The organism is Candidatus Methylomirabilota bacterium (assembly GCA_027293415.1).
Classification (GTDB): domain Bacteria; phylum Methylomirabilota; class Methylomirabilia; order Methylomirabilales; family CSP1-5; genus CSP1-5.
Genome location: JAPUFX010000053.1, coordinates 1 through 57,671 on the forward strand (window position 1 = coordinate 1; position 57,671 = coordinate 57,671).

Genomic DNA, 57,671 nt, shown 5'->3' on the forward strand with positions numbered 1-57,671 from the left:
TTTAGTGGCGGAAATGCCGCATGCCGGCAAAGACCATGGCCATGTCGTGCTCGTCAGCCGCTTGGATCGCCTCGGCATCCCGCATCGAGCCCCCTGGTTGAATAATGGCAGTCGCGCCCGCCTCGGCGACGGCATCGACTCCGTCCCGATACGGAAAGAAGGCATCAGATGCCACCACCGTGCCCTTCAGGGATGACTGTGCTTTCATGATGGCCACCCGGCAGGCATCCACCCGACTCATCTGTCCGGCCCCGATCCCGACGGTCGCGTTGGCGGTGGTGAAGACAACGGCGTTCGACCTGACATGCTTCGCGACCTTCCAGGCAAAGGTCAGCGCCTCCCACTCCACAGGGGTTGGCTTTCGTTTGGTCACGACACTCAAGGCGGTCTTATCCAGGTCCGCGCGGTCTCGTTCCTGAAGGAGGAGGCCTCCGGAGACCCGTCGCAGGTCCCAGGGGTCGGGCGGAGCCTGCCACTCGGCCGCCGGGATCTGCATCACCCGGAGATTCTCTCGGGTTCGCAATATCTCGTTGGCCCCCTCGGTGTAGTCGGGGGCAATGACCGCTTCAACGAAGGTCGAGGCGAGCTCCGTCGCCATCGCCTCGTCCACGATGCGGTTGAGTCCCACAACCCCGCCGTAGGCCGAGACGGGATCGGTACTGTGGGCCTGACGATAGGCTTCGACCAATGGCTCGCCGATGCCGACCCCGCACGGGGTGTTGTGCTTGATGATGCACGCCGCCGGGACGGCGAACTCCAGGACGAGGTGTAAGGCGCTATCGAGATCCAACAGGTTGGTGTACGAGAGTGCTTTTCCTTGCAATTGCTGGGCGTTGGCCATGCAGGGCCCCTTGACCTGTAGCTCTCGGTACAGCGCTGCCTGTTGATGTGGATTCTCGCCGTACCGGAGAGATTGGACCTTTGCGAATACCCGTGCCAGGAAGGGCGGAAAAGACTGGGGCCACTCTGCCGTTAGGGCGGCGTCGGTACAGCTCACCGTGCTCAAGAAGCTTCCAATGACTCCTTCGTACCGGCTGGTGAGCTGAAATGCCGCTTGTGCGAGCCGCAGACGGGTTGTCAGAGAGGCCCCGCCGGACTGTTTTAACTCGTCCAAGACTTGGGAGTACTGTTGAGGATCGGTGAGGATGGCCACCCACTCAAAGTTTTTGGCGGCCGAGCGGATGAGGGTCGGTCCGCCGATATCGATCTGCTCGATGACACGGGCCAGGTCCGATACATCCTCGGCGATCGTCGCCTCGAAAGGATACAGATTGATGGCGACGAGGTCGATGGGGGAGATGTGTTGCTGTTCGAGCTGGCGCTGGTGCTCCGGATCAGCGCGGCTGGCCAGAATGGCTCCGTGAATGGCTGGATGGAGGGTTTTCACGCGACCTTCCAGCATCTCTGGAACGCCGGTCACGTCTGCCACCTCAGTGACGGTCACTCCCGCCCCTCGCAGATACTCGGCCGTCTTCCCGGTGGAGATCAGCTCGACGTTGAGTTCCGTTAATCCTTTGGCGAACTCGACAATTCCTGTCTTGTCCGAGACACTCAAGAGAGCCCGTCGGATCCGGATGCGTCCTTTTTCCATCTTCTGTCCGTCGCCCCCGGGCAGATCGCCGGGTTTGCTGCCCGACTGGTGAGGCGGCGCTCCTTATATGGTTCCCGGTGTACGCGAGTTGCCTGCAGACTTCGGTGGCGCGTGAGAAGAACCGCGTGTTCCGTTGGCAAGAGCAAAAGATCGACGCACTTTAGGGATGAATATACCCCCATCCCTGCTTGATCGGGCGCTCCGCATCACTCCCTTTGCAGAAGACACGCCGTCCTCTGACCTCGAGCCGGCCCTCGGCATAGAGCTGGATCGCGCGCGGATAAATCTGATGTTCGTACTTTAAGATCCGCGCTGAGAGTGTGTCCTCGGTGTCGTCGTCGAAGACGGGAACAATGGCCTGAATGATAATTGGCCCGGTGTCGACCCCCTCATCGGCAAAGTGGACGGTGCAGCCAGAGAACTTCACGCCGTGGTGAAGGGACTTGCCTTGAACGTGGAGTCCCGGAAAGGAGGGAAGAAGGGCTGGGTGGATATTCATGATGCGATGGCGAAAACGGTGGATAAAGCCGGCGCTCAGGACGCGCATGTAGCCGGCCAGGCAGACCAACCCCACCTGGTGCTCGGTGAGAACAGCGGCCATCGCCTCATCAAAAGCTTCGCGGGATGCGTGCGCTTTGGGATCGACAAAAGCGGGTGCGATGCGGTGTTGTCGGGCGCGCTCGAGAGCATAGGCGTCTTTGACATCACTGACCACGACGACCACGGCCGCGTCGAGCTTTCCCGCCTCGCTGGCATCAATGATTGCCTGGAGGTTCGAGCCTCGGCCCGACACGAGCACGCCGACGCGCAGCGTATCCTTTGTCGCCATAACACCTCCTGTTGCCTGAATCTAACAAAGCCGGTCTCGCCCCGGCAAGGGATTTTCCCTGCATCCCACCCCCGTCGCTTCGTTGTACACACACGGACTGCTCACAGTGATCTTAGAGGTCGGATACGGTTTTTGGCGGGGTATCTCCCTGACATATATTATGTGTACCATGAGGTAGTACCAGGGCGGATCTTTTTCTAAAGTATTTTATAATGCTAATCCTTATAACCACTTGTAAAATAGTGACAAAAGTACATAAGGGTAGGATGCCGGTGGCACAGCGCTTCAGGTGATATCGGTCCGCACCATGTGGCGGGGGGAAGGCGGGTGTGAGTCTATTAGGGAAGGGCGGGGTTGTCAATCCCTCAAGGATAATAAAAAGCTGTTGACATGGGGGTGGGGGGGATGGTAGAAAGGCGATAATGTCGATAGACAATATCGACATAAGATGGAGTGAGGAATAATGAAGATTTCGACGAAAGGCGATTACGCGACGAGGGCGTTGCAGGAACTTTCCATGCACTACAACAAAGGCCTGCTCCAGATCGAGGAGATTGCCGAGCGACAAGACATCCCGGTCAGGTATCTTGAGCAACTGCTGCTGATTCTCAAGCGGGCAGGGTACTTGGAAAGTAAGCGAGGCGTCAATGGGGGATACTCCCTTGCGAAAGCCCCCCATCAGATTACCCTGGGGGAGATCATCCGGCTGATGGAAGGTACCCCGGCCCCCATCTATTGCGTCGATCCTCTATCGCGTAACAAGTGTTCTGTGGAAAAGGGCTGCGGCTTCCAAAGCGTTTGGGGGGAAATCAGGGACGCCGTTTCTGACATCCTGGACAACGTTACTTTTGAGGAAATTTGCCGTCGGGCCCAGTTGAAGATTACACCGAAGATTATGAGCTATCAAATTTAGCAGCTGATTGGCCATCAGCAGTCAGCGGTCAGCTTGGGATCGGAAACCAAAAAGCTGATTGCTGACAGCGGGGACGAAAATGGGAGCACGGATTCCTCGTCTCGCAAAGAATGCGCTGGATCTCATTGGGAACACACCCATGGTGGAGCTTCCCAAGATCTCTCCTCGGAGTGGGGCGACCATCTTGGCAAAGATGGAATCAATGAACCCGGCCGGGAGTGTCAAGGATCGCATCTCCTGGGCCATGGTCGAGGAAGCGGAACGCCAGGGAAGGCTCAGCCCCGGAGCGACCATCGTCGAACCGACCTCCGGAAACACGGGGATCGGGCTGGCCATGGTGGCGGCAGTCAAGGGATACCGGCTGATTCTGACCATGCCCGACGACATGAGTCTCGAGCGCAGGACGCTGCTCCAACGGTTCGGGGCGGAGGTGATCTTGACCCCGGCCATCGAGGGGATGACGGGTGCCGTCTTTGCGGCTGAGGAGCTTTGCCGGGAAAATCCCGACTACTTTATGCCCCAACAGTTTAACAACCCGGCGAATCCAGAGATTCACCGCCAGACGACCGCTCAGGAGATCCTGGAGGTGACCGAGGGCCGGATTCACGCCCTTGTGGTCGGGATCGGGACCGGAGGGACCATCACCGGGGTGGGAGAAATTCTCAAGTCCAAGATCCAAGGTGTCAAGGTGATTGGGGTCGAGCCAGCCAAGTCGCCGGTCCTCCAGGGGGGGAAGGCCCGACCCCATGGAATTCAGGGGATTGGAGCGAGTTTCATCCCCGGGGTCCTCAATATGGACGTCTTGGATGAGATTATCGCAGTGACCGACGAGGACGCCTTCAAGATGACGTCTCGTTTGACCCGGGAAGAGGGGCTCCTGGTCGGGGTCTCGGCCGGGGCCAACGTCTTCGCCGCCGTACAGGTTGCCCGGCAACTCGAAAAGGGGAAAGTCGTTGTGACCATCCTGCCTGATACCGGGGAACGGTATCTCAGTGTGCCATTGTAGGACGGAAAGGAGTATGTGAATGGGGGTCAAGATCTACATCCCGACGCCGTTTCGAGCGATTACTCGCAACCAGGCCACGGTGGAGGTCGAAGGGCAGACCATCCAGCACCTCATCGAGGCCCTCGAAGCGGAGTATCCCGGCATCCGGGAGCGGGTTTTTGATGAAGCAGGAGAGATTCATCGGCATATCAATATCTATGTGAACGAAATCGCCGTCGAGAACCTCAAGGGCAAAGATACGGCATTGGTGGAGGGGGACGAGGTGTCCCTGATCCCGGCCATTGCCGGAGGGGCGATTCCCTTTACCGAGGAGCAGATCAAGCGGTACAGCCGTCACATCATCCTGCCCGAGGTGGGTGGGAGGGGGCAACGGAAACTCCTCAACAGCAGCGCCCTCTTGGTCGGGGCCGGTGGTCTGGGCTGTCCTGCGGCACTCTATCTGGCCGCTGCGGGTGTGGGCCGGCTCGGGATCGTCGATTTCGATCTGGTGGATCTCAGCAACCTCCAGCGACAGATCCTTCACCACACCCATGACCTGGGGCGACCCAAGGTCCTTTCGGCGGTGGACGCCATCGGGGATATCAATCCCGATGTCAAGGTCGAGCCCCATCAGGACCAGCTCTCGTCGGAGAATGTGAAAGAGATCATCGCTGGCTACGACGTAATCATCAACGGCTGTGACAACTTTCCCACCCGATACCTGTTGAATGATGCCTGTTACTTTCTGAAGAAGCCGATGGTGGATGGCAGCATCTTCCGCTTTGAGGGGCAGGTCACCGTCTTCTCACCGGGGAAAGGGTGTTACCGCTGTCTGTATCCTGCGCCGCCCCCACCCGGGCTCGTTCCGAGTTGTGCAGAGGCTGGGGTCCTCGGAGTCCTCTGCGGGATCATCGGCAGCCTCCAGGCCCTCGAGGCCATCAAGCTCATGCTGGGTGCAGGCGACCCGCTCGTCAATCGCCTGCTCTTTTTCGATGCGATGACGTTAGAGTTCCGTCAGGTCAAGATCCGGCGGGATCCGGCGTGTCCGGTCTGTGGCGACCATCCGACAATCACGGAGCTGATTGACTACCACGAATTCTGCGGCGTCCCGCAGGGGCAGGCGGTGAGCTAGAAATAGTTCACAGTTTAGGGTTCAGAGTTGATGGTCGAGGGATCATGGATACAGAAGATAAAGAGATAAAGAAAGCAGTCGGCGGATTCTCATCCTCTCTGGAAATGACAGGGGTAAGGCAATGAGGAGATCAGCTTAATGCGAAGGAAACTTGTGACGCGTGCACCTTACCTCAGCGGGATTTTCGGTGTCGTGATCATTGCTTCCCTGGCGTCGACCGTGGAGGCGAGGGAGCGGGCGAAGGGATCGGGATACCCGAACGGCCATCTGTTGGTCGAGACACAGGAGTTAGCGCGTCAACTGGGTAATCCGAGTCTTCGAATCGTGGACCTCCGAGCCTCCGGGCCTCAGGGATATGAAGAGTATCTGTTTGGGCATATCCCGGGGGCGGTCTATCTGAACTGGCGCGAGCTGGACGATGTCGCAAGCAATAAAAAGGGCCTGCCGATGGATCAAGCCAAGGCGGAGGCCCTTTTCAGTAATCTCGGAATCGACGAAAAGACACGGGTCGTCGCCTACGATGACTCGGGTGGACTCTATGCTGCGCGGCTCTTTTTTGTTCTCGAATTCTTTGGGCACACCAAAGTTGCCATTCTCAACGGGGGATTTTCGACGTGGATGAACGAAGACCGCGACTTGAGCGAGGAAGCCCCTCGGATCACTCCTAAAAAGTTCGTGGCGCGGCCAAAGCGCGAGCTGATCGCCACTGCCGAGTGGGTAAGGAAGAACCACAAGGATCCCGGCGTGTGCATGCTGGATGCGCGAAGCCCGCAAGAGTACGAGGGCAAGAAGGCCGTCCGCGGCATCAAACGAGCAGGCCGAGTTCCTGGGGCAGTGCTCATCCACTGGGTCGATACGATCAACCGCGAGGACCACACATTTAAAAGTGCTGCGAAACTCCAAAAGATGTTCGAAGACGCGGGGGCAACGAAGGACCGCGAACTCGTGACCTATTGCCTGCAAGGGATTCGGGCATCGCACAACTTCTTTGTGGCGAGGCTGCTCGGGTACGAGAAGGTGCGCAACTACGATGGGTCCTGGGTTGAGTGGGGGAACCGACCGGACGTTCCTGTCGAAAACTGATTACACGGCTTTTGCTTTTGAGGGAGAATTTTGTACACCGGGCCACTGGTGTAAGGCACAGGGAGAGCAATGAGCGTTCAGATTCACGTTCCCCAGATCTTCCGAAAGCACACCGGTGGAGCAAAGACGGTGGTTGCCGAGGGACGAACGCTCCGGGAGGTGCTGGATAGCCTGGATAAAGCATATCCTGGTCTTCGGGACCGATTGCTGGACGGCAAAGAGCTTCACCGCTTCGTGAACATTTATCGCAACGACGAGGATATCCGGTTCCTCGAGTCTCTGGATACCGAAGTGCGAGAAGGGGATAGCATCTCGATCCTTCCTGCTGTGGCAGGGGGAGGCGATCTTGACCAGTAGGAAAAAGGTGATCCCCGGAGGCGGGGAAGCCGTAAGGCCACGGATCGCTGCCGATATCGTGGACGCCATCGGAAATACCCCCTTAGTAGAGGTTGCCCGGGTCAGCCCGAAGCCGTCGGTCCGGATCTTCTGTAAGCTCGAGTTTTACAATCCGACGGGGAGCCTGAAGGACCGGATTGCCAAGTATATGATCGAACAGGCAGAGCAGCGAGGGGATCTGACCCCCGGCCAAACCATCATCGAGCCGACGAGCGGCAATACCGGCATCTCCCTGGCGTTGATCGGCCGGCGGAAGGGTTATACGGTCAAGGTCGTCGTTCCAGAGAACATTACTGTCGAGCGGCGGCAACTGCTGGAGCTGTATGGTGCAGAAATAATTTACTCCGACGCCCGTCGGGGAACCAACGGGGCCATCGAAGTGGCAAAGAAGCTGGCTGCCGAGAATCCGGACTGGTATATGCCGTACCAGTACGGCAATCAGGCCAATGTCCAGGCGCATTACGAGACCACCGGCACGGAGATCCTCGAGGCGTTACCCGACGTCGACGTTTTTGTGGCGGGACTCGGGACCGGCGGCACTCTCATGGGCGTCGGACGACGGCTGAAGGAGGTAAACTCTAAAACCCAGGTGATCGCCGTCGAGCCGCATCCAGGCGACCTTGTTCAGGGACTCCGGAGCTTGGAAGAGGGATTTATTCCGCCTATCTTGGATATGAGTCTGCTCGATGGGAAGATCATTGTCGATTCCCGATGCGCCTTTGCCCTCACCCGGGATCTCACGCTCAAGGAGGGAATCTTTGCCGGGGTCTCTTCGGGTGCCGTGATCCACTGCGCCATCCGGACGGCGCATAAAATGGAGCGGGGAAATATTGTGTGTCTGCTCGCTGATGGTGGTGGGAAGTATGTCAGCTTGGGTGTGTGGGCCAAGGAACTGCCCGATCTGGGAGAGGATGTTTACAGCCACATCTGGTGGTAGTCGTAAGCGACGAGTGCTGAGAGTCGAGAGCGGAGATGTTTAAGCTCGAAAAGCGATTTGCTTCAGAGATCATCGATCACGCACGGGCTGAGGCGCCCAACGAGTGTTGCGGTCTTCTGGCTGGGGAAAATGGCACGATCCTGCAGCTGTACCGATGTGATAGTGCCGAGAAGAGCGCGTACCGATACTACCTCGACCCGAAGGATCAGCTCCGGGTGATGCGAGAGCTCGATGAAAAGGGGTGGGAGCTCCTGGGGATCTACCACTCGCATACCCACACGGAGGCCTATCCGTCAAAAACGGATGTGGAACTTGCGTTCTACCCTGAAGCCCTGTACTTCATCGTTTCCCTCGAGAGGCCGAGTGAACCGGTGATTCGGGCTTTTCGAATTAATGATGGGAACATCACAGAGGAGGAGGTGATGATCGCCTAGGAAGATGGCGTTTTTTATATTGAAAAAACCTGAGTAATTCAATCGGGATTGTCGTCTTGAGTTAAATTAAGCAACGTACCTACCAATGATAAAGGGGAGAGGCAATCATGGCGGCTTATGCACATCCTGAGGTACTGGTGGAAACCCAGTGGGTTGCAGACAACCTGAAGGACCCCAAAATCCGGCTGGTGGAAGTTGACGTCGACACGGCCGCCTATGGTGAGGGGCACATCCCCGGCGCCGTGGGCTGGAACTGGAAGGCCGACCTGGAGGAGACCCTGGAACGGGATATCGCCCACCAAGCGACCCTGGGCAAGCTGCTCAGCAGGTCGGGGATTGCCAACGACACGATCGCAATCTTGTACGGGGACAACAATAACTGGTTTGCCACCTATGCGTTCTGGCTCCTGAAATATTACGGCCATGCGGATGCCCGGATGATGAACGGGGGGCGGGCGAAATGGATTGCCGAGGGGCGGCCGATGACCAAGGAGACCCCGAGGCACCCGGCGACGACCTACAAGGCGAAGGACCCGGACAAAAGCATCCGGATCGTGCGGCAGGAGGTCATTGACGCGGTAGGCAAGGCGGGCCTGGGTCTGGTGGACGTGCGCTCGCCGAAGGAGTTCAGCGGCGAGATCTTGGCGCCCGAGAACCTGCCGCAGGAGGGGGCGCAACGGGGGGGCCATATTCCGGGGGCGGCGAATATTCCCTGGAGCCAGGCGGTCCGGGAAGACGGCACCTTCAAGAGTGCAGAGGATCTCAAGCAGCTGTACCAGGGGAAGGGGATCGTGCCGGACAAAGAGATCATCGCTTACTGCCGGATTGGTGAGCGCTCCTCACACACCTGGTTTGTCCTGAAATATCTATTGGGCTACCCCAAGGTGTTGAATTACGACGGGTCATGGACCGAGTACGGCAGCCTGGTTCATGTCCCCATTGAGAAATAGGGAGCGGAAAGGTGACACAGCCCCAATCGGATGAGCCTTTTGCAAGGACTGGCCCGGCGGAAGCCAAGGCATTGATAGAGAAAGGGGTCCAGGTCGTGGATGTCCGGGAACCCCAGGAGTACGCCGAGATGCGGATCGCGGGCTCGGTTCTCTTTCCTATGGGCATGCTCCTCAAGGCCCCGCGAGACGTCCTGAAGAAGGGGCCGGTTCTCCTTGTGTGTTCAGAAGGGCTTCGGAGTGCAGTCGCTTGTGAGGCGGCAGCAGCGATTGGGGTTGAGGAGGTCTATAACCTCGAAGGGGGGCTGGAGCGCTGGCAGGCGGAGGGATATGCGCTGGAGACAGGTGAGGTGAGTGAGTCGGTGGTCGCGGAAGCACCGGCGGTGCCAAAAATGCCGGCGCAGGATATTCTCATCTCTGGCGAACGCCTTGCTCGCATCCATCGCTTTCGGTATCAAAGGGCCGTAGCATGCACCTTGGGTACCATTGAACTTATTGTGGAAGAGAGCCTCGGCGAGGTGGAGGACCCGTCGAGGCGCTGCGTGGCGCGACCTGATCACCCGGAACGTGTCCCGAAACCGGATCTCACGGTCTTCGGCGAGAGTGTTGAGGAGGCCCTGCGGGTGCTGGTCGAGAAAATCAGGGGACGGCGTCCCCAGGAGATCTTCTTGCCCACGGGGTAACTCCACCGTCATCGGCGCCGCCGAGGAATTTTGGTTCTGCTCGAGGAAGGATGATCTCGTGATTGTTTCGGTACCGGCAATTGCCTTCGTAGGATTAGCGTCGGGCTGGGTCATGGGGATTTCTGCCGCGGCGTGGGGAGCCTTGAGCGTCCCCTTGCTGATTCTCGTCGGAGTCGAGCCCTTGGTCGCGATCAACGCGTCTCTGGCGGCATCCATCTTACTCAGTCTGTTCGGCGGCGTGACCCATTGGCGCTATGACCGATCACGGGTAGCTCCCCTCCTCCCGCTGGTGTTCGGAGGTGTGGGAGGCGCCTTCCTGGGGAGTTTACTGAGCCCTGCGCTCCCAACACAAACCCTTCGGCTTTTGATTGGCGTTACAACTCTGAGTATCGGTATTCTGACGCTTCTCAGGAAAAATGGGAACGGGTCGCAAAACAATTATGAAGCCGTGAAATGGAACGACAGGCGGGCGATCCTTTTCGGAATCGGGGTAGTGGCCGGATTATCCGCCGGTGCGTTCGGCTCGGGTTGGGGGACGATCGGTGTTGTATTGCTGATGTGGACAGGCATTCCCCCCCACACCGTGGTGGGCTCATCACTGCTAGCTCGGTCACTGGTGGCCTCGGCCGCGACCGGCTCGTATACCTTTCAGGCGGGGGCTTTCCCCGTTGGGGTCTTTCTGCCGCTTCTGATCGCAGGGGGCTTGGGGGTATATCTCGGGGTCCGGACGGCCAATCGGTTTTCGGCAGCCGGGATGCGAAAGCTCCTCGGCGGTGTGGTCACGATGGTGGGGATCCTGATCGTGGTCGGAATTATGTGGTAAGGACTGTTCACCTGACTGCCACCCTTAAACGGACATGCGAACGTCCGGAAGGGAGGATGGAGAATGCAGCAGTTGGAAAATCGGGACGCCAAAAAGGCGACCATCACTATAGAAGATAAGCCGCTGGCTATTCGTCCCTCCTATGCCCAGCAGGAGGAAATCGACACCTTTGACGAATTTGTGCAGCGTTTCTGGGCGAAGCAGATATCGGAGCAGGAGTTTCAACGCTTCCGCCTCCAGCACGGGGTCTACGGTCAACGCCAACAAGACGTCCAGATGGTCCGGGTCAAGATCCCATGGGGAGGCCTGAGCGCCGAACAATTGGAGGCGTTAGCCGACCTCGCCCAGCGGACCCCTCGTCGTATCGGTCATGTCACGACGCGTCAAAATGTCCAGTTTCACTTTGTCAAGCTGGCTGAGGCAACGGAGTTCTTGGGCCACCTGGAAAAGGTGGGATTGACCACGCGGGAGGCCTGCGGCAATACGGTGCGGAATGTCACCGCAGGAGCCTGCTCGGGCGTCTGCCCGCGCGAGGTGTTCGACGTGACGCCGTATGCCGAGGCCCGCTTCCTCCTGCGCAACCCCATGAACCAGAATCTCCCCCGCAAATTCAAGATCGCCTTCTCGGGCTGCCCGGACGACGAGGGAATTACAGCCATCCATGACATCGGCGGACGGGCCGTGCTGCATCAGGAGAACGGGGTAAGCCACCGAGGCTTTCGGTTGATCGTGGCTGGGGGGCTCGGTCCCGTGCCACACCATGCCCAAGTCCTCGAAGAGTTCACTCCAGCGGACGATCTGCTGGCGACGGTGGGCGCCATTGTCAGGGTGTTTGACCGATTTGGGAACCGAGAGAACCGGAGCAGGGCCCGGATGAAGTTTGTGCTGCACGAATTCGGTCTGGAAAAGTTCCGGAACCTGGTTTTTAAAGAGCGGACTGGCCTCAAGTCAACTATGGGCGGAAAGTTCCCCCCAATTGTCATCCGGGAAGAAGGTCCCCCGGCCCCAAGATCCACCCCAGTGTCCATCTCGGGTCTGCAAGACCCCGCCTACGAGTTGTGGCGGCGTAGCAACGTCCGGCCCCAAAAGCAGCCCGGCTACGTAATGGTCACGGTCCGTTTGGAGCTCGGCGACTTCACGCCTCTGCAGCTTCGGCTCCTGGCCTTTTGTGCTCGCGAGTTTGGCGACAGCACCGTCAGGACCACAAACCAACAGAATTTTCTCCTTCGGTGGATTCCGGAGGAGGCCCTGGTGCCGATGTACCGAGTCCTTCGTCGTGCAGATCTGGCCCGGTCCGGTGCCGATCGACTTATGGATGTTACGGCCTGTCCCGGTGCAGACACCTGCCAGCTCGGGATTACGTCTTCCCGGGGGCTCGCGTTGGCCATAGGTCGGATGGTGGAGGAGAAGCACCCGGATCTGGCAGAGGAAGTGGGTGGACGGATTAAGATCTCGGGCTGCCCGAACTCCTGCGGTCAGCATCACATCGCGACCATCGGATTTTACGGCGGTTCGAAGAAATTCGGCGGGCGTCAGGCTCCGACCTACCAGATGTTCCTTGGAGGCGTGTGGGGAGATAGCACCGCCCGATTCGGCCAGCCCACGCTACGGCTCCCAGCGAAGAACATTCCCAATGCCATCGACAGGCTCCTGGAGATTTATAAGGCGAACCGGACAAACGGCGAGAGCCTCTTCCCATTTCTGGAGCGTTTCGGACCGAAGCAGGTGGTGCAAAACCTGGCGGAGTTCACCGAGATACCCAGCTATGAAGAAGCCCCGGACGGGTTCCAGGATTGGGGCGAGGAGAAGGCCTTCGAGCTCAAAACTGGGGTTGGTGAGTGCGCGGTGTAGACAAGGTCGATTGATGGGACTGAAGGGTCTGACAGTGGCGGTCACCGGAAGCAGGCGAGCCTCGGAACTCGCCCAGCTCATCACGAACTCCGGCGGAGTTCCGTATGTGGCTCCAACGGTGGGGATCGAAGTCCAGGAGGACGTGGACCGTCAAACAGAAGAGTTGGTCCGCAGGATCGTCGACGGAGAATTTGACTATGCGATCTTCATGACGGGCCCCGGCGTCTATCGATTGATGTCGACAGCGCAGCAACTCGGTTTGGAGCGCGAGGTAGTCGACGTGCTGAACCGCACGAGTGTCGTCGCTAGGAGCCAGAAACCACAGAAGGTATTAGAAAAGTCCGGGGTCAGGGTGACCATGGTGCCATCCGACAATACGTCGGAAGGTATTGCCGCCGAGATGGCCAAACTCGACGTCAGCGGCAAAGGCGTCGCCCTGCTCTGGCATGGGGACTCCCATCCGATGCTCCGTGAGGTCCTGGAAAGAAAAGGAGCCAAAGTCTTTGAGGCGATGGCATACACATACTCGTTGGACCTGGGAAAACGGGGTGCTGATCTCTTAGAGGCTGTGGGGTTTAAGTATATCCCCCCCGGTGAAGGCAAGATGGTTGAGCTTATCAACGATCTGGTGAGGGGCATGATTCATATCATCACGTTTACCAGTCCCCCATCGGCCAGAAACCTCTTTCGGTTTGCAGAAGCCCACGGGCGAGACATCGATCTTCGGAGGTCCCTGAACGAGGAGGTTATCGTTGTTGCCGTCGGACCGCCCACGCGGAGGAGCATTGAGGAGAACGAGGTTCAGGTGGATGTCATGCCGGATGTCTACAAGTTGGGACCCATGGTGAAGGCTACGGTTGATTATCTGGCGCAAGACCACTCGCGCCCGCGAAAAAGGGCTCTGGCCAGGATTCAACCTGAGTCAATTGCGGGTGGATAACCGAGCGGCCAGGAATCGGTCTGTAATCAAAACCGAAAGGGGGGACACATGGAGACGAAGAATCGACTGGATGAGGTAGCGGTGGAAGAACTGGCGACTCGCTTTGAGGGGAAAGGTCCCGAGGTGGTCATCCAGTGGGCCCTTGAGCACTTTCACCCCCGCATCGCCATGGCGTCCAGCCTGCAGGCGGAAGACATGGTCATTTTGGACATCGCCTGGAGGATAAATCCCGGCGTCCGGGTCTTTACCCTCGATACTGGCCGGCTCCATGAAGAGACCTACGCCAGTATGGAGGTGGTCCGGGAAAAGTACGGCATTGCCATTGAGAGTTTTTTCCCGAACCGGGAGGCGGTGGAGGCCCTGGAGCGCGAGAAGGGATTTTATTCCTTCCGGCAGAGCGTGGAGGAGCGGAAGTTTTGCTGCGGGATACGCAAGGTGGAGCCGCTGGCACGCGCCCTCAAGGATCGCGATGCGTGGATCACCGGGCTTCGACGAGAACAGGCGGTGACCCGGACCGCGCTCCGGAGGGTTGAGTTTGATCACAGTCATGGAATCATTAAGATCAATCCTTTGGCTGACTGTTCGGAAGGCTATGTCTGGGACTACATTCGGACCCATGATGTCCCATACAACGCACTGCACGACTTAGGATATCCGAGCATCGGGTGTGCCCCGTGCACGCGTGCGATCAAGCCGGGGGAGGATGTCCGGGCCGGACGGTGGTGGTGGGAAAATCCAGAGAGTAAGGAATGTGGTCTGCACGTCACACCGGTGGAGACGGGCCAGTCCACTGCGTGAGGGGGCGAGGAGTCGCATGAGTACTATTACGCCGCATGGAGGGGAACTGGTTGATCGGCTCATCCCGCCGGAGGAGCGACAGGAGGCGCGACGCCGGGCGAGGGACTTAACGCAGGTGCACCTGAATCGGCGACAGATCTCGGATCTGGAGTTGATCGGGATCGGGGCTATGAGTCCGCTCGACGGGTTCATGGGTCAGGCCGACTACGAGCGAGTAGTGGACGAGGCGCGTCTGGCAAGTGGGCTCCCCTGGTCCATCCCGGTTGCGTTAGCCGTCAGGGAGGCCGAGGCCGCCTCTGCTCGCGTGGGCGAGGAGATCGCCCTTGTCGATGACCATGGGGATCTTCTGGGCTTGCTAGAGCTTCGAGATAAATTCTCTTATGATAAAAAGCGGGAGGCCCAGGAGGTATACCGAACTACCGAAGAGGCCCATCCGGGAGTCCGGGCCCTCTATGCCCAGGGCGATGTGCTCCTGGCCGGACCAATTCGACTCTTGGAGCCTCCTGACAATCAGGAGTACGCCCCCTACCACCTGACCCCCGCAGAGACCCGGCAGGCATTCAACAACAAGGGTTGGCGAACCGTCGTGGGCTTCCAGACGCGAAACCCCGTCCACCGGGCCCACGAATACATCCAGAAGTGTGCCCTGGAGGTCGTGGATGGCCTCCTCCTGCATCCGTTAGTTGGGGAGACGAAGCAGGATGACATTCCCGCAGAAACCCGGCTGCGCTGTTACGAGGTGCTTTTGGAAGGGTATTATCCCAAAGATCGTGTCATCCTGGCGGTCCTTCCGGCGGCCATGCGCTATGCCGGCCCGCGAGAAGCTATTTTTCATGCGTTGATTCGGAAAAATTACGGGTGTACCCATTTCATCGTCGGCCGAGATCATGCCGGCGTGGGGAATTATTACGGCACCTTTGACGCCCATCTGATCTTTCGGGACTTCGCCCAGGAGGAGCTGGGGATTACTCCCCTCTTTTTTGACCACGCCTTTTATTGTCGAAGTTGCCAGGGAATGGCCACCACCAAGACCTGTCCGCACGGTCCTCAGGAGCGAGTAAGCCTTTCGGGGACCAAGGTCCGAGAGATGTTGCACCGGATCGAACTCCCCCCTTCCGAATACACGCGGCAAGAAGTGGCGGAAGTGCTGCTCCAATGGGCCAATACGGATCAGTACCGTATCTGACCTTCGACTTTCCCGCCTCCTGACAGCCTCGATGGACCTGCCTTTGTTGCGAGGAAATGTCGGGGAATTCGGGAAGGATATTAGGGAGAAGCAGCGATGATTGGATCAATGGTCACGTTTCTTGCTGGCGTCGTCGCCCGTCTCAATTGCTCGAAGCTTGCGCGGCGGGGGAGCGAAATGCTCCAGCGACTTGCCGAGCGAATAGATCACTCCGGGCAGGGAAGAGCGTGTCTTCACGCGGGGAACGGTTGGGGTGTGCCCTTGAGGAGAGGTGGACGGGTCTCTCTGGTCGGGGCAGGGCCAGGCGAACCGGGCCTCCTGACCCTCAAAGGAAAGCTTTGCCTCGAAGAAGCGGACGTGGTCGTCTACGATTATTTGGTGAACGAATCTCTCCTGACGAACTGCCGCCCCGAGGCAGACCGAATCCATGTTGGGAAGCCGGGGTCGTACCAGAGGCTGTCCCAGGAGGAGATTAATCGCCTCTTGATCGAGCGGGCCAGGGAAGGCAAGGTGGTCGTCCGTCTCAAAGGGGGGGATCCATTTATTTTCAGCCGCGGAGGGGAGGAGGCGGAAGCACTTGCCGAGGCAGGGATTCACTTCGAGGTCGTGCCGGGAGTCACCTCGGCTATCGCCGTCCCAAGTTATGCCGGGATTCCCCTCACACACCGAGACTTGGCCTCCACGGTGGCGTTTGTGACCGGGAACGAAAACCTGACGAAGGAGGCCTCAGGAATCGACTGGAAAGCCGTCGCCGGGATGGGGACCATAGTCTTTCTCATGGGAGTCAGTCGGCTGTCCCTGATTGTGGCGAGGCTCGTTGAGGAAGGGCGCGACCCAGAGACTCCCGTCGCGGTGATACAGTGGGGGACCTTGCCCCGGCAAAAGACCGTCACGGGCACGCTGCGAGACATTCGAGAAAGGGCGAGGGGGATGCGGTCACCCGGTATCATCGTCGTCGGAGAGGTGGTAAGGGTTCGAAACCGCCTCAGATGGTTTGAGGAAGGCAGGTGCGTTCGCGAGACTGCAGTGACCCAAACGCAGGGGCACGAGGCGGTCCTCGCCAAGCTGATCCAACCGGAGTCTGCCTAGGCTTGTGAGGGCGAAAAATTTTCGGTACAATGCATCTGCGTTTTCCAGCGCGGAGGCAACTTTGGCGCGAAGACGAGTACATCTCACTTTTCCCGGAAAGCTCATGAACGAACCACTGTTGTGGAAGATGAGTCAGCAGTTCGATCTCGTCTTCAACATCCGTCAGGCGGACTTCACCGAGGGGATTGGGTGGCTTATGGCGGAGTTGGAGGGAGATGAAAAGGGGCTGCAGAGCGGCATACGATGGCTGGAGGAACAGGGCGTCCATGTGGACCCGATCGAGCAGGACGTCGTCCAGTGAGATTTCGCTTGACAGCATCGGCCCCTTTTGCTGTTATTAATGGTTGATTGAATAGAACTTCACTTCTCATCAAGAGCGGCTGAGGGACTGGCCCGACGAAGCCGCGGCAACGGCCCGCCGTTATGGACGGCGGGAGATGTGCTAACTCCTGCACCTCCGATCTTGCGCATCGGGGTGAGAGATGAGAGGGTGGATGCGTAGCGGTTATGCAACCCCTTCTCATACGGAGAAGGGGTTTTTTTTGGGATTGTAAGGGGTATGGCGACGCGGCGTCTCTCTCTGACGTTTCCTTCGGACTTGATCAAGGAACCGGTCATCTACCGGGTTTCGAAGGAGTGCAACCTGGTTCCCAACATTCGAAAGGCCCAGGTCACCGATACCACTGGTGAGGTGATTTTGGACTTTCAGGGACGGGAGGAAGACCTCGAGAGAGGGATAACTTACCTCGTTGACCGCGGAATTACGGTTGAGGAAGTTCGGGAGGAATGATAACGGCGCTGGATCTGTCCGCCAGGTCCATGCGAGGAGGGTTCGATGGTGAAAATCAAGGGGCTACAGTGCCGTGAGTGCGGCCGTCCCTATCCGGCCAAGCCTCTGCATGTCTGTGAGTTCTGCTTTGGGCCGTTGGAGGTTGACTACGATTACGCCAGTCTGAAGAAGGTAGTCAGCCGCAAGCGGATCGAGGCCGGCCCACCGACTATGTGGAGGTATCGCGATTTGCTTCCGATCGAGCAGGAGGTGCCAGTCGGAGAGCACTGCGGCATGACCCCCTTGATCCGGGCAAGACACCTCGAAAAAGCCCTTGGGGCACAGGAAGTCTACATCAAAAACGATGCGGTCTGCCACCCGTCCCTCTCTTTTAAGGACCGTGTCGTCTCGGTCGCCGTGACCAAGGCAATGGAATTTGGTTTTGACGTCGTGTCATGCGCCTCGACCGGGAACCTCGCCAACTCTGTTGCTGCCCATGCGGCGGAAGCGGGTCTCAAGAGTTTTATCTTTGTCCCGGCCGGCCTGGAGCAGGGGAAGATCGTTGGGACATTGATTTACGGTCCCATTTTGGTGGAAGTCGATGGGAACTACGATGAAGTCAACCGGCTGTGCAGCGAGATAGCCGACAGATATGGTTGGGCTTTCGTGAACATCAATATCCGGCCGTATTACGCAGAGGGTTCCAAAACATTCGGCTATGAGATTGCCGAGCAGCTGGGCTGGCATGCTCCGCGACACATCATTGTCCCTTCCGCCGGCGGTTCGCTGGTCACGAAAATTTGGAAAGGGCTGAAGGAGTTTTGCCTGTTGGGACTGATCCCGGAATGTCACACCCGGATGCACGTAGCACAAGCGGCTGGGTGCAATCCGATCGTGACGGCTATTCGCAACAGGTGTGACACCATTCGGCCCGTGCGGCCTGACACGATTTGTAAGTCGTTAGCCATTGGCAACCCCGCGGATGGATACTATGCCTTCAAGGCAGTCGAGGAGAGCAGCGGGTATGCGGCCGATGCCAGCGACGAAGAGATCGTCGATGGGATGAAGCTTCTCGCCGAGACCGAGGGAATCTTTACGGAGACCGCGGGCGGGGTCACGGTGGCTGCGGCCAAGCGATTGATCGATACGGGGGTTATTTCCCATGACGAGAGCATTGTGCTTTCCATCACTGGAAACGGCCTCAAGACGCAGGAAGTGGTCTTTAACGCCCTCAGGCCCACCGTTTCCATCAAGCCGTCGTTGAAATCCTTCGATGAGGCGATTGCGGAACGGCCGGATCTGGAGGCAGAATTCATTTCTCAGGCCCCACCCAACATTCAGGGATAACGTGTGGAGGAAACCATGAGCGTCCTCGTCCGCATTCCGACACCGCTCCGAAGCCTGACGAAGGGCCAGGCTGAGGTTCAGGAAGAGGGGAGCTCTGTTCAGGAGCTCATAGAAAACCTGGAAGACAAGTACAAGGGATTAAAAGAGCGGCTTTGCGATGGGCAGGACATCCGCCGCTTCATCAATATTTATGTAAACGACGAGGACATCCGGTTCCTCCAAGGAACCGCGACACCGCTCAAGCCTGGAGATCAAATCTCTATCGTCCCAGCCATTGCTGGGGGGAGGTAATCCCCCCAAGCTGCCTCGCATATAATCCCTGACCCACCATAAGACGGGACGCCCTCCCGGGCGCCATACAGCCTGGGAGGGCGTTTTGCTTTCAAAAAGCGTAATTGTAACTGACCGGCACACGGGTTGCATCTGAAGGCCGGGGGCAAACTGGTCGTTGTGGGCGGCGCGTGTCAAGAGGCGTGTAAAGATAATCGAATTTTTGCCGATATACCTTATCAGAGCTAGGAACGTGGCTGCCGTCTCTGATATGGACCTGCCTCACGTGCAGCCATTGAACAGTTCATCGGGGAGAGGGAGCCGATATATGGCTTGCGGAGGAGACATGACGGAGAATGAAAACGGTTTTAACATCCATCAGTGTGACGGCTGCGGTGGGGCTTTGACGAAGCGCGAGCAGCTCTACGGTTTGTGCAGCAAATGCGAGAAACCCGTGCCGTCGGTGGCAAAGAATCCGGGGAAGACACGGAAACAAAGCAAGGAGCGGCGCTCAGCGTAGCATAAGCGTTGTCAGTAGCGCAAGACCCACGCACATGGTGCATTGATACAATCATGGGCCTCGATGGCCCTTTTTTTATGTCCTCGCGACCGTGCATGCCATCCTACACTGCCGACCTGCCGACAAAAAAGTCCCGCGCCTGCTAACGTTTCCCGACGGAGGATGTCGGGAGACGGTTGTCAGAAAGTGACCGGCCGTGTTAGACTTGGGCCTCCCGACGGGTGGTTTCTTTCTAAGTGGGGGGAAAGGCGTGTTTGTTTCGGGCCCCACGGAGGATAGCCCACTTTCGAGATTCCCACGCCGCCACGCGACGGCGGATCCTTACCGACACGCACCTGGGGGGAAGTGATGCGCATCGTTGTGTGTCTCAAACAGATCATCGATCCCGAGCTTCCCAGCAGTCAATTTAAAATTGATCCAGGGTCAAAGCGACAGCAACCAAATGGTCATCCGCTCGTCATCAGCCCTTACGATGAAAATGCCCTTGAGCTCGCGCTGCAGCTCAAAGACCAAGCTGCTGGCCATGTGACAGTGCTCAGCGTCGGGCAGTCTTCGGCAGTCAGCGCCCTCCGCAAAGGGGTGGCCATGGGTGCGGACGAGGCCGCCTTGATCAGCGATCCTGCCCTTGAGGGATCCGATGCCTTTGGGATTGCTGCCGCATTGGCTCAAGGGATTCAGAAGCTAGGGCCACCAGATCTGGTCCTCTGTGGTTGCGAGTCCGGAGACTGGGCCGATAGGATCATTGGCCCCATTCTGGCGGAAGCGCTTGGAATCCCCTGTGTTACCTATGTTGCCCGGGCGGAGAAACATAACGGTCACGTGCGAGCCCAGCGGGTGGTGGAGGAGGGTTACGAGATTTGGGAGGTTACGCCACCCCTGTTGCTCACCATCCTCAGTCACGAATCGAATGTCCCCAGATATCCGAAGGTCAAGAACATCATGACTGCCTCCCGGAGGCCAATCTCGACATGGTCTCTCAGTGATATTGGTCTCGATACGGGACATGTCGGGAACGCGGTCACCCGAGTTGAGATCCAGGAGCTTACCCTGCCGATGCGAGAGTCTCGCTGTGAGTTCCTCGAAGGAGAGCCAGGGGAGCAAGTCGCGTCGTTGATCACGAAACTCCGAGAGAAAAAGGTGATTTGAGCCATGGGCGGAATCTTTGTGTTTGCCAAAGTGGAGAATGGAGTTCCCTCCCGTTCAACCCTCGAACTCTTGGGCGGTGCCCAAAAAATCGCTGCGGGGCTGGAGGAGCCTGTCACTGCCGGCCTTCTGGGCCAGGGGGATGCGGCTCTCTTGTACGCCTATGGGGTGGAAACTGTCTATCGGGTCGATCATCCCCTGCTGAAAGAATACCAGGCTGATTTACATTTGCTGGCCCTGGAACGGATCGGCCGGACGGCTGAACCCCGGGTCATCCTCCTGCCTGGGGATTCCTTGGGGCGAGACCTCGCCGGTCGCCTGGCCTTCCGCCTCCAGACAGGAATTGTCACAGAAGTGATAGATATCGACGTACACGCTTCAGAAAAAAGTCTGCGCTTTACTCGCCAGACCTATGGAGGCAAGGCCATAGCCGCTATCGTTCCGAAGGCCTTTCCCGTGGTCGCAACACTGAAGCCTCGGACCTTTGATCCGGCTGCCCGAGCGGGCGACAGGACAGGAACCGAGATCCCGGTAGAGGCTCCCCTCGACGGTGCGCAGGCACGAACCCGGTTGGTGGAACGTGTCCAGGAGGAGACCACAGGTGTGAAACTCGAGGACGCCCAGGTGGTGATCTCTGGTGGCCGGGGGCTCGGAGGCCCCGAGGGATTCGACTTGTTGGTGGAGCTTGCCCGTGTTCTCAAGGGAGCGGTGGGGTCGTCACGGGCTGCCACCGATGCCGGATGGGTTCCCTCCTCAATGCAGGTGGGGCAGACAGGAAAGACGGTCAGCCCGGACCTGTATATTGCTGTTGGGATTTCTGGGGCTACCCAACATGTGGCCGGGATCAGTGGCGCCAAGACCATTGTCGCCATCAACACAGATCCAGAGGCCTCTATCTTTAAGGTTGCTCACCTCGGAATCGTGGGTGACTACAAGGCAATCCTTCCTCCCTTGATTGCCAAGTGTCGAGAACTCGTGGGAGGATGAGGCATGGACCAGGTGCCGGCCAGGGAAATCTACTGGAACATTTCAGAGCACCTGTTGCTCTATATCCTCTTCCTGCCTTTTCTCGCCATCTTCCTGTACGGTTGCTACAAAGCCTGGGGCGCCCTCCTACTCGGCAAGGGAGAGGTGCGGCTCGGTGAGCTGAAAGCGCGCCTCAAGGCGCTCACCAACCAAGGCCTCTTGCAGCGGCGGATCGCCCAGGAGAAATACGCTGGCCTCATGCATCTCACCCTCTCCTGGGGATTTCTCGTCCTCCTCATCGCCACCACCTTGGTTGCTTTCCAGGATTACTTTGGTCTCCCGGTCCTCCAGGGTTCCTTCTATCTCTATTTCATGTCATTCACTGTCGATCTCTTCGGCCTCGCGGCCGTCCTTGGAACGCTGATGGCTATCATCCGGCGATTCGTTCGCCCTCCAGCCCGCCTGATGGAGCCCCGGGGGCCCGATCGTTTCGGCTGGCTCCTTATTCTTTTCTTGGGTGTCCTGTTGACCGGATTCCTTGTGGAAGGGCTCCGGATCGCAGCAACCGGCGACCCATGGGGTCCCTGGTCGCCCGGAGGGTGGGTTTCGGCGCTTCTCTTCCGCGGAGTCGGGGCGGGGTATGCGGAAGCGTTTCATCAGGTCCTTTGGTGGGTGCACGCTGCACTCTCCTTTGGCTTCATCGCTGCCATTCCGTATACGGGCGTGTTTCATCTGTTGACGGCCCCGGTCAACGTCTTTCTCCGTAACCCGCAACCCTCAGGCGTGCTCAGCCCATTGGCGGTGGAGGAAGAACGGCTGGGGGCCTCGACCATCAGGGACTTCACGAAGAAGGCGCTCTTGGATCTGTACGCGTGCACCGAGTGCGGGCGATGCCAGGATGTCTGTCCTGCATGGACCACTGGGAAACCCCTGACCCCCAAAGGGGTGATCCTCGATCTTCGGGACCATTTGACCAAAGTACACCGCGGCGACGAGACCCGGCGAATGGTCGGCGAGGTGATCACCGAGGATGTTCTCTGGGCCTGTACCACGTGCGGGGCGTGCCATGAAGCCTGTCCCGTCTATATCGAGCCCATTCCCAAGATTCTGGACATGCGCCGTCACCTCGTGATGGAAGAGGCGAGGTTTCCAGAGCAGATGCAGGAGGCACTCAGGAGCCTGGAGACTCGAGGGCATCCGTATAAAGGAGTGAGTGCCGGTCGGGCCGATTGGGCCAAGGGACTCCGGATCCCCGAAGCGGCGAAACTCAAGGAAGTAGATCTCCTGTACTGGGTCGGCTGCGCGGGCGCTTTTGATGAACGCGGCCAACAGGTAAGTCGGGCCATGGTGCAGGTACTGGAAGCGGCTGGGGTGGAGTTCGCTATCCTGGGCAATGAAGAGCGCTGCACGGGAGATCCGGCCAGGCGGATCGGCAATGAGTATCTTTTTCAACTCCTGGCCCAGGAAAACATTACGACCTTGAACCGGTACCAAGTGAAAAAAATTGTGACCGCCTGTCCACACTGCTTCAACACGCTGAAGCACGAGTATCCCCAGTTTGGTGGGGAATTCGAGGTGGTCCATCACAGCCAATTCCTGGCCCAGCTCCTGCGGGATGGGCACTTGGCCATCCAAAAGCGATTCAGCGGGACCGTGAGCTTTCATGATCCCTGTTACCTGGGGCGCCACAATGGGATCTACGATGATCCCCGGGAAGTGATTGGTTATTTTCCGGGCTTTCATCAGGTCGAGATGCCCAGGTGTCGAGAGAAGGGGTTTTGCTGTGGTGCCGGCGGGGGATTGATGTGGGTCGAGGAGCGGATTGGCAAACGCATGAACCTCGAGAGAACAGATGAGTTCTTGACGACCGGGGCGTCCGTCGTGGCGACCGCCTGCCCCTTTTGTCTGACGATGATGACCGACGGAATCACCGTGCGCGGGAAGAGTCAGACGGTGAAAGCCTACGATCTGGCTGAGCTGGTGGCCCGCGCACTATGACGGTTCAGAGTTGAGAGTTCAGGGTTCAGAACCACCAACTCGACATTAAGCGGCGTTCATCCCTGAACCATGAAGGCTGAACCGTGAACTCCCACCCGAGGTGGGGCAATGCGTGTCGTGTCTTTGTTGCCCAGTGCGACAGAGATTGTATATCTGTTGGGGCTGGGAGATCAGCTCACGGGGGTGAGCCATGAGTGCGACTTCCCTCTCGCTGCCCTCGACAAGCGAAAGATCATCAGACTTGCTTTTGAAGGTTTTGGGCTCAGTAGCCAAGAGATCGATGGACGTGTCCGGGATGCACTGGAGCGGGGAGAAAGGATCTATCAAATCGATCTTGAGGCGCTACAAGCGGCTGATCCTGACCTTATCCTGACCCAGGAGCTTTGCGACGTCTGTGCCGCCCCCTACCAAGATGTGCTGGAGGCGGTAACGAAACTTTCGCGGAAACCGGAGGTCCTTTCGCTAGATCCTAAGTCTCTCGGAGATGTACTCAAGGATGTCGAACGGGTAGGGGAGGCCACCGGGCGCCTCAGGGAGGCGGAGGACGTTGTCAGGTCATTACAGAAAAGAATCGAAACTGTTGTGACCCGGACCGCGAAGACAACCCCTCGGCCCACGGTCGTGTGCCTGGAGTGGCTTGACCCGCTAATGGCCTCTGGACACTGGATCCCCGAGATGGTAGACCTGGCCGGGGGGAAGGAGCCGCTGGGGAATCTGGGCACTCCTGCCCGACGGATTGCGTGGGAACACATCCTCGCCTCTGTCCCCGAGATCCTCGTCCTCATGCCTTGCGGGTTTGCTGTGGATCGGGTCCTTGAGGAGATCCATCTCCTCACGAGGCTTCCAGGCTGGGAGGGTCTGCCGGCCGTTCAGAAGGGAAGGGTGATTGCCGTGGACGGCCATGCTTATTACAGCCGATCGGGACCACGTCTGGTGGAGGGTCTAGAGATCCTGGCTCATCTTGTGCATCCGGAACTCTTCCCGGGCCCGGTTCCGGAGGAGATTGCGAAAGTCGTTGATCACTGACTGTCACCCCCAGGTGCGGACATCGCAGATTGATATGGTCGAGAATGAGATCCGACGATGCCTAAGGATAAATTAAAGCAGATCGAGGGGGCGGCAAAGACATGGGAGGAGGAGACACTCCATCCCGCGTTGGAGAAGTCACCCGAGCGAGCGCAGGAGTTCAACACGGTCTCTGGGCACCCCGTGCGACGGCTTTATACGCCTTGCGACCTCACTGATTTCGACTATATCCGGGAGCTCGGTTTCTCGGGCCTGTATCCGTTCACCCGCGGCGTCTATCCCACGATGTATCGCGGCAGGGTCTGGACCATGCGGATGTTTGCTGGCTATGGCACCGCCGAGGAGACGAATCAACGATTCAAGTATCTCTTGGAACAGGCACAGACAGGTCTGTCGGTGGCCTTTGATCTGCCGACGCTGATGGGGTACGACTCCGACCATCCGATGTCACGAGGAGAGGTGGGGAAGTGCGGGGTGGCGATTGACACCCTGGCAGATATGGAGACGCTCTTCGAGGGCATTCCTCTGGGAGACGTGACCACCTCGATGACCATCAACTCGCCTGCAGCGATTCTCTGGGCAATGTATATCGCTGTCTGCGAGAAACAGGGTGTACCTTATGACCGAATCGGTGGAACGACCCAGAATGATATTCTCAAAGAATTTACCGCGCAGAAGGAATACGTTTTCCCCCTCGGGTCCTCTATGCGCCTTGTGGTAGATACTATTCTCTTCGGGGCCCGGTGTCTCCCTCGGTGGCATCCGGTTAGCATCAGCGGGTATCATATTCGGGAGGCAGGTTCAACGGCTATCCAGGAGCTGGCCTTTACCTTGGCAGACGGCATGGCATATGTCGAAGCAACCATGGAGGCGGGCCTCGACGTGGATGCCTTCGCACCGCGGCTGTCTTTCTTCTTTAACGTCCACAATGATTTCTTTGAAGAAATTGCCAAGTTTCGCGCCGCGAGGCGCATTTGGGCGAGATTGTTGCGAGAGCGGTACGGCGCCAAGGATCCGCGATCCTGGCTGCTCCGAACCCATGCACAGACGGCGGGATGCGCCCTGACCGCCCAGCAACCCTATAATAACGTCGTGCGAGTTGCGATTCAGGCCCTGGCCGCGGTCCTGGGTGGAGCGCAGTCGCTCCACACCAACGCCTTGGATGAAACGCTGGCGCTTCCGACGGAAAAGGCAGCTACGATCGCTCTGCGGACGCAGCAGATCATCGCCCACGAAACCGGAGTAACCCAAACGATCGACCCCGTGGGGGGGTCTTATTTTATCGAGACCCTGACTCGGGAGATGGAGGAAGCGGCCTGGGACTACATTCAAAAGATCGACAACCTGGGGGGGATGGTCAGGGCGATTGAGAAGGGCTTCCCGCAGCAGGAGATCGCCGACGCCTCCTATCGGTACCAGCAGGGGGTCGAGGCAGGGGAGCAGGTGGTGGTCGGGGTAAACCGATTCGTCGCCGAGGCGGACGGACCGATCCCGCTACTCCAGATCGACCCGGACGAGGCAGCCCATCGGCAGGTAGAAAAGATTCACCATTTGAAAAAACAGAGGGACTACGGGCGGGTCGAGCAAACGTTGGATGCTCTCCGAAGGGCAAGTGATGGGAGCGATCCTTGGGCTCGAAACCTTCTTATGCCGAAGATCCTGGATGCGGTCCGGGCCTACGCGACCTTAGGAGAGATCATGGGGGTCTTCCGGGAAGCATGGGGGGAATACGTTGAGCCGGCCATCCTTTGATCCCGTCGGCGACTGCGGTATCATTGACACTACGTTCTTCGGCGGAAATGGGTTTCATGAGAACGGTCAAGGGAGCGAAGGTGACACTATGAGCAAGACATACGGGGTCCGGTTCGATCTCTGGGTGGCCGGGAGACTTGAGCCACAATTGATCCTTTTCGAACAGGAAGATCGGCCTACCGAAACAGAAATTGTCGGTTGTGTTCGCGATAGGGGCAAGAGCATGGGGGGCACACTTTTCGGAAGCGAGTCAAAGGAGCCAGAGCTACAGGTAGAGTATCGTTCAGGGGTAGCAAATGACCAGGAATTCTGGGGGCGTGATCCAGGGTTTGGGGCGCTTTGTCAAGAGGTGAAGTACGAAACGCGTGAGGGCAATGATGGGTGAGGAGCGGAAGACTCGTGTGTTGGTTGCGAAGCCGGGGCTTGATGGCCATGACCGCGGGGCCAAGGTGATCGCTCGGGCCTTTCGAGACGCCGGGTTCGAAGTAATCTATACCGGGCTTCGGCAGACACCGGAAATGATTGTGAGTGCCGCGATCCAGGAGGACGTCGATGCCATCGGTCTTTCCTGCCTTTCGGGAGCCCATATGTACCTGTTCCCGCACGTCGTAAAGCTTCTTCGGGAGCGTGGGGTGGACGACGTGGTGGTATTCGGCGGTGGAACGATTCCGGACGACGATATCCCCAAGTTGAAGGAGGCAGGGATCACTGAAGTCTTTACCCCAGGGACTCCAACGTCGGTCGCTATTGACTTCGTCCGGAACCATGTGCGGCCCAGAAAGACATGAAGCATGAGCCTCCTCTCGGCTCGCCATCATGAAACCTCGTGAAATGGCTTTTTAGAACGGTTTATGAATATAATGCGAACTCTGAAGGATATAATTGTATCTACTTGAAATATGTGAGAATGGATATGCGCGAGCTATCTGCACATTGGGAACCGTGAGCAGCGCATCAGGATGAAAAGTGGAGATCGTTGAGAGGGTGCGGCAAGGGGATGTTCGGGCGATGGCCCGCCTGATGTCGCTGATCGAGAATTATTCGCCAGACGCAACACTGGCTTTGAAACAGCTCTATGCCTTCACAGGCCAGGGGTTGATCGTGGGGATCACCGGTCCTCCGGGCTGTGGCAAGAGTACCCTCACCGATCAGCTCACCCAGGAGTTCCGGCGGGGTGGGAAGACCGTAGGGATTGTTGCCGTGGACCCCACCAGCCCGTTTACAGGGGGAGCGATCCTGGCTGATCGCATCCGGATGCAGCAACACAGTCTGGACGCCGGGGTCTTCATCAGGAGTATGGCCACCCGAGGGCACCTCGGAGGCCTGGCCAAGGCCACCTACGATGTGGTGAATGTGCTGGATGCGGCGGGAAAGGAGATCATTCTTGTTGAAACAGTAGGCGTGGGACAGGATGAAGTCGAGGTGGTGAAGACGGCACACCTCTCCATTGTTGTGTCTGTTCCGGGTCTTGGAGATGATATTCAGGCCATCAAAGCTGGAATCTTGGAGATTGCGGATATCTTCGTCGTCAACAAGGCAGACCGTGAAGGTGCGAATAAGACCGTGACAGAGCTCCAAGCCATGCTGGCTCTCGGCCCGGAGCGCTCAGAAGGAAGCCCTCCCATATTCAAGACAGTGGCTCCCCAAGGGCAGGGAATCGCGGAACTGGCCCAGGGAATTCTTGCCCGTCAGGCACATCTAGATCGAGAAGGGTTTCGGCAGACGCGTCAGCGGGAACGGAGTCGGGCTCTCTTTCTGGAGCTCCTCCAGGAGCGGGTGACCCGGCGTCTCCTGGAGCAGGCCATCGCCAATGGAAGCTTCGAGGAAACGATCGAGCGGATTGCAGATCGTGATCTCGATCCGTATTCGGCGGTGGAAGAGCTCCTCGGGAAGGCGGGTCTCTGACCCATGCCTCGTGGTATCCCCCAGTCCATAACGGTCATTTCCGCACCTCCCGGAACATATCGATACCCCGGCCAATTTCATGCTTGCAGCGGAATGGTGTGCCGATGAGGGTGCTCGCCTCAGGGGGAGGCTTGTGTCGTTGGGTACACCCCGACGATTTTCGAGAGTGGGTGCAGGTTCATAAGAGTCGGGAGCCGGTGGAAAAGTTGGTGACGGAGGACGAGGCCGTCTCCCGATGTGTCGCGGACGGGGACTATGTCGCCTACGATTTTTCCTCCCTTACCCGAGGTCCCCAGGCCCTCGTTCGGGAAATTATCCGGCAACACAAGCGGAACCTCTGGATCTGCGCCGAGTTTACTCTGCACGATTCGTCCCTGCTGGTCGGGGCTGGGTGCGTCGACCGCATCGACGTGGGATTCTTGGGATATGGCAATTACATCGGACGGGCCGTGGTGGAAGGGAGAGTCCAGGTCTTTGAATGGACCAACGGGGCGTTGGCCTTTCGGATGCTCGCCGGAGCCAGAGGCATCCCCTTCATGCCGATGCGGAACCTCTTGGGAACAGACACATTCCTCCAATCGGGGGCGAAGGTGGTGGAAGATCCTTTTGGCGGCGATGCCGTCTGCCTGGTCCCGGCGCTGAACCCAGATGTCTTCCTCGTCCATGTCCATCAAGCGGATGTGTACGGAAACGCCCGGATCTTCGGAACCAACCTCTTTGCCTTGGAGGGAGCCATGGCCTCGAAAAAGGTCATCGTTTCTGCCGAGGAGATTATTGAGCCCCTCGAGTTTCGGAAAGAGCCGGCGAAGACGACTATTCCGTACTTTCTTGTGAGTGCGGTCGTGCATCTCCCTTTTGGGGCGTACCCGGGTGGGGTACCCGGCAGGTACGAGCTGGACGTCGAGCATATCCAGCACTTGAACGAGATCGAGACCGAGGACCACATGCGAGGGTACCTTGATTCGTGTGTGTATAGCGTCGGGAATCACGCCGAGTTTTTGGGCCGAAGGGTAGGATGGAAACGCCTGACTGATATGGTCTGCCGGGCATCGATTAAAGAAGGATATGGATAGCCCACGACTGGACACGCCCGGGGGGTGACCCTGTAGGGAGAAGATGGATAACGTTGCTGGATTCACCGATACGGAGCTCATGATCTGCGCGGCCGCGCGCCTGCTCGAAGACCGAAAGACGGTATTTGTCGGGTGGGGGATTCCTCAGGTGGTTGCTCTGTTGGCCGAGAAGCTCTATGCGCCAAATTTGGTCCAGGTCTTCGAGTTTGGGGCGATCGGCCCTCAGTCTTTGACCCCCTTTGTCCGAGGGACCATGGGGGGGCCATCCAACATATACCGGTCTCTCCAATGGACCAACATGAACTGGGCCTTCTCGTACGCCGCAACGGGATACCTGGATTACGGAATGATCGGTGCCCTCCAAGTGGATGCATACGGCAATGTGAATTCGACCCTCTTGGGCGGAACCTACGATCGGCCCGGACGACGGTTCCCTGGAAGCGGAGGGGGAAACGAAGTTGCCTCCCTCTGCTGGAAGACCATCGTCGTTTTGAAACATGAGCCGCGCCGTTTCGTGCAGCGCCTCGACTTTATGACCTCCCCGGGGTACCTGACAGGTCCCAGGGCCAGGGAAAGGGCCGGTCTCCCACGGGGCACCGGACCCTATCGTGTCGTCACGTCGCAAGCCGTCTTCGGCTTTGACGAGGAGACAAAGCACATGCTTCTCCTCGGCGCGTTGCGGGGAATTGCCAAGGATCAAGTGATCCGGGGGATGAGTTTTCAGCCCATGGTGGCAGAGAAGGTAGAAATTGTGGAACCGCCAACACAAGAGGAGCTGAGGGTTCTGCGTGAAGAGATCGACCCGGCCCGAATGATCATCGGACGACCCGCCTGATGCGCGATGGGGCAATCTTGAGGTGAGGGTGAGCGGGATTTTCCGCACATGCTGAGGGGTGTGAGGAGTCCGGCTTCAAACCTGGGGATCCTCGGGGGCTGCTGTGGCACCACCCCTGCTCACCTCGAGGCGGTCGTCCACTCCCTCCGTCACCTGTGAAAATCCCCTTCCTCCAAAATTCCTCTTGACATTCCCCTGACAACTCTTTAATTTTCGCCCTTGTGTCTTCAACCAGGAAGGGGGTGAGATCACTGTATGGCCAAGGGAGACCGCAAGATGGCTAAGCTGGCCTCCCGGGTGGTAAACAATGGCGACACCCGGGAATATTCCTGCTCGGCCGACGGAACCAAAATGACTTGGGTCCAATACGTTGGAGAAAATGGCCGAGGCAGGACCGCGCTGCGTTGCGAGAAGTGCGGGGCTATCAAATTTCGATCCGATCTGTGATCGTCGTTCAGGGTGGCAAAGGGGGGGGGCATCTGTCCCCCCTTTTTTGTCTCATGCATCCTCGAAGGAACGCTCAGATGATCCTTGAAAAATGGCATCATTCTTGAAGTGAATTGTGAAACATCGTCCGGCGCTCGAAAGAGGTGTTCCTCCCGCTCTTACCAGAAGAGACGAAACCGCACCCCTCATGCAAGGCTATGGCGCAGCGGAGAGAATGGAGTATAATATAACGTCAGGATGAAAGCTGTTGCTCTAACTGCTTAATTTGCATGGAGGTGAGGATCCGGTGAGAATTGCACAGGTCGCTCCGCTGTATGAAAGTGTTCCCCCCAAACGCTACGGAGGTACCGAGCGGGTGGTTTCGTACCTGACGGAAGAGTTCGTTCGGCAGGGCCACGACGTGACCCTCTTCGCCAGCGGGGATTCGGTGACCACGGCGCGTCTTGTTGCGCCGTGTCATCGCTCCCTCCGTTTGGACAAGTCCTGCATGGATCAGCTGGCCTATCACGTGATTGAAATCGAGAACGTATTTCGCAACTCGTCCCGCTTTGACATCATACATTTCCATCACGATTATCTGCACTTCCCCCTGGCCAGGCGTGAGAGAACATCGGTCGTGACTACCTTGCACGGGCGGCTCGATATCCTAGACCTGCTTCCTCTGTTCCGGGAATTCTCCGAGATGCCCGTCGTGTCCATCTCCGATGCCCAGCGCGAACCCCTGCCCCGCCTCAATTGGCAGGGGACGGTCTACCACGGGCTTCCGGCGAACATGTATTCCTTCCAGGAGGAACCCGGGAAGTACCTGGCCTTCCTTGGCCGTATCTGCCCGGAGAAACGGGTCGATACCGCCATCGAAATTGCCAAGCGGACGGGGATGGAACTCAAGATCGCGGCCAAGGTGGACAAAGTGGACCAAGAGTACTTCGCAGACATCATCCGGCCGCTGCTCGATCACCCGTTGATCGAGTACGTCGGGGAGATCGGAGAGGCGGAGAAGGATGCGTTTCTGGGAAACGCGTACACACTTCTCTTTTCCATTGACTGGCCGGAACCCTTCGGGTTGGTGATGATCGAGGCCATGGCCTGTGGCACGCCCGTCATTGCGCGACGCCGGGGATCTGTTCCTGAAGTGATGGAGGAGGGTGTCACAGGGTTTATCTGCGATACGGTGGAGGAGGCAGTCAGAGCGGTGCAGGAGGTCAAGAGTCTCGACCGCAAGCGTTGTCGACAGGCCTTTGAAAAACGGTTTACGGTGGCACAGATGGTGCAAGGATACGTGGCCATCTATGAGCGGCTGCTGGGGCGGCCGCAAAAGCTCGCCGCCTAGAACGGATCTAGTGCCCGTGAAAGACGTCATTCGCATCAGAGACGAGTTTTACATTCTGGCGACCTCATCCCTCGCGGACGATCGGACACGGGTCTTGAAAGAGGGGGAAACCTTCGCCGTTTTCGACCGCTTCGGCGATATCCAGGCGACCGGCCTAGGGGAACAAGGGCTGTACCACGAGGGGACGCGGTTCCTGAGCCGCCTGGAAGTGCGGCTGGATGACCAACGCCCACTGCTGTTGAGCTCCACTGTGCGGGAGGATAACGCCCTCCTGACCGTAGACCTCACCAACCCGGACATTTCACTTGACGGGCGGATAGCCCTGCTCCGAGACACCCTGCACCTGTTTCGCTCGAAGCTGCTCTGGCAGGGTTGCTGCTACGAGCGCTTCCGATTACACAACTATGCCCACCATCCTGTGGAGATCTCCATCACCGTCCGACTCGCAGCCGACTTTGCCGACATCTTCGAGGTGCGCGGGGTCAAGCGGGCACAGCGGGGCACCCTCCTGCCCGCCGAGGTGGAAGACTCGCGTCTCGTCTTGGGCTATCGAGGCCTCGATGGGGTTGTCCGCCGGACCCGTGTGCAGTTCTCTCCAGAACCGACGAGCCTTGCCGACTCCGAGGTTGCCTGGAAAATCCGAATGGGCCCCCACAGCGAGACGACGGTTTTTCTCACCGTCTCTTGCGAAGCCGAGCCCCCCGGGCCAGCAATCTGGACCTACGATCAAGCGGCTGCCATGACGGCGAAGGCCTTGCAACAGGCCGCATCCCGGACCTCTAGCATTTACACATCTAACGAGCAGTTCAACGACCTCGTGAACCGTTCGCTGGCGGATGTCCACATGATGGTCACCTACACGGACAAGGGGCCCTTCCCCTATGCCGGGATCCCCTGGTTCTCGACCCCCTTTGGTCGGGATGCGCTCATCACTGCCTTAGAGCTTCTCTGGTTGGATCCCGATATTGCACGCGGAGTGCTGGCCTTTCTCGCCTCCACCCAGGCAAAAGAGGCCTTGCCTGAGAGCGATGCTGAACCCGGTAAGATCGTCCATGAGATTCGGCGGGGAGAGATGGCCACGCTTGGCGAGATTCCCTTCGGGCGCTACTACGGCAGTGTCGATGCCACCCCCCTGTTTGTGTTTCTGGCGGGAGCGTACTACGACCGAACTGGAGAGATGCCTTTCATTGAAGAACTCTGGCCTTCCATCGAAATGGCGCTTGAATGGATTGACCGCTGGGGCGACATGGACGGAGACGGCTTCGTGGAGTACAGCCGACGGTCTGCCCACGGGTTGATCCATCAAGGGTGGAAGGACTCCGACGACGCCGTATTCCACGCTGACGGCACCCTCGCAGAGGGCGCCATCGCCCCCTGCGAGGTACAGGCGTACGTGTATGCTGCCAAGACGGCCGCCGCCGCACTGGCCGATCGTCTCGGCAAGGCCGAACTGGCTGTGAGGCTCCAACATGAAGCCCGAACCCTCCAAGAACGGTTCGAAGAGGCCTTCTGGTGTGAGGATCTTGGGACGTATGCTCTGGCGCTCGACGGCGACAAACGCCCCTGTCGGGTTAAATCTTCAAACGCCGGACAATGTCTCTTTTCGGGAATCGTAGCCCCAGAGCGAGCCCGGCGAGTAGCTGAGACCTTGCTTCACCACGATTCCTTCAGTGGATGGGGCGTCCGGACAGTGGCTGCATCCGAGGCCCGTTACAATCCCATGTCCTACCACAACGGCTCAGTCTGGCCCCATGATAATGCCCTGATTGCCTTCGGACTGGCACGGTACGGACTTACCGACCCGCTTTTCCGGATTGTTACGGGGCTCTTCGACTCCAGTCTCTTTACGGATCTCCATCGGTTGCCTGAACTCTTCTGCGGATTTCCTCGCCGCCCCGGGGAGGGCCCCACCCCGTACCCTGTGGCCTGTGCGCCCCAATCGTGGGCGGCCAGCTCCGTGTTTCTTCTCCTCCAAGCCTGCCTCGGACTCTCATTTAACGCTGCGGAACAAGAGATTCGCTTCTCCCATCCGGTGCTGCCTCCGTTCCTGCAGACGGTGGAGATAAAGCAGCTGCGAATGAACGAGGCCTCCCTCGACCTCGTGCTGCGCCGTCACGACCACGACGTCGGGATCGAGGTCCTAAGGAAGGAGGGGGAGGCCAGGATCACGACCGTGAAATGATGGTGCTTGCCTACCCGCGTTTGAGCAGCCGCATCCTCCTTGACGCACAGTGGCATTTGCGCTTTGACACCTCTAGACCCCTCTGATATGCTTCAGAACGGGACGAAGAAACGCTCATGTCGCAGGGTGGAGGAGAGGTGGCGGAAGAGCAGACCCTCATTAAAAAGTACAGTAATCGTAAGCTCTACGATCTCAATCGGAGTCGGTACATCACGCTGGAGGAGATCGGCGAGTTAATCCGCCATGGGGGCCAAGTCAAGATCGTTGATGCCGAAACACAGGAAGATCTCACGAACATTACGCTCGTCCAGATCCTCCTCGAGGAGGAAAAGCGACGTAACCTGCTCCCCGTATCCTTCCTGCATCAGCTCATCAAACATGGAGAGATGTACCAGGATTTTTTCCGACAGTACCTCTCTTCCACGCAGGATGCCATGCTCTCCATGCAGCGCGATGCGGAAAAAGGGATCCGGCAGTGGGCAAAGATGGGGGGGCTCGGAGACATAATACTCCCGCGGGAGCCGGCCACCGAGGAAACACCATCAGCGAGCTTGAAGGCGGAGCTCGATTCCCTCAAGGAAAAGCTCAAGGAATTAGAGAAAAAGCTCGGATCCTAAATGCTTCGGAGAAAGACCAACCTCTGGCCTTAATAGCTCCTTCGGGGCAATGGTATGTTGGGCCTACGATGGATTCCTTCCGCACCTGGCCCGCTAAACCACCGTACGCTATGCGGCTTCCTGGTCGGCCCGCTTGAGAAATCTTTCCCTCCTTTTCTTCCGATCCACTCGGGAACGTAAGGCAGGTGCAAGGCTGTTGACACAAGGAGGGAAATGGCATAGGTTCCGGCCAAAGAGCATGGGAAAGGTCGTCGAAGGACGTTTCAGGACGGGGGGGGGCACATGAGTGAAACACGTGAACGGGAACGGGCACTCGATTTGGCCATCGCTCAGATCGAGAAGCTTTACGGGAAGGGAGCGGTCATGCGCCTCGGGAGGGCAGGGGCCTTGGAGCCGATTGCTGCCATTCCGACAGGGTCACTCGAACTGGATTACGCATTAGGAATCGGTGGTGTGCCCCGGGGACGGGTGATTGAGATTTTCGGTCCGGAGTCCTCGGGCAAGACGACGCTGGCGCTCCACATCATTGCTGAGGCCCAGCGGGGTAAGGGGGGGGCTGCCTTTGTCGATGCTGAACACGCGATGGACCCCAAGTATGCTATGGCGCTGGGAGTCAACATCGATGATCTCCTCATTTCCCAGCCGGACACGGGCGAGCAAGCCTTAGACATTACCGAGGTGTTAGTCCGAAGCGGTGCGGTCGATGTGGTGGTCATCGACTCGGTCGCCGCCTTGGTGCCCCGGGCCGAGATCGAGGGGGAGATGGGGGACCCGACCATGGGGCTTCAGGCCCGCCTCATGTCCCAGGCCCTGCGGAAGCTGACGGCGGCGATTTCGAAATCGAGAACGACTGTTGTCTTCATTAATCAGATCCGGGAGAAGATCGGCGTCATGTTCGGCAATCCCGAGACCACCACAGGTGGCCGGGCCCTCAAATTTTACGCCTCTATCCGCCTGGATATCCGCAAGATTGCAAACATCAAAGAGGGAGACAGGGTGCTTGGAGTACGGGTGCGGGTGCGGGTGGTGAAAAACAAGGTCGCCCCTCCCTTCCGCGATGCGGAATTTGACATGATCTTTGGGGAAGGCATCTCCCGCATGTCAAGCCTCGTGGACCTCGGGGTGGCCCACAAAGTGATTGAAAAGAGTGGTGCCTGGTACTCGTACGGCGGAGACAGGATCGGTCAGGGGCGGGAGAACGCGAAGCGGTTCTTGGTGGAAAATCCCCCCATCGCAGACGAGATTCACGGCAAGCTGCGGGCACTGCTGGGGTTGGACGGCGCCCAGAAATCTGAGGAAACTAGCCAAACCCGGGGTGTCCGGGAAGGACAGTGATATCTCACGGGGAGGGTCTTAAGATCCGGCACAAGAAATGCATAATCCCAGCGTGGAACGAAAAACGTTGGGGGTGCCATGGATCTTCGAGATCTCGCAAAAATTGCCGTTGAGCGGAAGGCCTCAGACCTGCATATCAAGGTGGGAGGCCCACCGGTCATTCGGGTCGACCATAGGCTCATCCCTCTCACCGAGATGGGGAAGATCAGTCAGGAAGACGCGATCAAGATGATCTTCTCCGTCATGAACGAAAGCCAAAGGGACCGGTTCAAGGAGAAGCGCGAGATCGACATGGCGTACAGCGTGGCCGGCCTCGGCCGCTTTCGTGTCAACATCTTCCAGCAACGCTCCACCGTCGGGATGGTCATGCGCGTCATTCCGATGAAAATCATGACTATCCAGGAGCTGAACCTTCCCCCCGTGGTGGAGAAGCTCTCTTTGGAGACCAGGGGATTGCTCCTGGTCACCGGCACAACCGGAAGCGGGAAGACCACCTGTCTGGCGTCTATGGTCGAGCATATGAACACACACCGGACAGCACATATCATCACCATCGAGGATCCGATCGAGTACCTCATTCGGGATAAAGAATGCCTGGTCAGCCAACGAGAGGTGGGAACCGACACTGATTCCTTTGCCGAGGCGCTTCGGAGTGCGCTTCGGCAGGATCCCGACGTCATTCTGGTGGGAGAGATGCGGGATTACGAGACGGTTTCTACGGCCCTCCTGGCGTCTGAAACCGGTCATTTGGTTTTGAGCACTCTGCATACGGTGGACGCCGCAGAGACGATCAACCGGATCATCTCCGTCTTTCCACCGTATCAGCAGCGGCAGATACGCCTCCAATTGGCCTCTCTCCTCAAGGGCATCATCTCGTTACGACTGATCCCACGCGCCGATGGACGGGGACGGGTCCCGGCCGCCGAGGTCTTGGTGGTGACGCATACCATTCGGGAATGTATCATCGATTCGGACAAGACCCGCAAGATTCCTGACTTCATTGCCGCCGGCCATAGTCAGTATGGCATGCAGACCTTTGATCAATCCCTCATGACACTGTACCGGCGCAGTCTCGTGAGCTATGAAGAGGCCCTTCTCTGGGCGTCCAACCCGGACGACTTTGCTCTCAGAGTCCGGGGGATCGAGCCAGCCTGGGACGAGGTATTGAAGGCCTCGGAGGAAGATAAGAGCAAGGTTTCTGGGATTGAGCGCCTGACTGGGTAAACCCCCGTCACCCGCCAGGCCGGCATACCACTTCCCGCATCTGGACTTCGCTGCCTCTCCGTGGAATTTCCTTGAAGGTTGATCACCTCCCGTGTTGAAATCTGTGCATTTCCTTGACATTACGGGCATGATTCCCTACCATATAAATCTCTGTTTGTTTTTGGCTATCAGGGACCAGTGATGCGAAAACTGAGTGGACCGGAGGTTCGACAATCCTTCCTTGACTACTTCGCCTCGCGGGGGCATGCCATTGTTCCGAGCTCGTCCTTGGTTCCGAGGGAGGATCCCACGCTTCTCTTTACGAATGCTGGAATGGTCCAGTTCAAGGATTGCTTCCTCGGCCTGGACCAGCGGGGCTACAACCGGGCTGCCTCGTGCCAGAAGTGCGTCCGGGCCGGCGGGAAACATAATGATCTGGAAAACGTCGGGAGGACGGCACGGCACCACACCTTCTTTGAAATGCTCGGCAATTTCTCCTTTGGCGACTACTTCAAGGAAGAGGCTATCGCGTATGCCTGGGAGTGGATGACGGTAGATCTCGGTCTCCCCCCTGAACGGCTGTGGGCGACGATTTACAAGGAGGACGATGAAGCGTGTGAGTTGTGGCAGAAGCTAGCCGGCCTTCCCGCGGACCGGATTGTCCGCCTCGGTGAGAAGGACAACTTCTGGGCCATGGGCGACACAGGTCCCTGCGGACCGTGCTCAGAGATCGTCATCGATCAGGGACCGGAAGTGGGGTGCGGTCGCCCGACCTGCGACATCGAGTGTGACTGCGATCGGTACCTGGAGCTGTGGAACCTGGTCTTCATGCAGTTTAACCGAGATGCCAGTGGGACCCTGACCCCCTTGCCGAAGCCGAGTATCGATACCGGGGCAGGCCTGGAGCGAATCACGGCCGTCGTCCAGGGCGTACACAGCAATTTCGACACCGATCTCTTGCGTCCGCTTGTCACCGCCGTGGAGGAGCTTAGCGGGCGGGCGTACGGCGCTAGGGAGCGAGACGATGTCTCCATGCGGGTTATTGCCGATCATGCTCGGGCGGCCACATTCCTGGTGAGTGATGGGGTGTTACCCAGCAACGAGGGGCGGGGGTACGTCCTGAGGCGCATTGTCCGACGGGCCCTGCGGCACGGGAAGCTCTTAGGTCTTGAGGGACCGTTCCTGGCGCAGATGACGGGGCGTGTGGTTGATCATATGAAGGAACAGTACCCGGAGCTTCAGGCGAGTCGAGACCGCGTGGCACGCGAGACGCTTGCCGAAGAAGAACGCTTTGGCCACACCCTGCGCATGGCCATCCCGCGACTGGAAGAGGAAATCGCACAAGCGAAGCAGTCCGACGCTCAGATCCCAGCGGACAAATTATTCAAGTTGTATGACACGTATGGACTGCCACTCGATCTCATGGAGGAACTTGCCCAGGAACAGAGACTTACGCTCGATCGGGCGAATTTTGAAGCAATCATGCAACGTCACCGAGAAATAGCAAAGGCCAGTGCTGTGGCCATGTTCAAAGGGACTGAAGTCTCGCCCGTCTTGCAGGAGCTGGCGACCTCCCGCTCGACTCCCTTCGTCGGGTATGACCAGACCGAGGTTGAGGCCGAGGTAACCGCCATCGTGAAGGCGGGGCAGAGTGCCGAAGCAGTCCAAGAAGGGGAGGAAGCAGCGATCATCCTGGACCGTACCCCCTTTTATGCCGAGGCGGGGGGGCAGGTAGCAGATGTCGGGACCCTGCAGGGCTCACGGGGCGTGGCCGATGTTCTGGATGTTCAACGGCCCCTTCCTGGGTTGACGGTCCACCGGGTCCTGATCGCACGCGGGTCGATTCGGAAAGGAGACCGGTTACGCGCAGCCATTGATGCGGAACGGCGGGCGCTGGTTCTAAAGAACCACACTGCAACCCACCTGGTTCATGAAGCCCTTCATCGAGTTCTGGGGGATCATGTCCGACAGGAGGGGTCTTTGGTGGCTCCCGACCGTCTTCGGTTCGACTTTCGCCACTATGGACCAACGACGGCTGCGGAGCTTGCCCGCATCGAACGGATGGTGAACGAGCAGCTGTGGCGGAACCTCCCAGTGATGATCGAGGACGGGGTCCCGTACGAGGAAGCGCTAGCCCGAGGGGCCAAGGCCTTTTTTGCCGATAAATATGCAGACCGAGTTCGGACCGTGACGGTACCCGGATTCGGGCTTGAACTCTGCGGGGGAACGCATGTCCAGGCCATTGGCGAGATTGGCCTTTTCAAGATCGCCAGCGAAGGGGGGGTCGCTGCGGGTATCCGGCGTATTGAGGCCAATACCGGTCCGGGAGCCTACGACTACCTCCTGAGGGAGGAAGCTGCCCTTCAGGAATCGGCTGATGCGCTGAAGGCGCGGCCGCTCGAGCTTCCGGAGAAAGTGGATAGGCTAACCCAGCGGGGCGGAGAGCTGGAGCGGGAAATCCAGCGACTTCGAAGCCGGGTTGCAGCCACCGTTGTAGAGGGGTTGCTCAAAAAGGTTGAAGCCGTCGAAGGGCTTCGGGTCGTCCGGGGGCGCGTGGAACATTTCGACCAGAAGGGGCTTCGAGAACTCGTAGACCGAGTCCGGACAAAGCTTGGTTCGGGAGTGGTGGTTCTCGGGACCCTCGCGGATAACAGGGTGGCTTGGGTCGCCGGGATCACACCAGACATCGTGCCGCGAGTCCATGCTGGAAAGCTGGTGCGAGAGATGGCCCGGATGACGGGAGGAGAGGGGGGCGGTCGGGCCGACTTGGCCGAGGCCGGAGGGAAGGATCCGTCGAGGCTCGATCATGCCCTAGGTCAGGTCCCGGAACTCGTGCGCCAGCTGTTGGGTGAGGACGGAGGGAAGGGATCCTGATGCTTGAAATACGGGAGGGCGAGTGGCATACAAGAAACTTCAGGAATCATCGCCTTTGACAGCCGACCGACGGAGGAACAAGTTTCCGGTAGCCTCGGAGGGGTGGCCATTTATCGTGCCCCTTCTGGGAGGTGCTTTCCTCCTTTGGATAACGGGCATCACGGTAGGAAGCCTGTTCCTGGTCCTGCTCGCAGCAGCGGTCGGTTTTTTCTTCCGGGATCCAGAGCGGTTTCCACCTGCGGAGGTCGGGGCGATCCTGGCTCCGGCCGATGGACGGGTCGTCCGGATTGGCCCTTCGATGGACGGGCGGAGGGGGACGGAGGTCAGCATTTTCCTCTCCCTTTTCGATGTCCACATCAACCGTGCCCCGTGCGCCGGCCGGATCGAGGCGGTGCTTCCAAGTGCGGGGACCTTTCGGGTCGCATGGAAGGAAGAAGCCTCCCGGAGAAACGCCCAGACCTTGATCCACCTCAAAGGGGGCCCAAGAGACATATTCGTTCGGCAGGTGGCTGGGATCTTGGCCCGGCAGATCGTCACATGGGTTCAACCCGGGCAAGAAGTTCGGGCAGGCGAGCGTATTGGTATGATTCGCTTTGGATCTCGGGTGGATCTGCTTTTGCCTGAAGGTGTGGGTCCGAGGGTGCAGATCGGGGATCAGGTGAGGGGCGGCGAGAGCGTCATCGGGGTGGTCTCATGAGTCGAGAGGTTCGCCGCGGGGTGTACATCCTGCCCAGCATTTTGACTATCGGGAATCTCTTTTGCGGATTCTACGCGATCATCGCGATCTATAAAGACGATCTTTCCAAAGCAGTGCTGGCCATTATCATTGCCCTCGTGGTGGATTTTCTGGATGGGGCGGTCGCGCGGTTCGCAAAGGCGACCAGCGATTTCGGAATGGAGTTGGATTCGTTGGCCGATCTGGTCTCCTTCGGGGTCGCCCCCGGCATGCTGGCTTATGTCTTTGCCATGCAGCCCTTTGGGCGAATCGGCTGGCTGGCGGCTTTTCTCTTTGCGGCCTGTGGAGCGCTCCGGCTGGCCCGCTTCAACATCCAGACCAAGAAGCTCGACACACGCTACTTCGTTGGCCTTCCGGTCCCCGCAGCGGCAGGGATCGTGGTCTCCAGCGTCCTCTTTCTGGGAGAATCTCCCTCCCTGGTCGTGTTGGAGTACCAAGTGCTTTCGCCGGAGGTGACCTCGGCACTGATGGTCGTGTTGGTGACGGTGACTGCCTTTCTCATGGTCAGCAAGGTCAGGTACCGCTCTCTGAAAGAGATCGACATTTCCCGGCGGCATCCCTTCACGATCCTCATCAGCGTGATCCTGGCCATGCTCGTTATCGCCTCGGAACCGCGGCTCCTGCTCTTTGGCTTTTTCTTCCTGTATGCCCTCTCTGGTTTCTTCAGGTACCTTCCCCTCTGGCGCAAGCGGGTCCCGGTTGACTTGGGTGAAGAGCTCGAGCTTACGCCGGGGGAGCCCCGGTCCCCCTGAGGGAGGGTTCCCCCGGCGTGACAGCACCAATCGCGACGAACAGATGGCATGAATCCTCAGGTTTCGTATGCCCCAATGATGATGTCGTGCAGGCATGGAGAGGAGAAACAGCATGGCGACGCGGATTCTGATCTTTGATACCACATTGCGCGACGGAGAGCAGTCGCCTGGATACAGCATGAATACTCGTGAGAAGCTGGAGCTCGCTCGACAGCTCGCCCGGCTCCGGGTTGATATTATCGAGGCGGGGTTCCCGATCGCTTCCCCGGATGATTTTGAGGCCGTCAGGGTGGTTTCTCAGAATATCCGGGACGGGATTGCCATTGCGGGACTCTGCCGGACCCGAGACCAGGACATCGATCGGGCCTGGGAGGCGCTCCAGTACGCGGAGCGTCCGCGGATCCACACCTTCATCGCTACCTCCGACATCCACATGCGATACAAGCTCAAGATGAGTCGGGAGAAGGTGCTCGAATCGGCGGTCCGGGCTGTCAAGCGGGCGCGGGGCTATACGGATGACGTGGAGTTTTCCTGTGAGGATGCCTGTCGGACCGATCTGGACTTCCTCTGCCGGGTAGTGGAGGCAGCGATCAAGGCGGGGGCCACGACCATCAATATCCCGGATACGGTGGGATATACCATTCCGTGGGAGTATGGTGAGCGGATTCGCCATCTCATGAATCACGTCCCCCAAATCGACCGCGTGATCGTGAGTGTCCACTGCCATGACGACCTCGGCTTGGCCGTCGCCAATTCCCTGGAAGGGGTCAGGCAAGGAGCCCGGCAGATCGAGTGCACCATCAACGGCATCGGGGAGCGGGCCGGAAACGCCTCCCTGGAAGAGACCGTCATGGGGATCAGAACTCGACGGGATATCCTGGATGCGGAGACAGGAGTCCAGACCAACGAGATCTACAAGGCCTCGAAGCTCCTCACCACCATCACCGGCATTCCGGTCCAACCCAATAAGGCCATTGTCGGCGCCAACGCCTTTGCCCACGAAGCGGGAATCCATCAACACGGGATGCTGTCTCACGCGTTGACCTACGAGATCATGACGCCAGAGTCGGTGGGGGTGCCCCAGAGCCGTCTGGTTCTTGGCAAGCACTCGGGACGGCACGCCTTGAGCAAGCGGCTCCAGGATCTGGGCGTGGATCTCGGTGAGGAGGATCTGTCAAAGGCGTTTCAGCGATTTAAGGAGCTCTGCGACAAGAAGAAGGAGGTCTTCGACGACGATTTGTTGGCCATCGTCGAGGAACAAGTGCTGAACCTTCCCGACGTCTATACCCTGGAACATCTGCAGTTCGCCAGTGGAACCAATATGATCCCTACGGCCACGGTCCGCTTACGAAAAGAGGATGAGATCCATCAGGAGTCAGGGTGGGGGGATGGCCCGGTAGATGCGACCTTTAAGGCTATCGACCAGGTCACCGGGCTTCACCCTTCGTTGAAGGACTATGGCATCCGAGCCGTGACTTCGGGCAAGGATGCCTTGGGGGAGGTGGTGGTCTCCATCGAGGTCGACGGACGGACCGTCATCGGCCGAGGAACCTCCACCGATGTCATCGAGGCCAGTGCGAAGGCGTATCTGAACGCCATCAACCGGGCGGTGGGGCGGAAGACGCCTCCCCAGAAAGAGGTGACAGAGGGTGTCTGAAGTGGGCCTTACTGGCTGTTGACGAACCAAAGGGTAATCGCGCCGGTCAACTCTTGGAGCACGGCTCCTGCCCAAAGCCAGGGCTCGAGTAGGTCCCGCGAATCCACAGGAGTAGCTAGCCCGCATTATTCACGAACGGAGTGTCTTCGTGAATAATGCGCCTGCAGGTGCGGGCTCGGCCGCACCGGCAGGTTTCGACAGGCCGCTCCCGCGGCCTCCTCAAGGCTAGCCCTGAGCGACGCTCCGCAAACGCGGGGCGGAGTCGAAGCCCGAAGGGCAGATTCTTTACTTCTATGTGAATAATCCGAGCTAGGGCGCTACAATCTGGGACAAGAGTAGCAACCATGGCTGATACGCTGCTCGAAAAAGTCTGGCAGGCCCACACGGTCCGGACGATGCCTTCGGGTCACACGCAGCTCTTCGTCGGCCTACACCTTATCCACGAGGTAACGAGCCCGCAGGCCTTCCAAATGATACGGGAGGCGGGCTTCAAGGTCCGTTTTCCGGAAAGGACCTTTGCCACGATTGATCACATTGTTCCCACCGCCTCCCAACTGCGCCCTTTCAACGATGTCCTGGCCGAGGATATGACCGTCCACCTCGTCAGGAGCTGTCAGGACTACGGTATTCCGCTCTTCGATCTGGACAGCGGCCGGCAGGGCATCGTCCATGTTATCGGGCCGGAACTGGGTCTGACTCAACCCGGAATAATCATTGCCTGTGGCGATAGCCACACCTCCACCCACGGGGCCCTCGGGGCTCTGGCCTTCGGCATTGGCACGAGTCAGGTACGGGATGTTCTCGCAACGCAGTGCCTGGCGATTGCCAAGCCTAAACTGCGACAGATCCGAGTGGACGGTCAGCTCGCGCGCGGCGTGTACGCCAAGGACGTGATCCTTACGATTATCCAGCGGCTCGGCGTCAAGGGGGGGGTGGGCTATGCCTACGAGTATTCCGGGTCGGCAGTCGAGGCGATGTCATTGGAGGAGCGCCTTACCATCTGCAACATGAGCAGTGAGGCTGGTGCTCGGGTAGGCTACGTGAACCCCGACGAAGCGACGTTCGCATACCTCAAGGGCCGCCCCTTCGCGCCGCAGGGCGAGGCGTATGACCGTGCGGTGGCGTGGTGGAAGAGTATGGCAACAGACCCAGGCGCACCCTTCGATGACATGGTCTGCCTAGACGCCGAATCAATCCAACCCATGGTCACGTGGGGGATCAATCCGGGTCAATCCGTAGGGGTGAATAAGCGCATCCCTCATCCGGCCGACGCGCCCGAGTCGGACCAGGCTTCCTGGACCGAGGCCTTGGCTTTTATGTCCTTCGAGCCCGGGCGGCCAATGATGGGTATCCCCATCGATGTGGCCTTCATTGGCTCTTGCACCAACGCGCGGCTCTCCGACCTGCGGACCGCCGCTGCCGTCGCCCGTGGACGGAAGGTGGCAAAGGGGGTACGCGCCCTGGTGGTGCCGGGTTCTCAGGCCGTAGCCAAGGCAGCCGAGGACGAGGGACTCCACCAGATCTTCCTTGATGCAGGATTCGAGTGGCGCAAGGCCGGCTGTTCCCTGTGCCTGGGTATGAACGAGGATAAGCTGAAAGGCCGGCAGATCTGTGCCTCCTCGAGCAACCGGAACTTCAAGGGGCGCCAGGGGAGCCCGACGGGGCGGACGCTGCTTATGAGCCCGGCTATGGTGGTCGCGGCGGCGATCGCGGGGGAGGTCGCCGATGTGAGGGAGCTACTGAAATGAGCCAGGTTGCTGTTCGGCAGCAGATCGTGGGCCGAGGTATCCCCCTTCCCGGCAACGACATCGACACCGACCGGATCCTTCCTGCCCGGTTCCTGAAAAGCGTGACATTCGAGGGACTCGAGGAGCACGTCTTCGAGGATGATCGCCTCCAGGCACCCGACCACCCCTTCAACCAATCCCGGTACGGCGGAGCTACGGTCCTGCTGGTCGGCCATAACTTCGGCTGCGGCTCATCGCGGGAGCATGCCCCGGAGGCGCTGCGGCGTTGGGGAATCCAGGGGATCGTCGGCCAGGCTTTCGCGGAGATTTTTATCGGGAATTGCACCGCCCTCGGCATCCCCTGTCTCGGGGTGGGTAGGGAGGATCTGGAATGGTTGATGGGGACCGTGGCGCAACATCCGGAGCGGGAGATCATCCTGGACGTCGAGAACCGACAGGTGCGTGCCGGAGAGCGGGTCATCCCCGCGATGATCCCAGACGCCCACCGCAATCAACTCTTGACGGGGACCTGGAACGCCACGCTGGTTCTCCTTGAGGCGGGAGAGGAGATTGAGCGAGTTGCCAAAAGCCTTCCTTACATGATCGGGTACTAAGGTGGTTCAGGGTTCAGAGTTCACGGACTGACCTGGTTCATGGTTCCCGGAAAGTAAAAAGAGGTCTATGCATCAAGACGTGTCTTTCGTGTGAACTGAGAACCGTGAACTGTGAACTACGATGAAATGAGGCAGACATGGCGGGGACCGGATACAGGGTAGCAATTGCGGGAGCAACGGGAGCAGTCGGGCAGACTATGCTCTCGATCTTGGAGGAGCGGGACTTTCCGGTGCGGAGCCTGCGACTCTTGGCGTCCGAGCGTTCGGAGGGGAAGGTCCTCACATTCCGCGGCGAGGAAGTGAAAATCGAAAGGCTGACAGAGCGCGCCTTTCAAGGAGTTGAATTGGCCCTCTTCTCTGCGGGCGCCAGCCGAAGCCAGGCCTTCGCCCCGGCAGGGGTGAGGGCGGGGGCGTTAGTGGTCGACAACAGTTCTGCCTTCCGGATGGACCCGGAAGTCCCCCTGGTCATCCCGGAAGTGAATCCCGAAGCAGCCTTCCAGCACAAGGGTCTTATCGCCAACCCCAACTGTACCACGACCGTCACCGTCATGGCCCTGAAGCCACTCCATGACGCCGCAAAGGTGAAGCGTGTCATTGCCTCGAGCTATCAAGCGGTCTCAGGGGCCGGGACGCAGGCCATTGAGGAGCTGAAACAGCAGGTCCTGGCGTGGGCGAAGGGGGAGCAGGCAGAGGCCAGGGTCTTCCCGCATCCGATTGCGTTTAACCTCATTCCTCAGGTGGATGTCTTTGAACAGAGTGGCTACAGTAGGGAAGAGATGAAACTGGTCCATGAGACCCGAAAGCTCCTCGGGGACATGACGATAAAAATTACTGCTACCACCGTCCGGGTTCCAGTCTGGTATGCGCACTCGGTCTCAGTGACCGCGGAGACTGAGCGGAAGGTGACGGTAGGGGAGGCGCGGGATCTGTTTACGAAGTTCCCGGGACTTCACCTCTGCGACGACCCGCCGAAAGGTCAGTACCCCACACCCCTCATGGTGGTAGGGAAGGACGAGTGTTATGTGGGCCGCGTGCGGGAAGACCTGTCAAGCGAGACGGGCCTGAACTTCTGGGTTGTGGGGGACCAGCTCCGGAAGGGGGCAGCGCTCAACGCCATCCAGATCGCCGAGCTGATCCTGGGGGTGACGAAGCAGGGTGACGGCTCGTGCACAACCTCAAGCTGACCATAGAATACGACGGGACTGCCTATCATGGCTGGCAGGTCCAACCCGGATTGCCGACCATTCAGGGTATCTTGCAGGATACGGCAAAACGCATATCGGGCGAAGAGGTGCACATCACCGGGGCGGGCCGGACCGATGCAGGTGTCCATGCACAGGGGCAGGTGGCGAACTTCCGGACGGGAAAGGAACTCGCCCCCGACAGATGGCAGCTGGCTTTCAACAGCCTGCTCCCGCCCGATATCGTGGTGCGAAGCGTCGAGACAGCTCCTGAAGGCTTTGATGCCCGTCGGTCGGCCGAACAGAAGACCTATCGGTACGCCATCTTGAACGCCTCTCACCCCTCGGCCCTCGACCGGCATTGGCTCCTCCATGTTCCCGACCCGTTGGAGCTGGCCTCGATGGCGGAGGCCGCCGCTTACCTCCTTGGCGAGCATGACTTCTCCGCTTTCCGTGCGGCCGACGGCGACTCTCCCAATCGGGTCCGCCGAGTCTACCACGCCTGCTTTTTTACCGAGGGGAACCGACTCGAGTTTGTGATCACGGGAGACGGCTTCCTGAAACACATGATTCGGATCGTGGTGGGGACGCTCCTTGATGTCGGCAGAGGCAGGCTGGCCCCTGGTGCGTTTCGAGAAATCCTGCAGTCTAAAGACCGGCAACTCGCCGGTAAGACGGCACCTGCCCGCGGCTTATGTCTCATGCAGGTCACCTATTGAGAGAAGGAGACGTCTGTGGCCATCACTGGTAATCCATTGTTCATGGCTCGGGAAATTGGAGACGGCTTTCACTCTCTCACCCCTGGGGCCCTGAAGAGGTACACGCCTGCCGACGTGAAGATCATCAACAACAATCTCCAGCAGGTCCTCCGCGATGCACGGGCAGAGGTGCCTCCGCCAGGCGACGCCGACGCTATCCGAAAGAAAAACCTCCGCATGCAGCGCTTGAATCAGGCCATCATGATGCTCGCCAACTACTGCCGACAACATCGGATTCCCCTGTAAGGATTCGTCTTGCGCCCCTCTCAACGGCGCAGGGTAGTTGCCTCCGCCGATGCATGTGACGTCTCGCAAAACCCCCACGTGAAAGGTGCCCGTGTCAGACGCTGCTCAAGCCATGAAGGCAATGCTTTTGGATCATCCGGCATCGGCGGCGTCCGAGCCGCTTCGGGCTGCGGAGGTGCCAGTGCCTGAACTTGGGGCTGGGCAAGTCCGTCTGCGAGTGACTCACTGTGGCGTCTGTCGGACGGACCTTCACGTTGTGGAGGGAGACCTTCCGCCGGCGAAGGCACCGGTCATTCCAGGGCACCAGATCGTAGGAAGTGTGGAGGCGGTCGGGCCCGGCGCACGCCGGTTTCATCTGGGTGATCGACTTGGAATCGCCTGGCTGAATTGGACCTGTCGTCGGTGTCAGTATTGCCAAGGGGGCCGGGAGAATCTCTGCGAAGCGGCACGCTTCACCGGCTACCAAACCGACGGAGGCTACGCCCAATACGCGGTTGTGGATGAGGTTTTTGCCTTCCCGATTCCGGACACCTTTTCGAACCTGGAGGCCGCGCCCCTCCTCTGTGCTGGCATCATTGGCTTTCGTTCATTGCGGCTGAGCGAGATCAGGCCAGGCGGGCGCGTGGGCCTCTACGGATTTGGAGCCTCGGCCCATATCGTCATCCAGATTGCTCGCCACTGGGGCTGCGATGTGCTGGTCTTTACTCGGGGGGAGGCCCATCAGCGACTCGCCCGGGACCTCGGGGCCAGCTGGGCGGGGAGGGCTGAGGAAACTCCACCCCATTCACTCGATAGCGCCATCCTTTTTGCCCCGGTCGGGACCCTGGTGCCGGAGGTCTTACGCGCCTTGCGCAAAGGGGGTACCCTTGCCATCAACGCCATCCATTTAAGTCCGATCCCCGCACTGGACTACGCACAGCTTTACCACGAGCGCACCATTCGCAGCGTGACCAACTTCACTCGCCAGGACGCTGAAGATCTCTTGCGGCTCGCGGCCGAGGTGCCGGTCCGGACGGAAGTGGAGATTTTTCCGCTTCGGGACGCAAACCGAGCCCTGCAGCGGCTCAAGGCGGCCCAGCTCCGTGGGGCGGCGGTTTTGGAGATTCCCTAGGCGGGCGCATAAGTCGGCACCCTTACGGAGAGGGGGTGCGTGTTTTCTCTCCGGGAGGAATCCGAACAGACAGTAAGCACGCCGTGACCCCAGGGCAGGGACAGGGGCGGCAGTTGCAAGACCAAATCGCGTGTGCTATCTATATACGGATATTTCAAGGAACTACGAGGATCGGGATGGCAAAGCGGTACGATTTCAAGAGCATTGAGGCCAAGTGGCAGCGGATCTGGGAGGAGCGGGACGCTTTCCGGGTCACGGAGGATCCCGGGCAGCCAAAGTACTACTGCCTGGAGATGTATCCGTATCCTTCCGGCAAGATCCACATGGGACACCTTCGAAACTACTCCATCGGAGATGTCGTTGCCCGGTACTTCCGGATGCGAGGTTATAATGTCCTTCACCCGATGGGGTGGGACTCTTTTGGACTGCCAGCGGAGAATGCGGCCATCGAACATGGCCTTCATCCTGCCACGTGGACCTCTGACAATATTGCATACATGCGAGAGCAGCTAAAGCGGATGGGCTTCTCCTATGACTGGGGGCGGGAGATCACGTGCAGTGAGCCCGACTACTACCGGTGGAATCAATGGCTCTTTCTGAAAATGTATGCAAAGGGACTGGCCTACAAGAAACCCGCCTTCCTTAACTGGTGCGAGGAATGTCAAACGGTCCTGGCCAACGAACAGGTGGAGGGGGGACGCTGCTGGCGCGATGAGTCAGAGGTGATTCAGAAAGAGCTCGAGCAGTGGTTCTTTAAGATCACCGCCTATACGGAGGAACTGCTCGAGGGGGTAGATCAGCTCCCCGGATGGCCCGACCGGGTCAAGACGATGCAGCGAAACTGGATCGGCAAGAGCGTCGGCGCCGAGGTGAATTTTCCGCTGCTCAACGGGGAAAGCCCCATCACCATTTTCACGACGCGACAGGATACGCTCTTCGGGGCCACCTTTATGGTATTAGCACCGGAGCATCCCCTGGCCCTGCAGCTCGGAGAGGGCAAAGCGGGCGTTCAGGCCTTCATCAAGCGGATGCGGGCGGAAGATCGGGTAGTCCGAACCGCCGCCGACACGGAAAAGGAGGGGGTTTTCACCGGTGCATATGCCATCAATCCGTTGACCGAAGAGAAAATCCCCATCTGGGTGGCCAATTTCGTCCTCCTTGAGTACGGCACCGGAGCGATTATGGCTGTTCCCGCCCACGACCAGCGTGACTTCGAATTCGCCAAAAAATACCATCTCCCCATCCGAGTCGTGATTCAGCCAGAGGAGGAAGGCCTCGCCGCGGAGGCTTTGGCAAAGGCCTATCAAGATGAAGGGGTGATGGTAAATTCCGGCCCATTTAATAGCCTGCCAAGCCCGGAAGGACGTGAGGCCGTGGTTCGGTTTCTGGAGGAACGGGGAATTGGCAAAGGGGCGGTGAACTATCGGCTGCGCGACTGGGGAATCTCCAGACAGAGGTACTGGGGGACGCCGATTCCAATTATTTACTGCGACCAATGCGGCACCGTCCCGGTCCCGTATGACGACCTTCCGGTGCTGCTCCCGAAAGATGTGGAGATCAGCATGAAGGGTGGTTCTCCGCTTGCGAAAGTCGAGAGTTTCGTGAATGTGCGGTGTCCGACGTGCCGGGGGCCGGCCCGAAGAGAGACCGATACGATGGATACCTTTGTCGATTCATCCTGGTACTTTCTCCGGTTTTGCAATCCGCACGCCCGGGACCGGGCCGTGGATGAGCTGAAGGTAGCCTACTGGATGCCCGTCGACCAATACATCGGGGGTATTGAACACGCCGTCCTTCATCTGCTGTATGCCCGGTTCTTCACCAAGGTGGTCCGGGATCTGGGCTTGATCCCACACAGTGAACCATTTGTGAACCTGCTGACTCAGGGGATGGTCTGCAAGGAAACCTACCGGTGTCCCACGCATGGGTTCCGCTTCCCTCAAGAGATAGACCCGCAGGGTCGCTGTACCGAGTGTGCTCACCCGGTTGAGATCGGCCGGACCGAGAAAATGTCCAAGTCGCGCAAGAACGTGGTGGACCCGGACGACCTCTTAAAGCGGTATGGCGCGGATACGGCCCGTCTCTTTTCCCTCTTTGCCGCACCCCCGGAGAAGGACCTGGAATGGTCCGACAAAGGGGTGGAGGGGGCCTTCCGGTTCCTGAATCGGGTCTATCGGTTGGTCGACGGCTGGGCGGACGAACTGTCCCGTCCGGCGGCGCCTATTTCCTTCAACGATCTCACCGTCGGCCGGGCAGTGCACCAGAAGGCCCACCTGACGATCAAGAAAGTGACCGAAGATCTCGACCGGGATTTTCACTTCAACACGGCCATCGCGGCCCTTATGGAATTGGTTAATGTCCTGGGGCAATTTGAGCTTCGCGGCGATCCCGCGGAGGAGGCGGAACGGCGGTACGTGGCCCGTTTTGCCGTGGAGACCTTGCTCGTGCTCCTGGCCCCATTCGCCCCGCACCTGGCGGAGGAACTCTGGGAGCACCTCGGACACGGCTCGAGTATCTTTGCGGAGTCGTGGCCCGCCTACGATGCCGCGGTGATTGAACGAGAGGAGATTCTGGTGGTGGTCCAGGTGGATGGGAAACTGCGGAGCCGGATTTTCCTCCCCGCGCGTGCGGAGGAGGAAGAGCTCCGCACAGCGGCACTGCAAGACAGCCGGGTCCAGACGTGGCTGCAGGGTAGGCAGGTGAAGCGCGTCGTCGTGGTTCCCAAGAAACTGGTCAACATCGTCACCGCCCGGTCGTAGCCAGCAATTGGCTTTTCGGAAATTATCTGCCAGTGATCAACGTTGAGTAATTGGCTCGCAGCACTTCATTTGAGCTGTGTGCTGAGAGCCAGAGCAGAGATCTGGTGAACAAGAGGGTGGTTTCGATTGGGCTTTTGCTTTTGGCGGCAACGGTGTGCGGATGCGGCTATCGCGGCCAGCTCGGCCTACCAGATGACCTCAAGCGGATCCATCTGGACATCAACAACCCAGGAACCTCTCGTCCCGGAATGGAGGCCGAGGTCAGGCATGCCCTCACCCAAGGCATCCTGAGTGCCGGGGGACAGGTGGTGGCGGAGAAGTCTCAGGCGGACGTCACGATCAAGGGTGCGATCACCTCCCTCAGGGAAAACCCCGTGGCCTTCGATGCCCAGGACATCGCCACACGGTTTCGTACGGTGGTCGTCCTCGACGTCGAGGTGATTCAGCGGAGCGGCAAGGTGGAACTGGCAAAAGAGCAGATCTCGGGAGAGGCGTACTATTCTGCCCCTTCTGGGATCACCGGGACCGAGGTGGCGGCAAATGATGCGATCCGTCGGGCCCTTCGTGATCTTGCCGACAAGGTTGTTACAAGGGTAGCCGAACCTTTATTCTGAGGGACGACACTGTTCGAGCCAATCCTCCAAGCTGTAAGCCGGGGCCAGGTAGCTCCCATCTATCTCCTCTTGGGTGAGGAGATCCTCCTTCGTCAAGAGTTCCTTTCTCGACTCCTGAAAGCCCTCCTCCCTCCAGGAATGGAAGCGCTAAACCTGGAAATCATCTCGGGATATGAGGCAGCCGGGGCAGACGTTACTGCACGGTGCCGAATCGTCCCGGCGTTCTCCCCACGACGGGTCGTCATGCTGAAAGATGCGGACCGCCTCCGCATGGAGGCGTGGAAGGGAATCTTGGCCTATCTCGAAGTCCCATCGCCCACCACCTGCCTCATTTGTATTGCTGACAGGTTAGACCAGCGGAATCCCGCAGTGCAGCAAATAGAGCGAACTGGGAAGATCCTTCGGTTTGCCGCTCCGAAGTCAGAGGAAGAACGTCAACGATGGTGTCAGCGCTGGATAAGGGAGCGGGCCCAACAGCAGGGGAAATCTCTAAGCCTGGAAGCAGAATTACTGCTCTTGAACCTTCAAGGTTCGGATCTTCTGCGCCTGGGTCAGGAGGTGGACAAGCTCTGCATTTTCGTGGGGGAGCGGCGTGATATCAATCTCGAGGCAGTCGAGGCCCTTGTCGGCGAAGGGAGGGTACGGAAGATCTTTGAGCTCACCCGAGCCGTCAGCCGCAGGGATCTGCAAGCAGCTTTGTCCTGCCTTCGGAGGTTGCTAGAAGGGGGGGAAGACCCGCTCGGAATCCTCGGGATGCTCGCGCGTCAAGTTCGCCTGCTCCTGCGGGCCAAGGAACTCATCGTCCAGTCCCGCCCTCCTGCCGAGATCAGCCGGCTGCTGGGGATCCCACGACAGTTTGTTTCAGAGATCCTTGACGGGGCCAGAATCTCATCCCTGCCGCACCTGGAGCAAGGACTTGTCCGCCTTCTGGACCTGGACCGGGTGCTCAAATCCTGGGGGAGAGGCCAATTACTCTATCTGGAATTGGCGATTATCGATTTGTGCGGATGAAGTTGCAATTAGGCAGCGCTTTCAGGGGCCTGTAATCGATGGGCAAGGCGGGATTTGTACCGAGCCGCTGTCCTGGAATGGATTATTCCCTTCGAGGCCGTCTTATCGATAACCACTACCGCCGCTCGGAAGGCAGCCATAGCCGCCTCCCGGTTCCCCGTCTCTATGGCCTGACGGACCTTTTTCATGCTGGTTCGGAGTTGGGTCTTAGCTGCCCGGTTCCGCAGGGTCCGCTTCTTGGCCTGGCGGAGGCGCTTTTCTGCCGATCTAATGCGTGCCATCCATCCCTCCCGAGCCGATGTGAGACTTCGGTTTTTATAGGGGAATACGCCCTCCATGTCAAGCGCTTTTGAAGGGAAAGGCACCTCCCACGACGTGGCTGCTGCCGCCTCGGTGGTCAGTGGTGCAACGCTCGTCAGCCGGGTCCTGGGGTACGTGCGGGATATGTTAATTGCCCATGGGTTCGGGGCCGGTCTCACCGCCGACGCATTCTTTCTGGCCTTTCGTATCCCCAATATGGCCCGAGAGCTCTTGGGGGAGGGGGCCCTCTCTGCCGCCTTCATTCCAGTTTTCACCGAAGCCATCAGCAAGCGAGGACGGCCCTCAGCCTTTCGGCTGGCTGCGACGGCCTTTTGGACGCTGAGTCTGATTCTTGTCGTGATTTGCGCCCTCGGGATCGTCAGTGCCCCGGTCCTTGTCAACCTTATGGCCTTCGGGTGGCGCGTGGACCCTGAAAAACTCGCCCTCACCATCGACCTCACCCGCATGATGTTTCCGTACCTTTTCTTCATCGGGCTCACCGCGCTCATGATGGGGATCTTAAACTCCCTGGGCCACTTTGCCACCCCGGCCTTCTCCCCGGCCCTCCTTAACACTGCCATAATCTTGAGTATCCTCTTCCTGGGGCCGGTCCTCGAGAATCCGGTCTACGCCTTGGCTTATGGGGTGTTAGGGGGAGGGTTTTTGCAACTCCTTTCCCAGTTTCCACCTACCATGCGCCGGGGGGTCATCCTGACTCAAATGGGGGAGTGGAGAGACCCAGCCCTCCTACGGATCGGAAAGCTCATGGCACCCGGCGCTGCCGGGCTCGCTATCACCCAGCTGAATATCTTCATCACGACCCTTTTGGCCACATTCCTCATCCAGGGGTCGGTCTCTTATCTGTACTATGGCTTCCGTCTCATCCACCTTCCCATCGGTATGATCGGGGTGGCCATGGCTACGGCCGTCCTCCCCACCATGGCCGCCGCCGCTGCGCAGCATTCACCAGAAGATGTTATGAAAACACTGGTTTTCGCCCTGCGGGTCAGCCTCTTCCTGACCGTTCCTGCCCTCCTCGGCCTTGCCATCTACCGCCACACCATCATCCGTCTCCTCTTTGAACGAGGCGAATTCACCGGTGCAGCGACGGCCGCTACCGCCCAGGTCCTGCTGGGATACTCCCTCGGCCTCTGCTTTTTTGTCGCCAATCGGATTCTTGCCCGGGCGTTTTATGCTTTTCAGGACACGGTAACCCCTGTCAAAGTGGGAGCTATCGCCGTGGCCAGTAACATTGTCTTCAGCTTGCTCCTCATGTATCCCCTTCAGGCGGCGGGGCTCGCCGTTGCGACTTCGCTTGCCTCGGTGGTCAATTTCTCCGGTTTGATGCTCTTTCTGAGAAGGCACCTCGGGACATTCCCGAGGCATGTCCTTGTTAAGTCCTTGCAAAAGACGGGTTTCGCGGGTCTCTGCATGGCCGGCACCTTAATCGCCCTCCAAGGCCTGCTGCCACCCATGGAGGGACAGGGGGTTTTCTTGGAACTTACCCGCTTCGTGGGGGAATTTGGGCTGGGAACGGCGGTCTTTTTGGGGGTTGCGACGTTGCTGGGCTGTGATGAGGTTCGGGTCCTCCGGGGGCGTTTTCAAAGGCGCTCGGGGTAAAACAGATTTTTATTGACAGGGGAGGGGCAAGAGAGCTAATTTATTCGCTACTTTTCGTCTGGTCCGTCGCTCCCTCTTGGCCTCTAGAAGTGTCGACTTTGCTTTTTGTATGGACGCACGGAACGTAACGTAAAATTTACTCTCTTAGTGAGGGGAGAACTATGAGTATTGCAGCAGGAAGTCCCGGCCTGGAGAAGGGTGTCGGAAACTTTGCTCTGATCGACACCTTGCGTCAATGGGGAATCCACCATTACTCTGGGGTTAATGGGGGGGGGATCATCCACGTTACGAAGTATTTAGAACCGCTCACCGATCCGTCGCAGATCACGGATGGCGTTCCTCGGTTTCTCACCATGAGCGAATATGCGTCTGGCTTTATGCCCTTGGGCTATTACCTCGCCTCTGGGCGAATCGCCTGCTCGATTACCACGACGGGTGCGGCGACGAAACTCGGCTCCAGCGGAATCACCGACGCCAAACTGCACAACATCCCTTCCGTATTCATCATCGCCCTGAATTCCATCGGCTCGATCGGGAATGCCCCCTTACAGGATGTGTCGCAATACGGCATGAATATTGTCTCACAACTGCAAGCTGAATTAGGGGATGGCTGCATCGTCATCGACAATATTAACCGACTCGAACGGGACCTCGACAAGGCCCAGCAAATCCTTCACGATTGGCGACCCGTGGCGTTCGCGTTCCATCCGGACATCCTGTCGAAAGACATTGAGCTACATGTTCCAAAAAGGGAGCGTCCGCGTACCCTCAACAGTCAAGACGTGGAGGCCTTTCTCGACCAGTTCCCGCCGATGGCGAAGGGACGCCGGGTGATCATTTACGTCGGTGAAGAGGCCGCCTCCTGTCCGAACATAGAGGAGCTTTCGACAGAGTTGTCTGAACTCCTGCACGCTCCCACCATCTGGTCTATCAATGGTGCAAACGCCGTCTCCCCGAAAAACCCGTATAGTTACGGGTACGTTCTGTTCGGGGGCAATGACAAGGCGATGGAGCTCTGGCGGAGCATTAATCAAGACGATATCGTGATCACCCTCGGATTCTGCCCGGGTGAATACTCGATCAATCTGGAGAGCATCCGCGCGAAATGTACGTGGCACTTCGGCGCATACCCGTATGGCTACGGCCAGGTGAACGGTGGTTTTGGACACCGGTGCCTGGGAGACTACAAGCAAGTCCGTGGCGATATCGGACTGGCGCTCGAAGCGGTCATGCCACGGCTGAAGGCCATGGGCGTCGGGAAGGACAGACCGAAGGTCGAACGGCTCGACAATCTCAACTTCCGGGAGATCTGGCGGGACGTCCCGAAGGACTGTGTAGACTTCATGGCCTTCTACGAGGAGCTGCCAAAACATTGGCAACCACACAGTATCGGGTTCGATGACGTCTGCGTCTCGTACAAGGATCGGCAGTATGTCACCCAGCGGCCCCACCCGAATATCAAGTTCTGGACGGCGCACCACGGCTCGGCCATGGGCGGTGCATTCGGTATGGGTGTTGGGGCCAAGCTGGCCGATCCCAGTCTCCACACCTTTATGTTCTGTGGGGATGGCTGTTGGCGACTCTTTGGCGGTTGCTTGGCAGACGCGGCAAACCTGGACCTCCGCTTGTTCATCATCAACAACGGGACATACGGGATTATCGATAAGGGGCTGGAAGTCATCATCCCAACCGTTGAGAAACCCCGCTACCACTCGAAGCTGCCGAGTATCGATTTTCCGGCGGCGGCGAAGGCCCACGGCTGGGAGGGTTTCTACTTGAAGCCGGATCTCAGTAACCTCAAGGAGATTATGGATGCCTGCTATACTCCGTCGGGCAGGTCCATTCTGGTTGATGTCCCGGTGGATACCGAGCAAGTGGTCGGCTTGAACGCCCGGCTCCTGAACCTTACGGCACAAGCCTATCTGTAGCACGTTGCTGGTTAGCGGGGTGGGTCTGGGCCCATGACCCGGAGGCTGACCATAGGGGGGGATGGCGATGGAGAAGATGACGGGGTCGGAGATCCTGATGAAGTCCCTCGTGGAGGAGGGGGTGACCACGATCTTTGGTCACCCCGGTGGGGCTATCCTCCACGCCTACGACGTCCTCATTGACTACCCCATCAAGCACGTCCTGTGTCGCCACGAGCAGGTGGCAACCCATGCCGCCGAGGGGTACTACAAGACCACGGGAAAGCCGGGAACGGTCATGGTCACCTCGGGTCCCGGGGCAACCAATTGTGTGACCGCGATCACCGATGCCCTGATGGACTCAATGGCGATTGTGGTTCTGACCGGGCAGGTCCCTACGGCCGTTATGGGCTGTGATGCCTTCCAAGAAGCGGATGTGGTGGGGACCACCAGGGCATGTACCAAACAC

The 57,671-nt window shown here is 58.8% G+C and carries 53 protein-coding genes and 1 riboswitch (1 of these 54 running past the window's edge); of the genes, 50 read left to right on the forward strand and 3 right to left on the reverse strand.

Annotated elements, in window-relative coordinates; genetic code table 11:
* Position 1: 1 nt before the first annotated feature.
* Entirely contained in the window at positions 2-1,591 is a 1,590-nt protein-coding gene (gene purH, locus O6929_03660) for a bifunctional phosphoribosylaminoimidazolecarboxamide formyltransferase/IMP cyclohydrolase (protein ID MCZ6479492.1), read from the reverse strand.
* Positions 1,592-1,751: 160 nt separating this feature from the next.
* The gene (gene purN, locus O6929_03665; protein MCZ6479493.1) at positions 1,752-2,420 is read right to left on the reverse strand and encodes a phosphoribosylglycinamide formyltransferase; all 669 of its coding nucleotides are present in this window, start codon (positions 2,418-2,420) and stop codon (positions 1,752-1,754) included.
* 463 nt (positions 2,421-2,883) lie between these two features.
* Here purN and O6929_03670 point away from each other — a divergent pair, with 463 nt between their 5' ends.
* The 47 genes from O6929_03670 to holA all read left to right on the forward strand — a co-directional run bounded on the left by O6929_03670 (position 2,884) and on the right by holA (position 53,375).
* Complete coding sequence (locus O6929_03670) at positions 2,884-3,333, forward strand: Rrf2 family transcriptional regulator (GenBank protein ID MCZ6479494.1); 450 nt, start codon at positions 2,884-2,886, stop codon at positions 3,331-3,333.
* Positions 3,334-3,412: 79 nt separating this feature from the next.
* Positions 3,413-4,339, forward strand: coding sequence for a cysteine synthase A (gene cysK / locus O6929_03675; GenBank protein MCZ6479495.1), 927 nt, complete (start codon positions 3,413-3,415; stop codon positions 4,337-4,339).
* A gap of 19 nt (positions 4,340-4,358) precedes the next feature.
* Positions 4,359-5,450, forward strand: coding sequence for a molybdopterin-synthase adenylyltransferase MoeB (moeB, locus tag O6929_03680; GenBank protein ID MCZ6479496.1), 1,092 nt, complete (start codon positions 4,359-4,361; stop codon positions 5,448-5,450).
* A 138-nt stretch (positions 5,451-5,588) separates the two neighbouring features.
* Entirely contained in the window at positions 5,589-6,533 is a 945-nt protein-coding gene (locus O6929_03685; protein MCZ6479497.1) for a sulfurtransferase, read from the forward strand.
* Between the two features lie 69 nt (positions 6,534-6,602).
* Positions 6,603-6,890 carry a MoaD/ThiS family protein gene (locus O6929_03690; GenBank protein MCZ6479498.1) on the forward strand — a complete coding sequence of 96 codons (288 nt, stop codon included), beginning with the start codon at positions 6,603-6,605 and terminating at the stop codon, positions 6,888-6,890.
* 43 nt (positions 6,891-6,933) lie between these two features.
* Entirely contained in the window at positions 6,934-7,866 is a 933-nt protein-coding gene (locus tag O6929_03695) for a cysteine synthase family protein (GenBank protein ID MCZ6479499.1), read from the forward strand.
* A gap of 35 nt (positions 7,867-7,901) precedes the next feature.
* Positions 7,902-8,300, forward strand: coding sequence for a M67 family metallopeptidase (locus O6929_03700; GenBank protein ID MCZ6479500.1), 399 nt, complete (start codon positions 7,902-7,904; stop codon positions 8,298-8,300).
* Between the two features lie 107 nt (positions 8,301-8,407).
* Positions 8,408-9,250, forward strand: coding sequence for a sulfurtransferase (locus O6929_03705; protein MCZ6479501.1), 843 nt, complete (start codon positions 8,408-8,410; stop codon positions 9,248-9,250).
* A gap of 11 nt (positions 9,251-9,261) precedes the next feature.
* On the forward strand, positions 9,262-9,930 hold the full coding sequence (locus O6929_03710) for a rhodanese-like domain-containing protein (protein MCZ6479502.1): 669 nt from the start codon (positions 9,262-9,264) through the stop codon (positions 9,928-9,930).
* Positions 9,931-9,988: 58 nt separating this feature from the next.
* On the forward strand, positions 9,989-10,753 hold the full coding sequence (locus O6929_03715; protein ID MCZ6479503.1) for a sulfite exporter TauE/SafE family protein: 765 nt from the start codon (positions 9,989-9,991) through the stop codon (positions 10,751-10,753).
* Between the two features lie 63 nt (positions 10,754-10,816).
* Entirely contained in the window at positions 10,817-12,604 is a 1,788-nt protein-coding gene (locus tag O6929_03720) for a nitrite/sulfite reductase (GenBank protein MCZ6479504.1), read from the forward strand.
* Positions 12,605-12,617: 13 nt separating this feature from the next.
* On the forward strand, positions 12,618-13,544 hold the full coding sequence (locus O6929_03725) for a uroporphyrinogen-III synthase (GenBank protein ID MCZ6479505.1): 927 nt from the start codon (positions 12,618-12,620) through the stop codon (positions 13,542-13,544).
* Positions 13,545-13,592: 48 nt separating this feature from the next.
* Positions 13,593-14,342 (forward strand): phosphoadenylyl-sulfate reductase, encoded by a 750-nt coding sequence (locus O6929_03730; protein MCZ6479506.1) that lies wholly within the window; start codon positions 13,593-13,595, stop codon positions 14,340-14,342.
* A gap of 16 nt (positions 14,343-14,358) precedes the next feature.
* Positions 14,359-15,528, forward strand: coding sequence for a sulfate adenylyltransferase (gene sat, locus O6929_03735; GenBank protein ID MCZ6479507.1), 1,170 nt, complete (start codon positions 14,359-14,361; stop codon positions 15,526-15,528).
* A gap of 96 nt (positions 15,529-15,624) precedes the next feature.
* Positions 15,625-16,617 (forward strand): uroporphyrinogen-III C-methyltransferase, encoded by a 993-nt coding sequence (cobA, locus tag O6929_03740; GenBank protein ID MCZ6479508.1) that lies wholly within the window; start codon positions 15,625-15,627, stop codon positions 16,615-16,617.
* Between the two features lie 61 nt (positions 16,618-16,678).
* On the forward strand, positions 16,679-16,918 hold the full coding sequence (locus tag O6929_03745) for an NIL domain-containing protein (protein ID MCZ6479509.1): 240 nt from the start codon (positions 16,679-16,681) through the stop codon (positions 16,916-16,918).
* 63 nt (positions 16,919-16,981) lie between these two features.
* Positions 16,982-17,106, forward strand: a riboswitch (SAM riboswitch).
* Positions 17,107-17,176: 70 nt separating this feature from the next.
* On the forward strand, positions 17,177-17,407 hold the full coding sequence (locus O6929_03750; GenBank protein MCZ6479510.1) for an NIL domain-containing protein: 231 nt from the start codon (positions 17,177-17,179) through the stop codon (positions 17,405-17,407).
* Positions 17,408-17,452: 45 nt separating this feature from the next.
* The gene (gene thrC, locus O6929_03755) at positions 17,453-18,733 is read left to right on the forward strand and encodes a threonine synthase (protein MCZ6479511.1); all 1,281 of its coding nucleotides are present in this window, start codon (positions 17,453-17,455) and stop codon (positions 18,731-18,733) included.
* Positions 18,734-18,748: 15 nt separating this feature from the next.
* Positions 18,749-19,024: a MoaD/ThiS family protein gene (locus O6929_03760; GenBank protein MCZ6479512.1), complete on the forward strand. Its 276-nt coding sequence runs from the start codon at positions 18,749-18,751 to the stop codon at positions 19,022-19,024.
* An 847-nt stretch (positions 19,025-19,871) separates the two neighbouring features.
* Positions 19,872-20,669 carry an electron transfer flavoprotein subunit beta/FixA family protein gene (locus tag O6929_03765; GenBank protein ID MCZ6479513.1) on the forward strand — a complete coding sequence of 266 codons (798 nt, stop codon included), beginning with the start codon at positions 19,872-19,874 and terminating at the stop codon, positions 20,667-20,669.
* A gap of 3 nt (positions 20,670-20,672) precedes the next feature.
* The gene (locus tag O6929_03770) at positions 20,673-21,653 is read left to right on the forward strand and encodes an electron transfer flavoprotein subunit alpha/FixB family protein (protein ID MCZ6479514.1); all 981 of its coding nucleotides are present in this window, start codon (positions 20,673-20,675) and stop codon (positions 21,651-21,653) included.
* A gap of 3 nt (positions 21,654-21,656) precedes the next feature.
* Positions 21,657-23,630 carry a (Fe-S)-binding protein gene (locus O6929_03775; GenBank protein ID MCZ6479515.1) on the forward strand — a complete coding sequence of 658 codons (1,974 nt, stop codon included), beginning with the start codon at positions 21,657-21,659 and terminating at the stop codon, positions 23,628-23,630.
* A 108-nt stretch (positions 23,631-23,738) separates the two neighbouring features.
* Positions 23,739-24,656, forward strand: a complete 918-nt coding sequence (locus tag O6929_03780) for a cobalamin-binding protein (GenBank protein ID MCZ6479516.1) — start codon at positions 23,739-23,741, stop codon at positions 24,654-24,656.
* A gap of 57 nt (positions 24,657-24,713) precedes the next feature.
* Complete coding sequence (locus O6929_03785) at positions 24,714-26,408, forward strand: methylmalonyl-CoA mutase family protein (protein MCZ6479517.1); 1,695 nt, start codon at positions 24,714-24,716, stop codon at positions 26,406-26,408.
* Positions 26,409-26,496: 88 nt separating this feature from the next.
* Entirely contained in the window at positions 26,497-26,793 is a 297-nt protein-coding gene (locus O6929_03790) for a hypothetical protein (protein ID MCZ6479518.1), read from the forward strand.
* On the forward strand, positions 26,786-27,196 hold the full coding sequence (locus O6929_03795) for a cobalamin B12-binding domain-containing protein (GenBank protein MCZ6479519.1): 411 nt from the start codon (positions 26,786-26,788) through the stop codon (positions 27,194-27,196). The genes O6929_03790 and O6929_03795 overlap by 8 nt, the downstream gene beginning before the upstream one ends.
* Before the next feature lie 178 nt (positions 27,197-27,374).
* Positions 27,375-28,313 carry a methylmalonyl Co-A mutase-associated GTPase MeaB gene (gene meaB, locus O6929_03800; GenBank protein MCZ6479520.1) on the forward strand — a complete coding sequence of 313 codons (939 nt, stop codon included), beginning with the start codon at positions 27,375-27,377 and terminating at the stop codon, positions 28,311-28,313.
* Positions 28,314-28,483: 170 nt separating this feature from the next.
* Positions 28,484-29,386 carry a CoA transferase subunit A gene (locus O6929_03805; GenBank protein MCZ6479521.1) on the forward strand — a complete coding sequence of 301 codons (903 nt, stop codon included), beginning with the start codon at positions 28,484-28,486 and terminating at the stop codon, positions 29,384-29,386.
* Between the two features lie 43 nt (positions 29,387-29,429).
* Complete coding sequence (locus O6929_03810) at positions 29,430-30,221, forward strand: acyl CoA--acetate/3-ketoacid CoA transferase subunit beta (protein ID MCZ6479522.1); 792 nt, start codon at positions 29,430-29,432, stop codon at positions 30,219-30,221.
* A gap of 733 nt (positions 30,222-30,954) precedes the next feature.
* Positions 30,955-31,998, forward strand: a complete 1,044-nt coding sequence (locus O6929_03815) for a glycosyltransferase family 4 protein (GenBank protein ID MCZ6479523.1) — start codon at positions 30,955-30,957, stop codon at positions 31,996-31,998.
* Between the two features lie 16 nt (positions 31,999-32,014).
* On the forward strand, positions 32,015-34,180 hold the full coding sequence (locus O6929_03820) for an amylo-alpha-1,6-glucosidase (GenBank protein MCZ6479524.1): 2,166 nt from the start codon (positions 32,015-32,017) through the stop codon (positions 34,178-34,180).
* Between the two features lie 137 nt (positions 34,181-34,317).
* On the forward strand, positions 34,318-34,797 hold the full coding sequence (locus tag O6929_03825; protein ID MCZ6479525.1) for a polyhydroxyalkanoate synthesis regulator DNA-binding domain-containing protein: 480 nt from the start codon (positions 34,318-34,320) through the stop codon (positions 34,795-34,797).
* A gap of 282 nt (positions 34,798-35,079) precedes the next feature.
* Positions 35,080-36,132, forward strand: coding sequence for a recombinase RecA (recA, locus tag O6929_03830; GenBank protein MCZ6479526.1), 1,053 nt, complete (start codon positions 35,080-35,082; stop codon positions 36,130-36,132).
* 78 nt (positions 36,133-36,210) lie between these two features.
* On the forward strand, positions 36,211-37,356 hold the full coding sequence (locus tag O6929_03835) for a PilT/PilU family type 4a pilus ATPase (GenBank protein MCZ6479527.1): 1,146 nt from the start codon (positions 36,211-36,213) through the stop codon (positions 37,354-37,356).
* 180 nt (positions 37,357-37,536) lie between these two features.
* The gene (alaS, locus tag O6929_03840; GenBank protein ID MCZ6479528.1) at positions 37,537-40,209 is read left to right on the forward strand and encodes an alanine--tRNA ligase; all 2,673 of its coding nucleotides are present in this window, start codon (positions 37,537-37,539) and stop codon (positions 40,207-40,209) included.
* A 22-nt stretch (positions 40,210-40,231) separates the two neighbouring features.
* Positions 40,232-40,906, forward strand: a complete 675-nt coding sequence (locus O6929_03845) for a phosphatidylserine decarboxylase (protein MCZ6479529.1) — start codon at positions 40,232-40,234, stop codon at positions 40,904-40,906.
* Entirely contained in the window at positions 40,903-41,697 is a 795-nt protein-coding gene (gene pssA, locus O6929_03850; GenBank protein MCZ6479530.1) for a CDP-diacylglycerol--serine O-phosphatidyltransferase, read from the forward strand. The genes O6929_03845 and pssA overlap by 4 nt, the downstream gene beginning before the upstream one ends.
* A 112-nt stretch (positions 41,698-41,809) precedes the next feature.
* A complete protein-coding gene (locus O6929_03855; protein ID MCZ6479531.1) occupies positions 41,810-43,354 on the forward strand; it encodes a 2-isopropylmalate synthase in 1,545 nt (514 codons plus the stop codon).
* Positions 43,355-43,698: 344 nt separating this feature from the next.
* Positions 43,699-45,102 carry a 3-isopropylmalate dehydratase large subunit gene (gene leuC / locus O6929_03860; protein MCZ6479532.1) on the forward strand — a complete coding sequence of 468 codons (1,404 nt, stop codon included), beginning with the start codon at positions 43,699-43,701 and terminating at the stop codon, positions 45,100-45,102.
* Entirely contained in the window at positions 45,099-45,695 is a 597-nt protein-coding gene (locus O6929_03865; GenBank protein MCZ6479533.1) for a 3-isopropylmalate dehydratase small subunit, read from the forward strand. The genes leuC and O6929_03865 overlap by 4 nt, the downstream gene beginning before the upstream one ends.
* Positions 45,696-45,832: 137 nt before the next feature.
* Positions 45,833-46,879, forward strand: coding sequence for an aspartate-semialdehyde dehydrogenase (locus tag O6929_03870; GenBank protein ID MCZ6479534.1), 1,047 nt, complete (start codon positions 45,833-45,835; stop codon positions 46,877-46,879).
* Positions 46,861-47,595, forward strand: coding sequence for a tRNA pseudouridine(38-40) synthase TruA (truA, locus tag O6929_03875; GenBank protein MCZ6479535.1), 735 nt, complete (start codon positions 46,861-46,863; stop codon positions 47,593-47,595). Before O6929_03870 ends, truA begins: the two co-directional genes overlap by 19 nt.
* 15 nt (positions 47,596-47,610) lie before the next feature.
* Positions 47,611-47,880 carry a hypothetical protein gene (locus tag O6929_03880; GenBank protein MCZ6479536.1) on the forward strand — a complete coding sequence of 90 codons (270 nt, stop codon included), beginning with the start codon at positions 47,611-47,613 and terminating at the stop codon, positions 47,878-47,880.
* Between the two features lie 112 nt (positions 47,881-47,992).
* Positions 47,993-48,991 carry a zinc-dependent alcohol dehydrogenase family protein gene (locus O6929_03885; GenBank protein MCZ6479537.1) on the forward strand — a complete coding sequence of 333 codons (999 nt, stop codon included), beginning with the start codon at positions 47,993-47,995 and terminating at the stop codon, positions 48,989-48,991.
* Between the two features lie 176 nt (positions 48,992-49,167).
* Positions 49,168-51,750 (forward strand): leucine--tRNA ligase, encoded by a 2,583-nt coding sequence (gene leuS, locus O6929_03890; GenBank protein ID MCZ6479538.1) that lies wholly within the window; start codon positions 49,168-49,170, stop codon positions 51,748-51,750.
* Positions 51,751-51,854: 104 nt separating this feature from the next.
* A complete protein-coding gene (gene lptE / locus O6929_03895) occupies positions 51,855-52,364 on the forward strand; it encodes an LPS assembly lipoprotein LptE (protein MCZ6479539.1) in 510 nt (169 codons plus the stop codon).
* Positions 52,365-52,421: 57 nt separating this feature from the next.
* Positions 52,422-53,375 carry a DNA polymerase III subunit delta gene (gene holA, locus O6929_03900; protein ID MCZ6479540.1) on the forward strand — a complete coding sequence of 318 codons (954 nt, stop codon included), beginning with the start codon at positions 52,422-52,424 and terminating at the stop codon, positions 53,373-53,375.
* Between the two features lie 8 nt (positions 53,376-53,383).
* Here the strand turns inward: holA and rpsT are convergent, their stop codons facing one another.
* Positions 53,384-53,656 (reverse strand): 30S ribosomal protein S20, encoded by a 273-nt coding sequence (rpsT, locus tag O6929_03905; protein ID MCZ6479541.1) that lies wholly within the window; start codon positions 53,654-53,656, stop codon positions 53,384-53,386.
* A 55-nt stretch (positions 53,657-53,711) separates the two neighbouring features.
* Between rpsT and murJ the strand changes: the two genes are divergently transcribed.
* The 3 genes from murJ to ilvB all read left to right on the forward strand — a co-directional run.
* Complete coding sequence (gene murJ / locus O6929_03910; protein ID MCZ6479542.1) at positions 53,712-55,295, forward strand: murein biosynthesis integral membrane protein MurJ; 1,584 nt, start codon at positions 53,712-53,714, stop codon at positions 55,293-55,295.
* A gap of 161 nt (positions 55,296-55,456) precedes the next feature.
* Complete coding sequence (locus O6929_03915) at positions 55,457-57,223, forward strand: thiamine pyrophosphate-dependent enzyme (GenBank protein ID MCZ6479543.1); 1,767 nt, start codon at positions 55,457-55,459, stop codon at positions 57,221-57,223.
* 67 nt (positions 57,224-57,290) lie between these two features.
* Positions 57,291-57,671, forward strand: partial view of a biosynthetic-type acetolactate synthase large subunit gene (gene ilvB / locus O6929_03920; GenBank protein ID MCZ6479544.1) — the beginning only. It continues 1,353 nt past the right edge of the window; 381 of the gene's 1,734 nt are visible here — the first part of the coding sequence; it begins with the start codon at positions 57,291-57,293; its stop codon lies off the right edge, out of view.

Excerpts from the sequence above, each read along its gene's own strand:
- O6929_03915 (MCZ6479543.1), top strand. The coding sequence starts at position 55,457 with ATGAGTATTGCAGCAGGAAGTCCCGGCCTGGAGAAGGGTGTCGGAAAC.
- cysK (MCZ6479495.1), top strand. The coding sequence starts at position 3,413 with ATGGGAGCACGGATTCCTCGTCTCGCAAAGAATGCGCTGGATCTCATT.
- cobA (MCZ6479508.1), top strand. The coding sequence starts at position 15,625 with ATGATTGGATCAATGGTCACGTTTCTTGCTGGCGTCGTCGCCCGTCTC.
- O6929_03700 (MCZ6479500.1), top strand. The coding sequence starts at position 7,902 with ATGTTTAAGCTCGAAAAGCGATTTGCTTCAGAGATCATCGATCACGCA.
- recA (MCZ6479526.1), top strand. The coding sequence starts at position 35,080 with ATGAGTGAAACACGTGAACGGGAACGGGCACTCGATTTGGCCATCGCT.
- O6929_03690 (MCZ6479498.1), top strand. The coding sequence starts at position 6,603 with ATGAGCGTTCAGATTCACGTTCCCCAGATCTTCCGAAAGCACACCGGT.
- rpsT (MCZ6479541.1), bottom strand. The coding sequence starts at position 53,656 with ATGGCACGCATTAGATCGGCAGAAAAGCGCCTCCGCCAGGCCAAGAAG.
- purN (MCZ6479493.1), bottom strand. The coding sequence starts at position 2,420 with ATGGCGACAAAGGATACGCTGCGCGTCGGCGTGCTCGTGTCGGGCCGA.
- O6929_03780 (MCZ6479516.1), top strand. The coding sequence starts at position 23,739 with ATGCGTGTCGTGTCTTTGTTGCCCAGTGCGACAGAGATTGTATATCTG.
- O6929_03870 (MCZ6479534.1), top strand. The coding sequence starts at position 45,833 with ATGGCGGGGACCGGATACAGGGTAGCAATTGCGGGAGCAACGGGAGCA.
- sat (MCZ6479507.1), top strand. The coding sequence starts at position 14,359 with ATGAGTACTATTACGCCGCATGGAGGGGAACTGGTTGATCGGCTCATC.
- O6929_03750 (MCZ6479510.1), top strand. The coding sequence starts at position 17,177 with ATGGCGACGCGGCGTCTCTCTCTGACGTTTCCTTCGGACTTGATCAAG.
- thrC (MCZ6479511.1), top strand. The coding sequence starts at position 17,453 with ATGGTGAAAATCAAGGGGCTACAGTGCCGTGAGTGCGGCCGTCCCTAT.
- O6929_03885 (MCZ6479537.1), top strand. The coding sequence starts at position 47,993 with ATGAAGGCAATGCTTTTGGATCATCCGGCATCGGCGGCGTCCGAGCCG.
- pssA (MCZ6479530.1), top strand. The coding sequence starts at position 40,903 with ATGAGTCGAGAGGTTCGCCGCGGGGTGTACATCCTGCCCAGCATTTTG.
- O6929_03760 (MCZ6479512.1), top strand. The coding sequence starts at position 18,749 with ATGAGCGTCCTCGTCCGCATTCCGACACCGCTCCGAAGCCTGACGAAG.
- O6929_03770 (MCZ6479514.1), top strand. The coding sequence starts at position 20,673 with ATGGGCGGAATCTTTGTGTTTGCCAAAGTGGAGAATGGAGTTCCCTCC.
- O6929_03725 (MCZ6479505.1), top strand. The coding sequence starts at position 12,618 with ATGGGACTGAAGGGTCTGACAGTGGCGGTCACCGGAAGCAGGCGAGCC.
- O6929_03765 (MCZ6479513.1), top strand. The coding sequence starts at position 19,872 with ATGCGCATCGTTGTGTGTCTCAAACAGATCATCGATCCCGAGCTTCCC.
- O6929_03835 (MCZ6479527.1), top strand. The coding sequence starts at position 36,211 with ATGGATCTTCGAGATCTCGCAAAAATTGCCGTTGAGCGGAAGGCCTCA.
- O6929_03865 (MCZ6479533.1), top strand. The coding sequence starts at position 45,099 with ATGAGCCAGGTTGCTGTTCGGCAGCAGATCGTGGGCCGAGGTATCCCC.
- O6929_03810 (MCZ6479522.1), top strand. The coding sequence starts at position 29,430 with ATGGATAACGTTGCTGGATTCACCGATACGGAGCTCATGATCTGCGCG.
- leuS (MCZ6479538.1), top strand. The coding sequence starts at position 49,168 with ATGGCAAAGCGGTACGATTTCAAGAGCATTGAGGCCAAGTGGCAGCGG.
- leuC (MCZ6479532.1), top strand. The coding sequence starts at position 43,699 with ATGGCTGATACGCTGCTCGAAAAAGTCTGGCAGGCCCACACGGTCCGG.
- O6929_03790 (MCZ6479518.1), top strand. The coding sequence starts at position 26,497 with ATGAGCAAGACATACGGGGTCCGGTTCGATCTCTGGGTGGCCGGGAGA.
- O6929_03730 (MCZ6479506.1), top strand. The coding sequence starts at position 13,593 with ATGGAGACGAAGAATCGACTGGATGAGGTAGCGGTGGAAGAACTGGCG.
- O6929_03855 (MCZ6479531.1), top strand. The coding sequence starts at position 41,810 with ATGGCGACGCGGATTCTGATCTTTGATACCACATTGCGCGACGGAGAG.
- O6929_03795 (MCZ6479519.1), top strand. The coding sequence starts at position 26,786 with ATGGGTGAGGAGCGGAAGACTCGTGTGTTGGTTGCGAAGCCGGGGCTT.
- O6929_03720 (MCZ6479504.1), top strand. The coding sequence starts at position 10,817 with ATGCAGCAGTTGGAAAATCGGGACGCCAAAAAGGCGACCATCACTATA.
- murJ (MCZ6479542.1), top strand. The coding sequence starts at position 53,712 with ATGTCAAGCGCTTTTGAAGGGAAAGGCACCTCCCACGACGTGGCTGCT.
- moeB (MCZ6479496.1), top strand. The coding sequence starts at position 4,359 with ATGGGGGTCAAGATCTACATCCCGACGCCGTTTCGAGCGATTACTCGC.
- alaS (MCZ6479528.1), top strand. The coding sequence starts at position 37,537 with ATGCGAAAACTGAGTGGACCGGAGGTTCGACAATCCTTCCTTGACTAC.
- O6929_03775 (MCZ6479515.1), top strand. The coding sequence starts at position 21,657 with ATGGACCAGGTGCCGGCCAGGGAAATCTACTGGAACATTTCAGAGCAC.
- O6929_03670 (MCZ6479494.1), top strand. The coding sequence starts at position 2,884 with ATGAAGATTTCGACGAAAGGCGATTACGCGACGAGGGCGTTGCAGGAA.
- O6929_03685 (MCZ6479497.1), top strand. The coding sequence starts at position 5,589 with ATGCGAAGGAAACTTGTGACGCGTGCACCTTACCTCAGCGGGATTTTC.
- O6929_03705 (MCZ6479501.1), top strand. The coding sequence starts at position 8,408 with ATGGCGGCTTATGCACATCCTGAGGTACTGGTGGAAACCCAGTGGGTT.
- O6929_03785 (MCZ6479517.1), top strand. The coding sequence starts at position 24,714 with ATGCCTAAGGATAAATTAAAGCAGATCGAGGGGGCGGCAAAGACATGG.
- purH (MCZ6479492.1), bottom strand. The coding sequence starts at position 1,591 with ATGGAAAAAGGACGCATCCGGATCCGACGGGCTCTCTTGAGTGTCTCG.